We start from the raw sequence: 57,671 nt of genomic DNA, 5'->3' as shown, positions 1-57,671 counted from the left end.
CCCCGACAGGGTCTTGCCGCGCCGGCTGGTGCCCAGCGTGACCAGCGTGGCGCCCACCGATCTTGGACCCCACCCGTACCGGTCGGCGAGTGCCCAACCACCGAACACCACCATCGCCGCATCCGCGCCGCCGCCGTAGCTCGACATGGCCAACAAGGTCACGACGCTCACGATCATGGAGAACCAGGGCAGCCACCGCGCCCGATGTCCGAGGATCTTCCGGATCAGGCGGACCAACGCGGCGTGCAGTCGCTGCAACGCGGTGGGCCGTCCGGCGGACCGGTCGCTTCGGCGGCCGGTGGGGTCGGTGAACCGGGTTCGTTCGGTGCCTGGCTGGTGGTAGGCGACCGTGTCGCGGCCCGACTCCCAGGCCCGTATGTAGAGCGAGCCCGCCTCGAAGATCAGCCCGGCGGTGTCGTCGGCCGGGGCGTTGGTATGCGCGATGCCGGCGGTGGTCGTGAGCACCACACCGGAGATCTGGCCCTTGGACCGCGTGTAGATCTCCTGTGCGCTCTCCTGGCGGATCGTGCGCCGGGCCGTGTCGAGCGCGGCGACCGCGTCGGCGTGGTTGGTGTCGCCCAGCACCACGATGAACTGCTTCCCGCCACCTCGCCCGCCGCGGCGAGCGAGTTCCGAGCCGGGGACCTCCTCGGCCAGCGTCTTGGCCACGTACCGCAGGGCGAGGTCTCCGGCGGGGTGCCCGTGGGCGTTGTTGATCTCGCTGAAGTCGTCAATGGTCACCACCGCCACCGCGACACCCCGACCCGCCGCGACCGGGTCGCCGATGAGCGCGTCCAGGTGGCGGCTCAAGCCCCTGTCGTTGAGGGCGTTGGTGAGATAGTCGCGCTTGGCGGCCGCGCGGTCCCGCTCGGCCTGCTCGTGGTACGCCTCGCAGGCCTCGACGAACCGGGCCACCGCGGCGCGCGCCCGCCGCCACTGCCCCCGGCCGGCCAGCCATTCATGGACCTCGGCCAGCACCCGTTCTGGATCGGGCCGTTCCACCACGGGCCGTCCGGCGACCTCGGACGTCGCGGGGAGCTCGGCCGTTGTCGGGCCGATCGGGGTGGCGTTCGCGGGTTTCCGCGCGTCGCGGATCATGCCGCTTGCCTGGTCGAGGTAGGCGACGCGGTCGCGACCCCAGTCCTTGGCCTGGTACAGCGCCTGGTCGGCCTGTTCGCGCAGTTGCCCGATGGCGAGTGGGAACGACCTGGTGTGGGCCACCCCGACGCTGATCGTCGTGATCGGGGCGACGCTCCCACCGAACCGCTTCTCGGTGTGGGTCCGCTTCCGAACCGCCTCGAACGCCGTGACCGCCCTGTCGAGGTCGGCGTTGAGCAGCATGACGACGACCTCGTCGCCACCCCACAGCACTACCTTCGAGTCGGGCAGCGCCACCTTCAGCATGGCGACGAGCCGCTTGCGCGCCTTTTCCCCGGCCGCTTCGCCGTACCTGGCGTTGAAGTCTTTGAACTTGTCGAAGTCGATCAGTGCGACCACGACCCCACGCCCACCCAGATCAGGGTTGGCGCTGATCCTGGCCAGCTCTTCGTCAAGGCCACGCCGGTTGAGAGCCTCGGTCGACGGGTCCTCGACGGATGCCCGATGCGCGCGAGCCGCGGACTCCCGGTGCGCTTGTAACCGCTCGTCCAGGCGCTGGACGAGGTCGGCCAACAGGCGGTAAGCGCGTTCTCGCGCCCCGTGCCTCGCCAGCCGGAAGGCCTCGTCGAGTATCCGGGAGGCATCCGGTTCCGAGCGCGATTCCATGACCGGTTCGGGTGCACGGTCACCGCCCCGGTCGCCAGCCGTCGCTGCGTCCGCGAGGTCGCTGTCGACGTGATGGGCAAGCAGCAGCCGGTTGAGCGCCAGATGCAATCGGGCGTAGCCGACCGGGTCGTGGATGCTCAGGGTGGCGGAGCGATCGCCGGCGAGCACGGTGACCCCCAAGCCCTCCGTGTCGGGCATCGACGCGTCGGTCAGGGTCAACGAGGTTGCCCCCCACCGCACCCGGAACCGAGGGTCGGCCTCGGCGTGCTCGGCCAACCGGTCCAGGTCGCCGGGTCGTGACGTGGTGTTGCGCCAGTCGTAGGTGCGCGCCAGCCGTTCCTCGCCGCTGGGGCCGAGCTTGTCGATGACCTCAACCCCGGCGGCGGTGAGGGCGTGGCTGAAATGCTTCTCGTTGAACCTGTCCAGCGCCTCGACCCACGCCGGGTCGAACACCGCCAGCACCCGGCCGTCGGACTGGCGGATACCGACCTCGACCGACGCCCCGAGCTCCGCGTTGGCGCGAACCAGGGCGGTGGCCCCGGGCACCAGCGCCGCCGGCCGAGCCGAAGCCGCCGGCACCCCCCGCGCCACGTCGATGCCGGAGACCACCACGATCGGCTCCCCGGTCGCCACCAGGCCCGCGAGCACCTGGCCGAGCTCCTCCGGAGCGGACCGCTCGTTCGGGTGCTCCGCGCGCGCCAGCTCGGTCCACAGCCCCTCCAGCCGGTGTTGCGCCCGCCGCACCTGCCTGGCCGCGCGTCGACGCCCGGACGGGTCCGTCGCGTCGAACCACCGCCGGTAGGCCTTGTCCAGCCGGGCATCCATCCGTGCCAGCTCAACGGCCAGGTCCGGCGGGCCGCGAGCCCAGCGCACCAACCAGCCGTCCTGGCCCGCCGGCCACCATCGCCGCACCAGCGCCCGCACCGGCCGCGCCAGCGTGAACAGCCCCACCACCGACAACGCCGCCGTGTTCCCGGCCGGCGAGGGGGTGCCCCGCACGACACTCGCCGCGTCCGTCACCGCCGGATGGGAGTCGGCGAGGACGCCCAGCACGGCCGCCGACATGACGGCCACCACCGCGATCGCCCAGCCCAGCACGGACCGCAGATGTTCGGCCACCGCCCGCAGCCGGTCCCCGAGCGTCGTGCCCAACGCCCCGTTGGGGCTCCGCGCGTGCGCGTTCGACCACATCTCGTCCGCCGTGGTCGTGGTGTCAGCGCCGCTCAGCTCGTACACGGAGCGGTCGCCGAGCCAGTCCCGGGCAGTGGCCACGGCACGGACGGTTTCCTCGTCGGTGTCCTCCTCGTCGGCACGGTTCAGGAGGTCCTCCGCGCGCGTCAACCAGTCCGCCGCCAAGTCCCTGGCCCCCCAGTCCAGGTAGAGCGCGGCGTTCTCGATCATCAAGATCGCCGAGTACCGACGTTCCGCAGGCCCGTCAGGACCGGCAGGACCGGCGAGGAGCTCATGCACCACGGCGCCCATCGGCTCCTCGGTCATCTTGTTCTCGATCTCGACGGCGATCGTGACTGCCAGGGCGAAGGTGGACCACGTTGCTCGCTCGATCCGTCGCGCCTTGTCCATCACCGACCGGAACTCGTCCAGCGCCTCCCGCGCCGCAATTGACGGGGCCTCGGCGTCCTCGCCATCGATCAGGGCGCGGTCGACGGCGGAGATCGCGTGCGCGGCCCGGTGCAGGTGTCGCCAGGCCTGCTTGATCAGCCCGATCAGCTTGGCCGCCCTGGCCTTTGCCCGCTCCAGCAGGCCGTGGTCGACCGTCGGGGAGTAGGTGAGCACCGGGTTGTCGCGCGACGTGCCGGGATGGTCGTGGTGGAGCTGTCGCAGCCAGCCAGAGAGCGCCGCGGTCAGGTCCGGATCATCGGCCCGCTCGGCCAGCTCGATCAGGTCGAAGATCAGGTCGAACCGGTCGGCGCTGACCGAGACGACCCGGCGTCCACTCGGCCGGTGTACCCAGCCGATCGCCACCGGATCGTCGATGCCTTGCCCGCGAGGCCAGGCGTCCCCCGCGCGGTGCAGGTCCAGGGTCGCTTCTCGTGTGCCGGCCACGGACGCCCGCCACACCGTGCTGGCCTTCAGGTTGTACGACGCCGCCAGCCGCGCGACGATCTCGTCCATAGCCTGCGGCCCGCCCGGCGGGCCATGGCCACCGTGGAGCCGTACGTCCGGGCTGTCCGGTAGCTCGGAGCGGCCCGGCATCGGGTAACCAGCGGGCGGGAGCTCCCCCGGCCGCCATGCGTCCGCCTCGGCGTGGGCCCGCTCGATCCGATGCTGGTCACCGGACAGCCCGGCGTGCCACACCTCGGCGGCCAGGCTCGTTACCCACCGCGCGTGGTGCTCGTCCACCAGCGGGTCGGCTATGGGGGCGGCGAGGTGTACCAGCTCGTGCAGCACCACCTCGGCGGTGTCGAACGCGGCCAGGATGGACGCGGTGGCGCCGGCCGGTGCCGCCGCGAACAGGCTTTCTCGTAGCACCATCTCCCGCCTGCCCGGGCGCGCGAAGGCCACGGCCGGTGCGGGCAGGTTCGAGTGGGTGGCCCAGGCGGCTTCGAACTCGGCGTCGGGCAGGATGCTCACCCATACCGGGCCGGTGCCGGCCAGCCGCAGACCCGGGGCGCTGCCCTGCACCAGCGAGGCCGCCCCCCGGAAACGCTGGCGAACGGCGGGGCTGAGCCAGTCCCAGTTCCGGACACGGAACGGCGCGGGGCCCCCGTGGGCCGGTTCCTTGTCGACGGGCGGTGAGTCTGGCTGGACGTCCAGGGAATCGATACGGGGGCTGCCTACCTCGGTGCGCGTGCGCGCCAGCACTGGGATGACGGCGACGGTGATGTTGTCATCGCCGCCTTTGCGCACGGCGAACGTGGCGAGCCACCGGGCGGCCGCACGCGGGTCGAGCGACGAGATGGCGGTGAGCTCGGTGGCTTCCTCGGACAGGTAGTGGGTCAGGCCGTCGCTGGCCAGGACCAGCATCCCGGCCTCGTCGGGGATGAACTCGCGCACGCCGGCAAGGTGGGGCTGGCCGCCCGCACCGAGCCACTGCTGGAGTACGTGCTTCTTCTTTCGATCGTGGTGTGGTGCGGTCAGCAAGGTCACCGTGGTCCGGGTGACCCAGTAGGCGTCGGTGTCCCCGTTCCACCCCAGGAGGATTTGGGTCCGGTCGTCCGCTCGCTCGGTGAGCAGGGCCGACAGGTAGGTGGTGGCGGGGGCGCCCCGATCGGTGGCCGGCACCTCCAGCACGTCGCGGTGGGCGGCGTCGAGCGCGTAGCGGGTCATGCGCGCGAGGCTGCCGAAGGCACGGACCAGGCCGGCGGCACCGGCCCTGGCGGCCGCCAGGGCGCCTCGGTCGGCGTTGCCCGACGAGCCGACACCGTCGGTGACCACGACGACGAGCCGACCCGAGGCGGCGGCGACGGCGCCGGCGTCCTCGTTGGGCTTGTGCCGGCGGCTTCCCCGGTCGGTGACCAGCGCGCCCGGGCCGACGGTGAGGCCGTCGGGACGGGGGATGACCAGCTCGACCCGGTCCGGGCTCGGCGCGGTCGGGGTGCTGGCGAGGCTGGCGCCGGGCGGGACGGCCGCGGTGTCCGGCCTGGTCAGGATCGTCGGGTCGAGGGGGGTGTTCTCGGTGACCGGGTAGACGCCGACCAGCGACTGCGTATCGGCGTCCGCCCGCCTCGTGGTCAAGGCCACACGGGTGGTCACTCCGCCGCTGGTCGGCGGCCCCAGCGCCACCGGCACACTGAAGTCGAACCGGCGGACGAGCAGGTGGCCGGTGAGTCGGCTCCGCTCGTGGTCCGTGCGCGCGGCACCGGCAACCAGGTCCAGGAGCCAGAGCAGCCGCTCGGTCACGGACAGCACCGTCGGCAGCCAGGCTGCCCGCTCGGCCAGCCGGGTCACCACATTCGGATCGACCACCAGGACACCGTCGGCCGTCGGGATCTTGTACACCGCGATGCCGTTGTGCCAGGCGGACGTGAGCCCGGACCGGCCGTCCACCTCCGCCGCCGTGAGCGCCGGATGGAGGTCACGCAGCCCGCGCAGCGCCCGGTCCGCCGCGTCGAAACGTTCCAGCTCGCTCGGTGACATCCCGGGCAGCGCCAGCTCGGCGTGCGCCAGGGCGGTGGCCGCGTCGACCAACAGCGCGGTGCCCGAATCCTCCGCGCGCAGTCCGTTGAGCTCCCTCAGCAGGCGCTCGGCCTCCGCAAGCGGGTTGCTCCCCCGGGACGAGCCGAACCGGCCGGGGACCATCGCGGCGGCCACGCCGTACCCGGCGGCGGCCGGCCAGATCATGCCGATGACCGCCTCCACGCCGACGGCGAAGCCGACGCGCGACAGGATGTCGAGACCCGCCGGGCTCCGCGCCCAGCGAAGAACCCCTCGCCATGTCAGCGGGTCGGGTCCGCGCTCGGTCTCGGTGCCGACCTCCAGCGCCGCCTCCGACCACCGGACCAGCGATCGACCCCACGCGGCCAGCCGGTCCTTCAGCAAGGCCTGGAGCGCGCGCAGCCACGGTGGTGCCCTTGGCTGGATGACGTATCGCCACGTCACGTAGGCGAGCAGGGCCGCGCCGACGATCCGGCCGATGGTCGTGTCGTCGGACAGCACGCCGAGGAGCGCCGGCACCGCGGCGTCGGGTTCGGTGCCACCGTGCCTGTCCTCCACGGCGCGCGGCCGCTTGGTTCCGTGCTCGGCGATGCTGGCGTTGATCTTGCCCAACTCGGCCGCGTAGCGCTGGCATGCCGGGCAGCCGTCGAGGTGGTTGCTGGTCTTGGCCCGAGCTCGACCGACCAGCGTCCCTCGAACCCAACGGGGCAGGTTCGCCACCGTGTCCCGACAGTGCACGGGCAGGTCCGCCTCGGGAGGAAGGTGTTCGCGCAGGAATTGCTGCAGCAGCCCCTCTCGCGCCCGATAGGCCAGGGCGGACACCGAGTTCGGGGTCATGTCGAACTCGGGGGCGGCCAGCGCCGGGGTCAGGCCATCCACCTCGGTGAGCCGGAGTACCCGCCGCCACCTCTCGGAGAGGCTGGCCAGAGCGCGGTCAATCTTCTCGCGGTCTGGGCCGCGCATCAGTGCATCGTCGACAGGCGGCGAGTCATCGGCGCGGCGATCCTGCCAATCTAGCTCGGCGTCGTCGAAGTAATCGACACGGCGGTCGCGGTCGAACTGGTCGTACCTGATGTGACGCATCGTGGTACGCAGGTAGGCGCGGAAGTGGCGGATGGGCGGCCCGCCACCGCGCATCAGATACTCGAAGACCTTGAGGAACGCCTCCGACACCAGGTCGTCCCACGTGGTTATGTCTGTGGACAGCTGGCGTGCCAACGCGTAGGCGGAGTCCCGGTGACGTTCGTACAGCAGTCCGTAGGCGCGGCGGGCTTCCGGGGATCCCTGGTGCACCTGAGCCACCAGCTCGGCGTCCGGGGGGTCGTCCTCGCCTCGGTGGTCGAGGACGTGATGATCGCCGCCGTCAGCGAGCCGATCGTAACCGGGTGGTAGCTGAACATCCGCTGGCGCCGGCTGCTCCGGGCGCCAGGCCCGTACCAGCGCGTCCCAGAACTCGACCATCACCCACTGCCTGATCAGAGCGTCGTCGTGCTCGCGCGCCGGCAGCGGTTCGGCGAAGTCGAGCCGCTGGGCATGCTCTCGCGCGGCAAGGCGGCCCCGCTCGACCAAGGCCTGCCGCAGGATGCGTTGGATCCAGAAGGCGTTGCGCTCCAGCGGGCGAATGTCGTTGTCTGTGATCGGAGTCCGGTCGGCAAGATGTACCCACTCGTGCAACAGATAGATGATCGCGTCGATCACCTTGGGGACCAGCCCGTCGGCTTCGCGCGGACTGAACAGGAACGCGGACCGCCGGAACACCAACAGCCGCAAGTCGAGGTCCGCGAACGCCAGCGGTGGCGTGGGACCGCGCCCGTGCAGCTCGCGATAGCGGGAGGCGAAGGCGTCGTCGGACAACAGCTCCACCCGAACTCGACCGGCGGCCCGCCGAAGCCACACGCCGGGGCCGCTGTCCATCAGCGTGGCGTAGGCGAAGGTGAACGCGGCCTTGACCCGCTCGTCGAGCCCGTCCCACCCGTCGATGGTGAACGCGTCGAGCGGGTCGGCGTGGGGGGTCGTGGGCGCCGCGTCCGGCCGGGAGCCGGCCAGTTCAAGGGCCAGCTCCCGCAGCAGGTCTCGGGCCATGCGCCAGGTCGCGGACTTGTCGAGATCGCCGGGCTGCTTCAGGGCCTGGCGGGTCCACTCCTCGGCTTGTCGTAGGTCCGGGTGCAGGTGGACGGGGAACCGGTCGAACCGAGCCAAACCGACGCCGAGGTCGCCAACGCTGGCCTCATTCCGGCTCGCGGAGCTCCCTCCCAGCGCCCCGGAGCGCCTCCGTACCGTCGCCGCGTGCACGGCATCACCGGCGACGAGCACCAGGAGCCCGGCCGCCGCGAGCACGGCCGCCACGCCGGGGGCGCCGGCCACGAGCGCGGTCGCGGCGCCGGCGAGAAGCACCACACCCGCCGGCAGGCCGGCCGAGTTGGGCGGTGGCCGGTCCGGCCGTGAACCCTGGCGCAGGTGATGGTGGGCCACCACGAGGGCGGGCACGGTCGACGGAGGCACCTCGCCCTCGTCGGGCAGCTCCAGCCTGAGGAGCCTGGGCAATCCGGCCGGCGGTTCGTCGGGCTCGGTCCAGTACCGCAATGGCTCGATCAGCGGTGCGGACTGCTCGGCCGGGAGCCGCCGGACCAGCTCGGTGATGGCCGTGTGGGCCAGGGCACGCGCGGCGCGGGCCTCTTCCTCGGTGGCCGGTGGCGGGGCCCGCTCGCTGATCGTCCGGTAGTTCGCTAGGAAGCGGGCCGGCTCATACCGGTAGTGCAGGCGCAGCCGCCATTGGTCCGGGCGGTCGAACGCGGCGGCGGCCTCGATGAACAGGTCGGGGTCGGTCGCGGCGCGAAGCGCGTGAGCCAGGTCGGCGGCGCGCCGGTTCGCGGCGGTGTTGGACGGAGGGAGGCCGAACTGGTCGAGCAGCCGCCACCACCGCTCGGCGGAGTCCAGCAGCACCTCGAAGAGCTGGTCGCGGTGCTCGTCAGGGTGGGTGGTGGCCAGCTCGGCGCCGAGCTGGTCCAGGAGCGCCTCGGCGTTGCGCATTGCGTCGCGGGTACGCACGGGCTGGCCGATGGCGGCTCGTTCAACCGCCACGTCGAGCAACAACTTGACGCGGACCAGCATCTGCTTCGGGGTCGGCTCGGCGGCCGGCGCCAGCAGCGGCGCGGGCACTGCGGTGACGAGTCCGGTGTCCGGGTCGACGTGGGTGACCACGCCGAGCACCCGGCCGTCCGGGTCCAGCAGTACGCTGCCCAGCTCGGCCCGGGCGAGCGGCGCGGACAGGGTGATCGAGACCGGCCCGGCGGCGAGCACCGGGGCGAGGCTGGCCACCCGGGCGCCGGCGGGGTCGCGGCCGACCACCAGCACCCGATCCCCGGCGACCGCCTCCGCGGTGGCGGCCGGCAGCGGGGTGGCGTTCTGATCCGGCACGTACAGCATGAACAGGTCGAGATGCTCGGAGAACTCGGCGTGCTGCCGTTGGACGAGCCGCGGCGCACGGGCGAGTGCCACCGGGTCCCCGCCAGGCCGCGACCCGTCGGGTTTGATCATGGTGGCCGCGTGCACGTGGTTGCCGTCCACGCTCAACCTGGACCTGTGCTCGTCGGTGAGGTGACCGGCGCCGTCCGGATGCGGCAGCGGGGTGATGATCAGGTCACCGGCGAAGGCCCAGCCGCCGCCGATCGGCTCGTCGTCCAACTCGACTGTCGGTATCGACTCCGTCGGCGCGTCCGGCGGGGAGGCCATCTCGGCGGCGAGGGCGGGGTAGACGTTCGCCACCCGCCCGGTCCGCCGCCACCTCCGGTTCACCACCAGCTCCAGCCGAGCGGTGGGCCGGCCGTCCTCGTCGAGGATCTGCAGCCCGGCCGGTACCTCGATGTCCACCTGGTAGATGTCGACCTCGTCGTTGGCCGCGACGGGGGCGGTGGCAGCCGTGACACCGTGCGCTACCAGTTCCACCAGCCACCGGGCGCGTTCGTCATCGGTCAGCGCGCGGTACCGGCCGAACAGCCACCGCCCGGCCAGCCGGGTGAGCCGTCCGTCCGTGCCGAACAGCTCGTCCGGCAGCGTCAGCCCGGGGAGGTCGGTGGCGGCCGGCGGCGCCGGCACCGTCGGCGATGTCGACAGCAGGCTGATCGTCACGGTGTCACCATCGGCGTGCGCGACCAGCATGGAGTGGGGCTGCGCCACGGCGGACTCGACCAGCCCGGACGGCGCCCGAACCTCGGCGGCCAGTTCGGTCAGGGGCAGCCGGCCGCCGTGCTCGTCCAGCGCTCGCGCGGCCCGCCTGGCCAGCCGCAGCAGCACCGGTGGGGTGGCCAGCTCGGTGGCCAGCTCGGTCGCATCCCGGTCGGTGATGGTTATCAGGTCGGCCAGCCGGTTATCGCCCGGCTCTGAGATGTGCGACTCGCCGGCCTCGCGCGACGCGTCGCCGAGATCGCGCAGGACCGTGGCGAGCAGGGACAACGCCCGCTCGTCCGCGCCGCGCTCAGACTGGTCGCGGGCCCGGGCCAGCATGGCCGCCGACGCTTCGAGCCGGTGCGCGAGAAGGTCGCCGTGCGTCGGCCCGCTTCGGGGAGCCGGCACGGACAGCTCTGGCTCCGGCGCGATCAGCGCCGTCGGGTCCAGCACGTTCGCCGGCTGCTGGAGGTCGTCTCGACGCGCGCCGCGACGCTGGTCGATGATCTTGCGGGTCAGCCGCCCGACGCCCACCAGGCCCACCGCCACGACCGCCGCTGTGGCCGCGAGCCAGGCCACCACCACGGCGACCCCACCCCAGGAGATCTGGGGGTCGGTGTAGCCCACGTCCCCATACGCAATGGCGGGCCAGAGCACGCCCCACGCCGCCCAGCCGGCGACCGCGACACCCACGACCAGCAGCACACGTCTCACAATCGTCCGGGTACGAAGGCGCTGTTCGGCGCGAACGATCACGGCCGGGTCGGGCTGGCCTTCGGCGTACTCGACCGCCGCGTCGTACGCCTCGGGCGCGGTGATCAGACGGCTCCTGAGCAACACCGCGAGCCGTGCATTGAATGCGGCATTCGCGAGGCGGCCGGGGAACCAGCTGTCGACCCTGTTGTCGAGGTACCGATGGCTTCTGAAGAAGCCTTCTTGGCCTTTCATGTATTTGATGAATGCGGCGCGGAGAGTGGGGATCGTCCAGATGAACTCCAAGATCTCGCGCGCGGTCTTTTCAGTCAGTTCAAAGCCGGCGGCCTCGGCCTCCGCGTGAAGGTCGACGTTGAACCTGTTGTTGGTCTTCAGGAACTCTTCGATGCCCAGCAAGAGGCCTTGCAGCGGACGGTCAAGCGGCCACAGCGCGAGGTCGCCGACGGCGATGGCGACCTCCCCTCGCCGGTCCCGGCGAGCGCCCTGAGATTTGGTTGTCTCGTCGAATCGGGTGGCGTAGATCACCTCGTAGACGAACCGGCGATGCGCGGTGCCCGACAGCTCGGTGAACTGGGACATCAATGTGGAGACCACGGCGGCGGCCAGCCGCTCGTCGGTTCCCCGGCCGTGCAGTTGCACGACATCGTGCCCGGCGGCCGCCACCAGCAACAGCAACAGCTCGTGGTCGGAGTAGATGCCGGGCTCGGCCTTGAGCCGCCGCAGCGCGTATGCGATCGTCAATTCGATCACGTCGCGGGAATGCTGACCGTGATGATAGAAGCTCAGCACGCGATGGATGATTCCGGCGCGCATCTTGGCCGAGGCCATGTCTCGCCCGAACTGTTCGTCGACCATCCACAGGAGCCGCGCAACCAGCTCGATCACCTGGTCGGCGAATGCCCTGTTGTTGGCGAGCACCTCGGAGGGGATCCGCCCGCGCACGTCCGCGACATTCTCCGGGGTGGCTTCCGACCGCGACCACAGGTCCGCGAACGACGGGTCGACGGCACGCAACGCCAGTACGTCCGACTCGGCGGTGTCGAGCGAGGCCGACCCCGCTAGCGCCAGCGGATTCGGTGGGCTCCGTGGCCGGGGAGCCCCGTTCAGCGCTCGACGGGCTAGGCGAACCACCGGACCCATCGCGAGCGCGGCCAGCGTGGCGACACCGGCGAGCAGCACCGCCGGCCCACCGGAGATCCCGCCGCTGGCCAACACGCCGAGCCCGGCGGCCCCCGCCGAAGCACCCGCGAACAGGCCAACCCCGACCTCCCTGACCGCCCCGGACCAGAGTCCGTGCCGGTACCAGGGTTCGCCCGGCTGGGCCGGCAGCCGGCCCCGATCGGCCGCGTTCGCCACCTGGACCGCGACAACCACGGCGAACAGCCCGACAGCCACAGCGGCCGGGGCGAGGCCGATCACCACCGCGCCAACCCCCGCGACCATCCCCGCGCCGGCCACCCGGGTGAACCGCCCGGCCATCGCCTGCCCGTAGACAGCGGCGGCGCCGAGGACGACGAGCGCGCCGAGCGTGGGCACCGAAACGAGATCCGCCAGCCCCCGCGCCACGCCGACCGGGCCATCGGTGCGCGCCAGCTCTCCTGCGGCCCACGCCGCGGCATCACCAGCGACGAGCAACAGGATGACGATCGCGGTCATCACGAGAGCCATCCGCGTCACCCACCGAGGTGTGCGCGGGGCTTGGGTCGTGGTCGTCGGGTCCGCGACCTGAGCGGAGGGCGGCGGAGAACGTTCCCGCTGGTCACCCATGCCGGCTTGGCGCAACAACGACCGCGCCCACCAGGGCGCGGACACCGCGACGACCAGCGCACCGAGTCCCATGGCGAGCAACGCCAACGGCGTGTCGTGGGGCGCCGCGTGTGCCAAAGGACTCCTGACCGCGCCCGTACCGAAAGAGTCGGCCCATACCGGGGCAAGGGCGGCGAACAGCACCAGCCCGACCACCGTGCCGACGGCAATAACGCTGGCGATGCCCAGCGCGTGTCCGGGGAACCGCCACCTCGGCACGGATCGACCGAGCCACAGCAGGTAGCCGCGAAGCCCGGTCGTCACCCGCAGGGTGTATTCGGCACCACCGAGTTTCAGTCGTTGGCCAGGCCGGACCTCTTGACTTCCGGTAACCGTCACGGACGTGCCAGTGCCCCTGATCTTGATCTTGTTCTTTGCGCCCGTGGCGACGACGTACCAGCGCCCGTTGTCGAAGCGCAGTTCCGCGTGTTTGGGTGACAGCCTCCGGTCGGAGATGGCGATGTCCACACTCGGATCACGACCGATCTCGGCGCGGGCGCCCCGGATCGGGAACCGACCCCGATCACCCACCCGGATCAGCGTCGCCGCGGTGCCGAACGGCAGGTGGTTGCGGCCGGGAGCGGTACGCGCGAGAACGGCATTTCTGATCTCTTCCACCAGCGAGTCGACCAGCGCCAGCGTGATCCGTGAGAGCCAGCGCGGCGGGGATGCCAGCGTCCGAACGCCGGCACGGTAGATCCACCAGTTCACGTCCAACCACAGGCCCCGCAACGTCTGGGCGCCGCCGGCCTTGGCCGTGGATGGTCGGTCGTGGCGCAGGATGGCCCAGAAGATGGCGGCGTCGATGAGGGCCAGGACCGTCATGACGATGTAGGCAGCGGTGGAGCTCTGGAGCGCCATGAGCCCGGTGGAGGCGATGAACATGGCGCCGTTGTCGAACCAGCCGTTGCCTCGGGATAGGCGGTCGCGGGAGGACTTATCGCGGGCTTTGTAGCCGGCGTCGCGGGCCTGGAAGAAGATGGCGCCGGCCATCGAGCTGATGGTGACCAGGATCGTGCCCTTCAACCAGTCGCCGTGCAGGGCGGCGGGCAGGAAGCCCTGGTCCAGGGCCAGGCGGGTCAGCCAGGACCAGTGGGCGAGGTCGAACAGGGCCAGGGCGCCGAACCGGGTCCAGCGTCGGTGGGCGCTGTTGACGTGGGGGTCGAGGCTGTCAAGGTCGGCGGCGGCGGTCCGGGGCAGCTTGTCGCCGAAGACGAACCCGACGTGAGACACGGCGAAGCCGAGGGTCTCCCAGTACTCCCAGCCGCCCATGGTGGAGGAGTCGGGGATGTTGGCGTGGATGCTGGTGATCAGAGTCAGGGTGTGCGCGCCGAGCAGCGCGACATGGAGCGATGTCCAGTTCTCGATGCGCCCTGACCAGCCACCGGGCAGTACCCGCAGCATCCCGATGTTGGCCCGGGTGGTCATGGCCATGGTGGAGGCCAACTTCAGCACCATGCCCATGGCCGGGGTGATCGCGGCGAACACCACCAGCGCGGCGCCGGCGGCCAGTCTCACTGCCCGGACCCGGTGGGCGGTCGGGGCGCCAGGGCGCCAGGGCGCGGCCAGCCTCTCCGGAAGGGTCCGGATTAGTGCCCACGCCGGGTGCCGCACGGCCGGGAACGTCCCGGCGATCAGGAGCAGCCCGGCCACGGTGGCCATCGGGCCGTCGCCGACGGCTATCAGCGCAACGGCGGTGAGGCCGGCGCCGAACAGTGCGCCGACCTTCAGGACGGTGCGCGCCCAGGCGGGCAGCCTGGTGAGCGCATCGCGGATGCGGTCGCGGTACAGCCATCCGACTAGCGCGGTGACGATCACGAGCACGGTCACGGCCAGCACCACGGCCGTGACTAGGCCAGCCGACGATGACCCGGGCACCGAGGCGGGCGGTCCGTGCGGGCTGTTGAGCACCGTGATCAGCCAGGAACCGATCGAGTCCGCCGCCTGGGCGGTGTCGTTGCCGGACAGCTGGTGGCCGCCGAGGTCGGCCATCGGCGCGATCGGGATCAAGCCCACCAAGGCCGTCGGCTCGGGACCGGGTTCGACACCGCGGGCCAGCCGCCGCTCGGCGTCCTCGGTGGTGAGCCCGCTGCCTGGGTCGCTGGCCATCGGGTGGTCGGCAGCGGGATTGGCCAGCTCGGCGAGCATGGACGCCAGGTCGGCGGGGGAGATGAGGATCCCGCGTTCGGCCAGCGCCCGCCGCAGGTCAGCCACCGGCAGCTCGGTGCCCCCCCGGGTGCGCAGCCAGCCGACCAGCCAGCGCAGGTCCTCGCGCACCCCGGAGGCATGTCCGACGAACTCAGCCACCCGGTCCGGCCCGGCGAACTGCAGGCCCTCGCCGTCCGGCTCACCCGCCAGAACGTGCAGTCCGCGTAGTCCGCCATCGGGGCTGACCAGGATCGCGAAGACCGGTGGCCCGCGCGCCAGCTGGATGGTGAGGTACCCGTCCCGGGCGGCGGCGACCGAACGGTAGCTGAGGATTCGGTCCATGCCGTGGTCGAGCACCACGACGACCTCGGATCCGGGCTCGATCGCCTCCCGCTCCACCGGCACCGCCGGCCGGGGCAGTCCGGGGACCACCAGTGCCGCCAGCCCATCCCGGATGATTATTGCGGTGACCGGCAGGTCATCCACCGTCACGATCCGTGGGGTCTGGTCGACCAGGTCCCGGTACGAGAGGATCAGTTGGGCGTCTACCAGGACCAGGCCGTCGCCCACGACGACGCCCGTGCCGCGACCGTCTTCGACGGTCACCTTGACCAGCGAGCCGAGGATCGAGCCGGGATTGCCGTCGTGCGGCACCGGGCGCCATCCCGCCGAGGCGGCAGGCGGGATCGCCTCGATCGAAACGCCCTCGACCCTCCAGTCCGGGGCGCCCTCGCGCAGGTGGTGGGGGTGTGCCCGCGCGGCGTCGCGGACGGTGTCCTCGTCAATGCCGAGTCGTAGCGCCAGTTCGGACGCCGGCTGGGGGTCGGTCGCAACGTGCTCGGCGAGCAGCGCGCCGAGCTGGGCGAGGTAGCGCTCCCGAACGTCGATGCGCTGCCGGCGCAGCGCCTCGTACCAGGCCCGCAACACCGCCGGCCACAGGTCGGCCGGAATGTCGGCCGGGTTCAGCCCGGCCAGCGCGGCCGCAGCGGTGTCCAGCTCGGCCAGTGCCTGGGACAGCCGGGCGCGATGTTGGTTTTCCTCGCTGTCGTCCTGGTTGAGCTGCCAGCCCTCCAGCTGCTGCGTGGCCAGCTGCCTCACCGAGTCGGCCGTCCGCCGTGCGTTGTCCACCAGCCGCCGTGCGTCCGCCGCGCTCACCGTGACCGGGGCGGCCTGGGCGTCCTCGGCCAGGGCGGCCAGCTCGGCGCGCACGCCGGGTTCGGATGGCAGGTGCTCCCACACGTCGTGGTCGGCCGCGTCCGGGTTGGCAAAGTGGGCCAGCTCGTGTGCTTCGGCGAAGATCCTGGTCCGAGTGCTGAGGCGGCTGATCCGCTCGACGAACAGCTCCCGGTCGGCCACCACCCGCCTGAGGGTGTGGTCGGCGAAGTACACCACCGTCACCGGCTCCAGCCCCAGCTCCAGCTCGGCCAGTCGACGTGCCACCCGCGCGTTGAGCCCGTTGGCCAGCTCGAATCCCACCCCGGCGTCGCTCCACCGCCACAACGGGCTGGCCGCCGCGAACTCCGCCGCGCTTGCGGTCGCGATTTCGTCCTTGTCCTCGTCTCGCATCTCGGCCACCACGTCGGCCACCACCGACGCATATCGCTCATCGGTCACCGGCTCCCCCCGCCGGTTCACCGCGATCAGGTGCCCACCGCCGGCCTGGGCGCGGCTTCGGGCATGCGCGAGCACGGCGGGCACCCAGCTGGACAGATCTTCGCCGCGGCGGCTCAGTGCGAGCGCCTCACTGAACCACAAGGGTTGCGGCTCGTCGGGTGATTGACCATCGAGGAGCGCTTGCGCCCTTGCCGCGGCCAGCGCGTACACCTGGCGGTAGGCCGCTTGTGGGGTGGGCCGGAGCTTGACCGCGACTATCCGGACCCCGTGCCCTCTCACCCAGTCCACCTCGGAGTCGCCAGCGCCGAGCTGGATCAGCAGCTTGACGATCTCCCGTAGGTGGGGCCCCGCCGGATCGCCGGCGCTGATGAGCAGCGATCCACCGACCCGCAACGACGCCATCATTTCGGCAAGGGCGCCAACCCGGGCTCCGGTGAACGCGTTGTACGGGAGATTCTGGCCGAACACCTCCGGGTAGTGCTCGGTGGGCAACGCGACCGCTGCGATGTCGGCGTGCGTGTCCGGTTCGGCCCCCTCGAAGTTGTTGAGCGCAACATCGAGCTCGCTCACGAATTGGTGGCCGCGCGCCCGCCCACCGCCCACCACCAGCCGTCCGCCGGTCAGGTGGTCACCGCGACCCTCATGCAGCGCCTGCAACCTGGCCAGCAGCAACCCGCCGACTATCCTGCCGGCGTCCTCGTCGAGGTGGACGTCCCGCACGTAGCTGAGCAGCCACACCCACCACTCGTCGAAGTCCGCCCACCCGGTCGCCTGGTACCGGAGCAGCTCCACGAGCATCCCCCGGGTGATCACCGCGACCCCTTCGGCGTGCCGGCCGGACATCACCAGCCGCCGCAGCGCGTCCAATACCTGGGGGATCTCGGCGCCTGCCATCCCGGCCGAGGCCAGCGCCGCGCCGATCTGTTCGAACTCCAGGTCCAACACCAGCACCGCCGTCGCGCCGCGCGGCATCTGATCCGTCATCTCTTCCAGCGGCCGCAGGTAGGACCGAAGCAGCCGCAATGCCCGGTCCACCAGCAACCGTTCCACGTCGGACTGCCTGCCGATGGCGACAGCGCTGCCGTAACCTCCGGTGGGACCGGTCAGCGCCGCGGTCGGGACACCGGTGTGCGGTTCATCCGTCGGTGTACCGGCGTCGGCGTCGACGTGTGTGCGCAGCGTTTCGGTGTTCGGGCCCGGCCCGGCCTCGGTCGTCGCCGGCGAGCGCGGGCGTCGCGTCCGGTGCCAGATCCGAACAGCGATCCAGGTCACGGCGATGACGGCGAGGACCGTGCCGACGATGATCTGGGCCACGTGGCTGGGAGTGTCGGAGAACTCGCCACCGACCAGGGCCAGCGAGCCGCCCCAGCGGTGGGCGTACTTCTTGACCAGGGCCGCCAGCCGGCTCGGCCGGTGCGCCTCGGCGGCCACCTTGAGTAGCGCCGCACGGGACGCGACGACGAGGCCGGTGTCGGCGTCGACGTGCTCGACCATGCCGACCACCCCGCCGATCCCGATCACTGGGGCACCGAGCGCCGGGTAGTCCAGCTCGGCGCGCAGCGTGAGGGTGGCCTTGCCCACCGCGATCACCGGGAGCCCGGCGTGCAGCCGCATGCCGGCGCCGTCATGGCCGACCACGAGCATCCGCTGCCCGGGCTGGACCGGCTCGTCGGACAGGGTGAGGTTCGGGGCCGGCCCGGGGGTGGCGGGCTTCTGGAACAACACGGCGGTCCCACTCGGCCGGCCGTGCAGGGAGCTGAACATCGCGACGGCCCGTTCGGCGAGCTCCGTGTGCTCGCCGTGGTCGGCCGGCTCGGTCGGGAGCACCCGGCCGACCGGGTCGAACCCGAGGGTGGCCGTGCCCATCTCGTCCGGCGAGGCGAACGCGCCCGGCGTACTCACCCACAGCCTCGGGCCGATCGCCCAGGCAACGCCGCGCGAGATGCCGCCGGAGCGGACCGGCAACACCGCGCCGTGGGGTACCGGGGCCGGCGTCCGCTCGCCCGGTCGCCGCGTGCGGGCCGTGGCGTCGCCGGCCGGGATCGTCGCGGCCACCGAGATGGCCAGCCGGAGGGCGTGGTCGCGGCGGGCACCGAGCATCCGGCCGGCGTGCCGTGCGCCGATCGGGTTGGCGCGCAACCAGACGTCCAGCTGTGTGAGCAGCTCGAATGCCCGATCCAGCGCGGTATGAGCCAGGGTGGAGTGGTTCTCGGCGACCCACCCGGCGGCCACGTCCAGCTCGAGGTAAGCCCTGTCCAGCGTGGCCCGCCACAGCGCTCGGTCCAGCGTGCGCGAAGTCCACTCCAGCGGGCCCGCCAGCTCGTCGAGCGGGTCGAATCGCGTCGGCCCGCCGGTCGGGCCGGTGCGTCCGATCCCGACCGGCCGGCCTGTCTTATCGAGGGCGAGCGTGGCGAGCACCTTGTCGACCGGCATGGCGTCGACGTCGAACCCGTCGGAGTCGGCGTGCCGTGCCACGCCCTGGTCGAGCGCCAGGCCGCCGGCGTGCCCGGTGACCAGCCAGAGCGGCTCGCCGGGGCGGACGGTGGCGGCGGGCGCCGCGGCGGGGTTCGGCAGGTTCGAGACGGCGAGCAGCGCGTAGTCGCCCCCGACCGGGGAGTGCACCGGCTCCCAGGCCAGTACGGGGCGGCCCCTGACGAGCGGTTCGCCGGGCACCGTGTCGTCGACCAGGTCCCTCGGCGCCAGCACCTGGGCGGTGTGACCGGCCGTCGCCGCCCGGATCACCAGGCCGTAGCCGGCCGGCCGGCCGGCGCGCGTGAGCCGCACCCACGGAGCCGCCGTGGCGGCGAACGGAGGCAGCCAGCCCGGCTGGTCCGCCGGGTGCACGCTCACCAGTCGGTGGACCCCGTCGCCCTGATCCTCGATGATCAGTCGCAGCCCGCTCCCCGACTCGGCGCTCCGTACCCAGAACACCTTCCTCGAACCGAACTGACCGATCGGTTCGCCGGCCTCCGACCACGCGCTGGCCAGCAGGGCATAGAACCGGTCGAGATCGCCGGTCCAGCCGTTGGTGCCCTCTATCACCAGCGAGCCGCTGTCGGGCGAGAAGAACGCCACGACGGGCGCGCCCTGGGAGTTCAGCAGCGGCCTCGCGCCGGCGCGGAGGGCCGAGGGGGGCGCGACAACCACCGTCATCGTCTCCGCCGCGACCCAGATCATGTCCGGCGACGACGCGACCGCCTCGACGACCATCTCCGGCGACTCGGCCAGCTCGGTGGCCAGCTCGGTGAGCTCGAGCCGATCGGTGCGCCGCCGGGCGAGCAGCGCCCGAACCCGGTCGGTGACCGCGCGATGCGCGGAGCTCGCGGCGGAGACGTCCGACACCACCACCATCGGCGGCCCGTCCGGTCCGTAGGCCAGCGCCAGCAGCGCGGAGCCCCGGACCGCCGCCCTGAGTGTGGGTTCGTCGAGGCCGAGCAGGATCATCACCACCGGTAGCGGCGCCCGCTGCCCCTGCATCTGGGCGAGAAGCCACAGGAGCCGAACCGCCGGTGACTCCGACGCCGCCGGATCCGCGATCCAGTAGGTATGGCTGACCTTCGCCGCTGTCGCGTTGATCGCCAGATCTCGCGCCGCTCGCTCCGGACCCGGGGGTGACCGGTGCCAGGCGCGCCGCGCATCCAGCACCCGTTGGGCGGCGGCGTTCAGGTGTTCGATGCGTGACAGGTGCCGTCGATCCGTCTCGCCCGCGAAATCGAGCGCGCCGCGGGCGGCGTCCAGGGCGCGCCCTATCGACTGGGCAGCGAACTTCTCACGCGTGCTCGGGTCATCGAGCAACGCGGTGGTCAGCAGCTCCAGCCGGCGGATGCGCTGCCGCACCTCGGTCGAGGTCCGATCGGTCCTCGCCTTCCACCGGGGCAGGTTCGCCCCGGTGCGGAGCTGGTAGTCCAGTAGCGCCTCGGCGAGCTGGTTGATCCGGGCGAGCAGCCGCCGGGCATGCTCGTGCTCGGAGCGCAATGCCGCGAGCCGGTGCGCCGGGTCCTCCGACTCGGTGAGGATTCGCAGCCAGGCGTCGACGTCGCGGCCGGCCGCGTGGTCGCGCCAGTCATCTAGCAGCGGCAGCAGCGTGGGATCGGTCTGGGCCAGCCGCTCGCGGCGCCGCTCGCGGTCGAGCCGATCCAACCGGTGCTCGTCGGCGCCGGTCTCGATCATCTGGAAGTCCAGCCACAGCTGATCAACCTCGCGAACGGCGGCCGCTTCGACGGCGTCGCGGACGTCGGCGAGGAAAGTGGTCTGGGCGCCGTGCTGTTCGGGCTTGCCCAACCGGTGGAGCGCGGCGGGCACCTCCGCGCCGACCAAGGAAGCTAACCGGCCGAATATCTTGAGCCGCAAGGGTTGGGCCTGCTGCTCGTGCCACTCCGGGTCCAGGTGCTCGTGCCCGGGATGGGCGTGGACTTCATGGAGGACGAGCTCGTGCTGAAGATCAGTCGTAAGGATTTCCCACCAGTCAATGGATAGGAATTTCGTGGGGTTGATCGAATAGCCGAGCGTGATGCTGGCCAGCTCATCGGGATCGATGTCGCTGTCGGGGTGGTTGCTGACGTACTCGGCGAGATCGCGCCGCAGTCGCGCGGTGGAGAACCACACAAACTCCCCGGGCACTCCGGCGGCCTGTGAAGAGCGTCGCGCCGCGGTCAGTCCAGAGAACACGGTTCGCAGGGCGCGTCGTTCGGGCTTAGTGAGCTCACGCAGCGCGAACTCGCCATCATCGCCGGCGGACGACTTGGCCTCCAGGCCACCCCGCATCACCTCGATCACCGTCGAGACAGAAGCCAGGATCGTTTCCACCGAGATATCGGCGCGCCAGGCCTGGAATTCCAGATCCGCACCGATCGCGGTGAGGGTGCGCAGCGCGGTGTTCGCCAGCCCCGCCGCCGTGCTGCCCTCGGCCGCTTCGTCCCGGATTCGCTGTACCAGGGTGACCGCGGCCGCGACGGAGGCGCCGGCACCGGCGAGCACCCCGCGAAGCTCACTGCGGCGCTCCGGGCGCGCGGCCAGGAACTCAAGATCCTCCTTCACCTCCGCCAGACGCTCCGTCACCTTGAGGCGGTCGAGCGCCTTGGCGAGCAGCGGCCGATGCGCGGCATAGAGCTCCTCGCCGGCGGCGGCCACCGCGGCGGCGAGCTGGTCCACGTCGGTGAAGGGGAACCACTTGGCGTCCTGGGCGTCATCCTCGCCGGTCACGTCCACCGGTGCGGACAGCACGAAAAGGCCCGCGAAAGTGACAACCCAGGCGAGGTCGGTGGCCCGCCAGTCATCGACATAGGTGCTGCCGAGGGTGGTCGGGTCGATGTTGGAGACGTCGACGCCGGTTTCCTCGCGTAGCTCCCGGACGAGGGCAGCCATTGCGGTCTCGCCGGGATCGATCATCCCGCCGGGGATCGCCCACACACCGTTGTCGCTGCGCTGGATGAGCGCCACCTGCCGTTGCCGGCCGACGCCGGCGACCACGATCGCGTCGACGGCGGCGTTCTCGCCCCATTTGCCGAGGTTGCGGCCGGTCCGGCCGGTGCGGCCGGTCGGGTTGAGTGCCAACCCTCGCCAGGTCAGCTTGAAGGGGATCAGCGCGGCGGCCAGTCGTTTCCGCCATTCGGCGGGCGATAGGTCGGAGGGGCGGCTGCGCAGCTCCGCCCATGCGGCCGCGACCTTGGTGGCCAGCCCGGCCGGACGCAGCTCCTCGGGGGTGATGTCTACCGGTCGATAGCCCCGCCAGCGCACCGACCACGGGCGTCGGGCCTCCGGAACCTCGGTCCCGGGGTGGTCGACCGGAGCGTAGTCGCCGGACTCCCGGCCCTGGGTGATCGCGCGCAGCCCGACCAGCACGGCGACCGTGGCGGCCAGCCCGGCCACGGTAACCGCGAGGGGCACGACCCCGCCGGCCAGCATGGTGACCCCGACGACCAGCGCCGTTCCGCCGGCCAGGAGCAGCCAACGGGGCGGGCCACGCGCCTGCCGGACGAAGCGCAGCGTGTGCAGGGCACCCCAGCCGACCGCGGCCACCACGGCTCCGAGCAGCAGCGGCATCGGTGCGTCATTGCCGAGGACGGCGAACCCGACAATCGCCAGCAGCATCCCACCGAACACGCCCACCAGCGCCCGGACGCCGCCAGCCCGGTAGAGCTTCCAGGAGCCGATCAGCACGGCCCCGAACAAGACCGCCGCTCCCAGCAGCGGCGTCCCTGTCACCGCCAGGCTCAAGGCCGGGCCGACCGCGATGGCCGGCGACGCGGTCAGCAGCAACAGCGCCATCACCGGGCCCAGCAGCAGGCCAACCCGGATGGCCGACCGCGCCAGCAAGGTCCTCGGCATCCGCAGACCACGGATCGACCCGCCGAGCGCCGACACCAGCTCCGACAGTCCACCGCGCTGCTCGTCCGTGCGCCAGCCGGCCAGCAACGCGCCGGCGGTCGGAGCCGAACCTGTGGCCTGTGGTAGTGCGTGGGCTTGGATGAGGTAGCGCAGGATCAGATAGCCCAGGCTGATCGCGAGCACGGCGGCTAGCGCGTGGGTGAGCGTCAGGTGGGCCAGCCATTCCGGCAGCAAGCCCCTATGGTTGCCGTCAAACCCGGCCACTCCGTTGTTGCCGAGGAAAAGGCCGCCCAGTTGCAGTGTCGGGCCGGTTCCAGTGCCCCGGTCTTTGGGGTGCTCTTCGCCGTTGCTGTCGGTGGTGTTGTTGGGCGCGGTGAGGCGGCGGGCGGCTGTGTGTTGTTTGGCGCGTTCGGAGAGCTCCTTGGTGGATGGTATTTCCCTTTTCGGGCGTTTCGGAAGGCCGTAGTTCCGAAAACCTTGACTTAACGTGTTGGGCTTGGTTCCGGTTTTCCTGGCGATAGCGGGGAAGGAGAGGCCGCTGCCCCAGTGCAGGGCGAAGGCCTCCACGTACTTCGCGCGTTTGCGTCCTAGTTGTCTTCGCAGTTGGGTGAGGACGGTGGCCATCAGCTCTTGGTCGGTCGCCAACCGCTGGGCCAGCTCACTAGTCAACTCGACCCGTTGTGGTTCGTCCGGCCTGGCCTGGATCCGGATGTTGACGAACAACGCCACCGCCATCAGGGACGCCGAATGCTGCGGTGACAGCAGCAGCAGTGGCAGGGCGCCGCGCGCGATACCCAGGCCGAGCATCTGGGGCGGGCCGCGTTCGGACCAGGCCCGCGCCGCCTTGCCGGCCAGCAGCATGGAGCCGACAGCGAGCAGCAGCCCCACGGCCAGTACCACGGCCGGGTGACCAGCCACGGCCGAGGCGACGAGCCCGATGACCGCCCCGACCAGCGCCCAGCGCAGCTGGATCAGATGCCGGGTTCCCCACGGCCGTATCGGGCTGAGTCCGAGCGCGAGCCAGCGCCGGCCCGTCGTGCCAAGCGCGCGGATGCCCGGCCAGGCGGCGTGCACCGCGCCGACCAGCGCACCGACCGCGGTCGCCACCGATGCCGGCCAGCCCAGTGCCGCCAGCCCGCCGGCCATGCCGCCCGCGGCCAGGAACACCCCGGCTATTTCTAGGGTGGTGGGTGAGCTTTCCCGCGTGCGGTTGGCGAAGTGGTTCAGGATGGCCCGGATCACTCCGAATGCCAGCACCGCGAGGATGCCGGCGGCCGCCGCGACCATCACGGCGTGGGCCGCCCCGAAGCCCAGGTGCGGGCCCAGCACGGCGACCACGGCGATCAGCACACCGAGACCGACCGCGAACGGTGCCGCCTGGGCGGTCGTGCCACCGGACCCGGACCCCGACGTGCCGTCTGAGGCGTCACCGTCATGCGCCGACGCCTCGTGGCTCTCCGCGCCGTGATCCTGGCCGGTGTGGTGCTTGGTCGAGGGCTGACGGGTCCGGACGACGTAGCCCCGGTCGTCGGCGTCGGCCAGGCTCCGAGCCAGCTCGTCACCGGTGTCGTTCGGGCCGGCGTCGAGCAGGCGCCGCCAGTCCGTCCAGCCGTGTGGCAGCGCGGCCGCGAACATCTCGCGAGCCAGCGCCATACCCGAGGGCCTGCCCACGCCGCGCGATCCGCTCAGCACCCGAGACAAGGCACCGCGCGCGCCTGGCGCCCGCGCGGTGAGGCCCTCGAGCACCTCACGCATCGCCTCCGGCACGCTGACGATATGAGTGGTGCGATTTCCTGCGGACTTCGTGGTCACATCGAGGAGGCCCAGTTCGGAGAGGAGCGCCAACCAGTGATAGACCGCCGGCATCCCCGGTAGTGCTTGCACCACTTGCTTTCCCGTTACCGGCGTCCCGATCTTCAGAAGTTCGTCGAACAGTCGTCGCGGCGCGTGGGGGTGAACGATTAGCCGGTGGTCGGCGCTCGGTGATCGGCGCAGCAGGGCCTTGAACACGTCGAGCTCGAAGCGGTCTTTCCTCGCGTGGGATATCCGCACGTCCCTCAGAGCCGCGCGTCCCGGCTCGGTCAGTCGGTACACCCCGTTGACGACCATCAGGAAAGAGGCGTCCGTCAGGGCCTCTGCTCCGAGGGCCGCCAACCCTTCGCCGAGTTCCTCGACCGGGATGCCGTCCGGTTCGGCGGCGACCGCCTGCAGGATGTCCAGGTAGCTGACCCGCATCTCGGGCAGGAAAGCGTAGGGCAGGGCGGCGGCCAAGCGCGCCAGCGCTTGCCAGGTCGGCTCGTTCCACAACGCGGGTTGTGCGTCCAGCAGCATTCTCAGTGCGCCCCGACGAGGCCCGTCCGTAGCCGCCCACTCCATCAGATCCACGGTCCACTCATAGGTGCTGTACACGTCGCCACCGCGGCCGGTGCGCAGCATGCCGACCCGCGCGAGATCAGCCAGGATCCGTGCCCCCGTCGGCCCCAGCCTGGGCAGTTGGTTCGGTGCCACCCCGGGCCGCTGCGCCACCGCGCGCAGAATCATCTCGAGGCTGGCGATCCCGGGCCGCGCCCCCCTGGGCAGCGCCTGGATCATCTCCTGTACGAGATCTTCGACGTGCTCCTTGTACGGCCGGCGATCTCTTGTGATGAACGCCGGGTCGACTGGTCCTGGCCAAGCAGGGAGCACCGTCAGGCCGGCCGCACCGGAGGTACGCGACGAGTTCGCGGCATGATCCGTCGATTCGAAGGCAGCTAGCCTGCGCCACGCCTCGTCCAGCCACCGGGCCAGCCGGACGTCCGGCTTCCCGACCGGCAGCTCCGCGACGGCCCGCGCGGCGTCGGACAGCAGGCCGGAGATCAGTTCGAGCTCACCCGGTGGCAGCTCGCCGTTGCCCCAGCGGCGCTCTGCCTCGGCCAGCTGCTCGAGGGCGTTCAGCAGCGCGAGGGTCGCCCGGGCGTGCGCATCGTGGCCGGTGGCGGGCGCGTTCCGCTCATGGTTGATCACCAGCGCCCGCTGTGCCTTGTTGTACCGGTTCCACCTGTGCCCAACCACGTAAATGGTGTCGCCCACCCGGAAGGCGATCACCTTGCTGGCCACCTCAGCGCCGACCCGCTCCGCCAGGCGGGACTCGGAGACCATCCGCACGTTCGGCGGCGGCCCGCGTTCGGTCGACCAGCCGTACGCATCCGACCGCACCCGCCGCGACGGCAGGCTGGGCAACGCGTCCTTGACGTCGGCTCGCTGGTCGGGCGTCAAGCCCTCGTCCAGCGCATGATCATGCCAACCGAGGTGTTGGAGTTCCGGGTGCAGGTAGCCCACCGAGGCGACCAGGTCGGCCCGGGCGAACAGCTCCGCGGCCTGCTCCAAGTCCGACCGTCCGTGCGGCCCGCCGAGCTGGGGTGCCAACACGATCATCATCGCCAGGTCGCCGATCGGGGACAGCCAGCCGGCATAGGCCGCGAGCACCGACAGCGCCGCTCCCGTTGCGGCCCCGCCGAGCGCGGCGACCACGGCCGTCACTGACCGGCGAGGGGCACCGGAACGCAGCACGATCCCCGCCAGGACGGTGACCGCGGCGAGGGTCGTCGCGGTGGCCGCGACCAGGAAGCCCTGCCCGGTCGTCACCGCCGTCAGGACGCCGAACAGCGCCCCACGGATGGCGTCCCCGAGCGGCATGCCCATGGGGCTCGTCCGCACGGGCCGGAGGTGCTTCGGCGGCGACCGCCCCGGGTGCAGCTGGTCGTAGAGCCGGACGAGAGCCCACAGGACGGCGACCCCGAGCAGGCCGAGGACCGTACCGGGCAGGGTGAACCAGCCCAGCACCGCGGCACCGAGCCCGCCAGCCAGCCAGGCCGCCCGGCGCGAGGCGGCCGTCTCGACGTCGGCCCGCAGCCGTCCCAGCCAGGCACGGATTACCGTGCTCGGGTGCACCGGCCGGGGCCGGGGCGCGATCACCAGCCGCAGCCACGGTTGCTGGGTCTTCTGCTGGATGTGCCTGAGTTGGGCGCGCAGTCGTTGGACCCGCGACTCGGCGTCGGGGCTGTGTTCGGAGACGTTCAACGGCGGCCCCCCGATCTCATCCCACTCCGTCGCCCAGAACCTGACTCCCCAGGCGTACTTCCGCAACGCCACCTTGGCCTCGTTCACCTTGGCGGCCAGCCGCTGGGTCGCCAGCAGGTAGAACTGGGCCAACACCCTCGGCGTCACCTCGCGGACCCGCTGGGCCACGATCACACCGGTGTCCGCGCCGCCGACCGCCCGGAAGTGGATGTCCAGCGGTGTCGCGCCCAGCTCCCGCAGTAGGCGTGACAGCTCGGTGACCACCCGTCGGTCCTCGCCGGTCTCGATGATCAGCTGGCCGCCCACCAGCAGCGCCGCGACCATCTCGGTGAGCGTGCCGATCCGGTGGCCCACCAGCTCGGCGTCCCCCAGAGGTGCCGCGACGTAGATCAGCCTGAAGCGCTTCGTGGGCAGGCCCTCGACCGCGACGCTGTCCAACTCGACAAGGCGGACCGTCTCGCCCTCGACCCGCCCACCGCTCCGGTGGCGCGGCGCCACCCGTGACTTCGGCAGATGGCGCAGCGCCAGCCGGGTCACCGCCACCGCGACAATGACCACCACCAACGGGTTGGTCAGCACGGCCATGACACCGTCGAGCCAGGAGTCGGACAGGTCGACCGTTCCTTCACCGCCCGACTGGGCCTCGGCCACGCCTTCGCCGCGGACCGCGCCGTAGATCCACAGACCCAACCCCGCCAGCGCGGCCAGGCCATTCCCGCCGATCGTTGCGGCGGACGCCCGGTTGAGCGGCCTGGAGATCCAGGAACCCGGGCTTGGTGGGTCGCGTCCGGTGATCACCCAGGTCAGTACCGCCAGTGCGGTCGTCGCGGCTAGCTGGACCGGCGGTGCCAGCCCAGCGGTCAGCTGCCAGCCGCCCCAGCCGGCCAGCCCGGCCAGGCCGCCCCGTGCGGTCGGCGAGCCGCCCAACACCAGCAGTACTCGCGCGGCCAGGCCACGCAGCCAGGTCCAGAATCGTTGCCACCGCCCGGCTCGGGCCGCCGATGACCCGGGCATCGAGGCGTGATCGATGCTGACGATCAGCTCGGCCGTCCGCTGGGTGAGCTTGTTCAGCGTGGCGCGGTCGATGTCCCGCTTGTCCAGGTCGGCGAGCAGTTCGCGCAGCGCGTCGGCTTCGGGGCCGTCGTCGGTTCCGGGGGCGCCGGCCAGCCGGCCGGCCACGCCGACGTGGCGGTCGGTGAGCAGTGCGACGAGGTCGGCGCGCCGCTGCGCGTCCGACCGCTCCCGCCAGGCCCGCCGGTCGGCCCGGTCGGCGTTGACCAGCCGGGCGGCCTGCCACCACCGCGCGCCCTCGGCGCGGGCCAGGTAGAAGGCGAACCGGTGCAGCAGCTTACGGCCGTCCTCCCCCGCGGCGTCCAGGTCGAGGGTGTTGCTCTTCAGCGCCTGGGCGAACGTGGGCAGTGCCTCGGTGTCCACGACGTAGTCGCCCACGACCGTGTAGCGGTCCGACGAGAGGGCCAGGTCACGGATCCGGGTCCGGTCGCGGTCGCCGTCGCGCACCCGCAGCATGGCCGCGTGCTCCGGGGCGAGCGCGCGGCCGATCCGGTAGTCGCCGACCAGCCGTCGGACGTCGCGGCCGCGCAGCAGCACCGCCGCCCCGATCACCACGGTGAGCGCGGTGATGGCACCGGCCACCTGCATCAGCGCCACCCCGCCGACCTGCTCGCCGAGCGGCCCCAACAACATTGCACCGATCGCGTCGCCGCCGGACGCCGCCGCCGCGTAGAGCCCGGAGACCGTGCCGAACACCTCTTTGCCGACCGACTGCCGCACGTAGTTGTCGATCCCGAGGCTGTAGACGCTGGATGCGACGCCGGCCGCGACGAGCGCCACGGCGGCGGCCGGGATGCTGGGCATCAGGCCGGCGGCGACGGAGAACAGGCCGAAGAGCACCCCACCGACGAACACCACCCGCAGGTGGAACCGGCCGTGCTGCAACCTGCTCACGACCGTGCCGATGAACGCCCCCACCCCCACGCCCGCGAACAGCAGGCCGTGGCTGCCGGGCCCACCGCCGAGGCCGTTCATCGCCAACAGCGGCAGGGTCACCTTGAAGCCGAACCCGGTGCCGGACACGACCGCGGCCATCACGAACAGGATGGGAAGCGCCCTGATCCCGGCCACCTGGCGCGCCGCGACGACCACGCCGCCGGGCTTCTGCTTCGCCGCGACCTCGTGCAGATCCTCCCGGTTGATCAGCTTCAGCGCGACCAACACGGCGGCGAAGCTGGCCGCGTTGAGCAGGAACGCCGGCCCGTTGCCCACCCAGCCGACCAGCGCCCCGGCGATCATGGGACCGATCATCATCCCGACGTGGTTCGCGGCCGAGAGCGTTGCATTTGCCTTGCCTTGCAAGGTCTTCGGTACCAGCGAGTTGACCAGCACCTTCTGGACCGGCCGGTTGATCGCGGCCCCCGCGCTGCCGAGGAGCGCCGCGCCGTACACCAGCCCGTACATCAGCGAGGTGGGGAACAACCCGTTCACCGCCACCGCCCCGGCCAGCACCAGCGCGGCAACCACCTGCACGGCGTTGGCACGCGACGCCAGCCGGATCGGGTCGAACCGGTCGGCGAGCACCCCGCCCAACAGCGACAGCGCGATCCACGGAACGGCCTGCACGGCGACCATGACGCCCAGCGCGGTCCCGTTGTTGTTGGTCACGTCGAGGACCAGCACCCCCTGGGCGATGCGCGCCGCCCAGCTGCCGGTCACCGAGATCGCCTGCCCGGTGAAGAACAGCCGGAAGTTCCGGTGGCGCCCCGGTGCGTCCGCCTTGTCCTTGCCGGTCCGCGCCGCGCCTGCCCTGCTCGGCGCGGTGCCTGACCACGGCCGTCGCGCCAGCGAGGTCACGGCGACAACACCCGCCGCCGCGCCCGCGAGCCCCGGGAGCGCCTGCGCCGGTGGGGCGCCTACCACGCCGGTCCAGCCGGCGGTCAGCAACCCGGCGGTGAGCATGGTGAGCAGCACCGGTGGCCCACGGGCCGTGATCGACCACCAGAACAGTCCGAGCACGCCGGTCACCACCGCGCTCACCAGCGCCCCCGCCGTGGCGCTCAGCGGAGCCGGCCAGCCGAGCACGACGAGCCCGGCCAGCCCGCCGAGGGCAACCAACGCGAGCCCGAACCCATGAGCCAAGGACATCGGCGCCCGCCGGCCGGCACCGACCTCGGCGAAAAGCCCCCGCTCCGCTGTCCCGGCCAGCCCCGCAAGCACGCCGGCCGACCACCGCGCCACGACCCCGGCCAGGCGCACGCCCAGCACCCCGATCTCGGCCAGGCCGGCCCGGTAGGTGGCCCCCAACCTGCCCCGCGACAACAGAACCACGACGAGGGCACCCGCCACCGCCACCCACACCGTGCTCGCCCCGGCCGGCGCCGACGCGGTGACCTGACCGGCCACCGCCGGCATGGTCAGCACGAACAGCATCACGACGACGACCAGCCCGACCACCGCCACCCGGCCCACCACACGCAGGACCGACCTCAACCACGAGCCCAGGACGCGCCACACCTGCCACCCCGGCGACGCACGCGACCGATGAGGTCCGGCGTGGTCGGCCGACCCGGCATCGAAGCCGGCGGCGTCCGCGCGTGAGTCTCGCGACTCAGCCTCATCCGCCGTGCGTTGCCGGAGCTTGCCGGTCACCCAGTGGATGACGAGGCCGACGGCGCCCGCCAGGGCGATGCCGAGCACCGCTTCGGCCATACCGGCGGGCAGCTGCCCGGCCAGCTGGATCACCAGCGGCAGCGCCATCAGGGTCGTCAGCGGGGAGAGTCGGGCGACGTCCCCCGGTCCAGGCCCCTGGTCTTTGCGGTGCTCGTCGCCGTTGATGTCGGTGGTCTTGGCGGTGTTGTCGGGTGGGGTGCGGTGGTGGGCGGCCGCTTGTTGGGTGGCGCGTTCGGACAGCTCCTTGCCGCTTAGGCCGGAGACGAGGGCGGCGGCCACCAGGCCTGGGTCGAGGTCGAGTGTGGTAGCGATCTGTTCGCCGTCGAGCCCCTCGCGCCAATGGGCGACCACCCTCGGTTTGACCTCGTCGAAGTAGGCCCGATCCTGGACATCGAACCGGACGCCTTGCGGGCGGGTGCGGACGTTGTAGCCGGACCGGCGCAGCACGTTCTCGACGGTGGTGTGGTGTTGGCCGATGTAGGCCGCGATCATTCGGAGGCCCCAGCCCTCCTCGTTGTAAAGGCGTGACCACTCAGCGGCCTGTGGGTGTTGGCGTGTGCTGGTGGATCGGTCTGTCTGCCGGGTGGGGTCGGCCCGGAGGGCCGCCTTCTTGAGCACGGTGTAATGCCACTCCCGCGCGGCGGTGACCGGATAGGCCAACAGGGACTCGGAGCGGTTCAACAGCTCGGCCAGGGCGAGGTCCCCGACCGTGTTCCTTGGCCTCGCGAGTGCCTCCAGCAGCCCACGCCCCAGCTCGGTCAGCCGGTAGGGGCCATCTCGAACGACGATTTGTGCTTCGGACAATGAGCCGAGCCTCCACTGCAACTCCGTCGCCGTCATGCCGAGCTTCGCGGCGACCTCGGGTACGGACGGGGGTTCGTCAGCACTCCAATACAGGAGCCGCAGCAGCCACCCCCAGTCGTACCGCTGCACGTGGTCGTCCAGGCTCGCGCGCGGGACCGTCGCGTCCGGAGCCTTCTCGACCGCGTCGCTCTCGACGACGGGCGTGCGCGACGGTCGGCCATGCTCGTCGAGTAACCGGATGATGTCCGCGGCGTCGTCGGGGTGGCTGAGTCCAAGGGCCTCATAGAGCAGGCGGGACCGGTGGAAGTCGATCACCGGAGCTATCAGCCGATCGAGGAGGCCGGCCTCACGCAGCGCATCCAGCTTGGGTTTGAAGATCATCACGGCGTTCGGCTTGCCCTGGCCGCGGTCTTCCCAGTAGTACCCGTCCACTCGGGCCAGGAGGTCGACGATCCCGGCGGCCACGAACTCGGTGACGATGATCGGCTCGTCTATCGGCAGCTCGAAGATCAGCACTTTCCCGTGCCGCCGCCATGTGCCCAGGCCGAGCTCGTCGACCCGCGCCAGCACCGCTGGCAGTTGTTCCGCCTCGTGGTCGGTGAGGTCATGGGTATCGCCCCGGACCACCGCCGCTGCACCACGCACGCCCGAGAGGGCAGGGCCACTTCTCGAGCGCGGTTGTTTGCTGAACCAGTCCGGCCAGGCCCGTAGTTGTTGGTGCAGCCGCTCGACGAGGGTGTCGTTGTCGTGGTCATGCTTGCTGGTGGTGTGCTCGTCGCGGGCCAGGTGGAAGTTCCACTCGTGCCGCAGGAAGTCCACCCACCAGGCCCGGAACTCCGGGTCCAGCTCGATCAACAGGTTGATGAGGGCGGCGACGCGCGCCGGCACGAGGATCTTGCCCTCGGCTGGGTCCGCGCCGGCCGGCCGGCGCGCGTGGCCGAGCAGCAGACCGCCCAGCGGTGCCTCGTCGATGATGTGTACGAGGCCGGTCAGATCGAGCTCGGGCCGGCCGGGGGCCGGTACCGGCTCGGCGGTCAGCTGCCGGTAGGTGTTGCCCATCGGCCGGGCCTGGCCCTCTAGCCGATCAACCTCGGCCTCGGGCAGTTTGTCCTGGACCTGCGCGCCGGTGAGGCCGACGACCAAGCCGCCACCGCCGGCCGAGCCGCCATTGGTCAGCGAATTCAGGCCAAGTTTGCCCAGGCTAAACGGCACCAATATGGTGGCCGCCGCGAGAATGCCACCGCGAATCAGTAGGACCACGACGACTAAGGTGATGGCTAGCCCCAGCGCTCCGTATGCGACAGCTCTGCGTCGCGAAGTGCCAAAGAGCGTGGATCTAAGCTTTTCACCGATGGTGTATGAGTACACCGTCGGGATCGGGAAGTTGCTCGGTGCCTGCTCGACCGGGCGCCAGTCGCGCATGACGTCAAGCTCGAATTGGGCGAACAGCCGCTCCCGTTCATCAGCGGCCGGATCGCGGAGTACCTCGGTGGCCCGCTGTGCCTCCGCAAAGTAGGCTTCAGCCAGGTAAGCGTTGCGCTCGGTCTGCGCCGGGTCGGATCCAGGGGACCGATCCGCTACGTGGACACGTTCATGGAAGAGTTCCTGGGCGAATTTCCGCAGCGCTTCGTCAGACTCGCCTGCCCTCACAATTGTGCTCCACGGAATCTGAATGCCGTGATCATGTGAGAATGCCGCCGCCCACGCTAGACCACGCCGCCGGTAAAAGGTGCGGTCGGACAATACGTTGATCACGATGGTGCCCGTCGCTGCCTGCAGCCACCGTTCGGGGCCGAGTTCGACGCTCCACGAGTGTGCCTCGCGGAATACTCGGTGCATCAGAGCCTCGGATTCCTCATCCAGACTGCCGTGGACGATCACCACGAACGACAGCTGCGGGTCAGACCGCAGCGACTCGCCTGCGCGCAGCCGCCTCACCGCGCCCAACGTTGGCCCAGGAAGCGGACTGTTCGGGAGCCGTCCCCCGATGAGGGGTGCGTTATCGACGAACTTGAGCAGCGCTGTTAGCGGGAGCCACGTGTACTGAATCCGGGCGATGCGCTCGGCGCGGGCCAACGCCGCCGCATACTCCTCCGCGAGGTCGTCCTCCGTGCGCGAGACCCGCGCATCCGCTCCAGCCGTTGCCAAGAGCGCTGAGATCTGATCCGTTAGCTGATCGATCTGGTCATAACGTCGCCCGGCCGAGGCGCGATGTTTGGCGGCCAGTGTGTCGTCGCCATCCTGGGCGGCCAGGTCCGCGGCGGACTCGTCGTTCCGCGCTCGCATGCTGGCCGCTAGCGCCTGCCGGTACAGGTCGAGCGCCCGGTCCCACGCACTTGCGGCGGACTCTTGGACCTCGGTGATGGGTTTGCGCGACGCCCTTGCGTGGCGCGGCAGCGACGGTGGCCGGTTCTTGAACGTCGTGAAGGCGCGGTAGGCCAGCCAGATGCCGCTGGCGGTCACCGCCAGGCCCATGGTGCTCAGCCCGCTCACCAGCACCACCAAGCCCGCGCCGGCGGCGATTGCCGGCGTCGCGGTCAGCAGCAAGAGCACCACCGACGCGCCGAGCAGCAGGACAACCCGGACAATCGACCGTGCCGTGCGGGTCCTCGGCATCTGGAGGTCACGGATCGACTGGCCGAGAGCCGACAAACCACTGCGCGGCTCGTCCTTGCGCCAGCCGGCCAGGAACGCGCCGGCGGGGTCGGCGCCGTGCGGGGTGTGCCCGGCAACCTCGGAACCGTCGCTCGGTGGGGCGCGCCCGGCGATCGCCCAGACCAGCGCCGTCAGTACGGTCGCCACCGCCAGCCGTATCGGTGTTGGCAGCCCGGAGGTGCTCGCCCAGCCGGCCCAGCCGGCTAGCACGGCCACGGCGCCCCGGGCGGTCCGCGAGCCGGCCAGCGCGATCAGACCAGGCCGCACGGCCCGTGCACCGGCCCGCGCCGCCGCGCGCAGGTTGTCCCGGGTGGCGACCAACGTGATAGCCATCGTGAAGGCGGCGACCGAGGTCAACGCGATCTGTGGCGCCAACGCCGCCCAGTGGGCGATTCCCCAGGTGAGCGCGCCGATGAACGGTGCGGCGAACTTGCCGAGCGCCCCGGCAAAGCTGATCGCCGTTTCCGCCGGCTCGTAGTTATTGCCCTCCTTCCGCGCGAAATGGGCCTCCGCCAGGGCGGAGGCGCCGAGGGCGATCCCGGTCGACGAGGCCTCGGCCCAGATGCCCTGCACCGGAATCCCGATCACCGGGATGCCCAGTAGTTGGGTCACCAAGGTGATCACCCCACTGACGGCCATCAGCGCCGCCATGGCCACCACGAACGGCCGAGGCGAGGTCTTCAGGATGTCGCCGCCGCCATCTTGGCGGGCAGCCAGCTTGCGCGCCAGCCATTGGAATGCCCGCGACCGCTTCTCGAAGTCTTTGTCTAGGGTCACTTCTCTCAAGTAGCTGCGCACGTCGGCCACGATGAAGATCAGGGTGACCACGATCCCGCCGGCGACCAGGCCGAAGCTGGTGAAGAAGTGCGCCACCGGCGACGCGCCATGGCCCAGCACGAGCTCCCAGAACGCGTCGAACACCGAGATCGTCGCCTGACTGAACAGCGCGACCCCGCCCACCTTCCAGACGAACCGGCGGTCCTGCTCGTCCATGTGCTCCTGCTTGCCGCTCAGCACCTTGAACGGGCCGGTGACCGGGTTGCCCGGCGGCGTCTCCCGGTTGCGCTCCGGCGGCGTGGTCAACCACATGCCCAGCGCCGCCACCAGGCCCAGCCCGAGCGACGGCGCGACGGCGGCCGCCATACCGCCGGTGGCCAGCAACGACGCCTGCAGGTTCACCAGCGCCGGCACCATGATCGTGACGCCGAGGATCACGAACCCGACCAGAGAGGAGGTGAAGATCACCTTCTCCTTAGCATTCTTGCGCCGCTGACTGGTGTCCTTCACCCAGGGGATCAGCAGGGCCGTCACCTTGGTGAACGCGGCCGCCGCCATGCCGACCACCAGCGCGCCGCTCACCGCCCCGAACACACCCAACGGCGCCGCGAACAACCCGTAACCGGCCATCCCAACCAGCAACGTGGCCACGAACAACCCGCGCCGCGAATGCACGGCGAACCAGGTCGCCACCGTGAAGAAGCCAGCCAGATAGCCAGCGAACGCCAGGTTGAACAACCACCCATCGCCGAGCGCCGGCACGCCCGCCGCCAGCGCCCTCGGCGTGTACAGGCCGCTGAGCAGGCTGGTCGCCGCCAACGTCGCGCTGATCAGGAACGCCACTCGGTGCGACAGTGCGGTGCTCCCCGCCCACTCCCGCATCCGTTGCGACGGCTGCCGTTCTGCCCAGGCCCGGACCTGTGCCCACCGGGAGGTCGGCGCCCGGGGCTGGATGGGCGACCACGGTGGGCGAGTCGCGGCCAGCACCGCCACGGCCGCCAGGGCCAGCCCGGTCACGGTGGCCACCGGCCCGCCGCCGGCCACCAGAACACCCGCGTAGAGACCGGCCCCGAGCGGGCCTGCCCGCAGGCCGGTGCGCGCCCACCTCGGCAACCCGGACACCCAGCCCGCGGACACGCCGCTTACCCCCACGAGCCTGGTGGGGGTCCGCCGCCCCCGGATCGGCCCGATCCGGTCCCGCACGCCCCGCACCAGCCAGGCGCCGGACAGTGCCGCGACCACCCAACGGAACCAGCCGGGCACCGCCGCCACCGCCCGCCGCAGCCAGGACGGGTCCTTCGCCGCCGGCTGGCTGTCGTTCTGTGGCGGCGCGGGCTGGGTGTGGCCGGGGTTCGGCGCCGGCTCGTGGACGACCGTCTCGAGGGAGATCGTCGTGTTGCCGTAGCCGCCGGCCGGAACATTGAGTTGTTGGCCGGGGCGGACCAGGTCCACCGGCTGATGGGCGAACAGCTGCCCGTTCCCGGCCACCACCGCCGGCCAGTCCTGGTGGCCGTGCGGGGTGCGCAGCCCGAACAGGTCGCTTACCGCGGATGCCGACTGCGCCCGGCCGCCGGTGCGCTCGGGCGGCTGAACCCGCCATCCGGTCCCGGCGGGCAGGTGGATCTTGGTGCCGGCGAGCAGCGGCGCCGCCCCGTCCGCCGGCCAGGCGACGTGCGGGTTCAGCCGCCGGAGCTCCGAGTAGGTGATGCCGGCGCCATCGACGTACGTCAGTGCGGACTCACCCGGCAGGGTGTACACCACCCGCACCTCAACCCGCTCGACGATTACTCGATCGGTTGCCTGCCGCTCGACGGCCGGCCGATCGGTGGCAACGTGTCCGTCCGAGTCACCCGCGCTGACCAGGATTGGCAGCGCCGCGGCAACGCCGGCGAGCAGCACCGCTACCGCTCCGGCCACTCTGGTGAACGCGGTGAGGTGCCTGTTGCTCGTCCTGTGTCCGGTGGCGTGCGCGCTTGGTGGGGCGCGCCCGGTGATCGCCCAGGTCAGCACCGCCAGCGCGGTCGTCGCGGCCAGCTGGGCTGGTAGTGCCAGTCCGGCGGTCAGCTGCCAGCCGCCCCAGCCGGCCAGCCCGGCCAGGCCGCCCCGTGCGGTCGGTGAGCCACCCAGCACCAGCAGTACTCGGGCGGCCAGGCCACGCAGCCAGGTCCAGAACCGTTGCCACCGCCCGGCCCGGGTCACCCACACCACCGCAGTGACCGTCACGATCGTCACCAGGGCGAGGCCGACCCAGCCCGCCGGGCCCAGTCCGGCCGCGAGCAGCGGTGCCCCGATCCACATCGCGGCCGTGGTGATCCCGGTGGCGGCGATCGCCGGCGTGGCGGTCAGCAGCAACAGCCCGGCCGTCATGCCGATGGTGATCGTTACCGCGGCGGCCAGCCGCCCGAGCGTGGTCCAGGACGCCTCTCGTGGGGCGGTGCTCCGCTCACGAGCTCGGTGGTGTTTGGCGATCCCGAGTGCCGCGAGCGCTGTCGCGGCCGCTGCCTGCCAGGAGCCGATGGTGGGCTGCCCTGACGGGTCGGCGTGGGTGGTCGAGATCTCGGCGGCGTGCCCGATGTCGCCGGTCAGGATGAAGATGATCAGGGTGATGCCCAGTACAACAGCGATCGGTGTGATGAGCCGTGGCAGCCCGGTCCGTAGTTCCTTGGCCCAGTACCGGATCGGTGTGAGTTCGCCGGTCGGGGTGTGGGTATGGACCGACCTGATCACCGCGGCGGCGATCACGGCGGCCACGCCGGTCGAGACGTAGACGACCCACGGGTCGAGCGAGTCGGACAGCCGATGGTTGGGCAGCAGGTAGACGATGGGGTAGGCGACCAGGGCAGTCCCGGAGGCTCGATCCCAGAACTTGGTTCGTTTCCAGAGCTGTTTTGGTTGTTGTTTGAGCTTTACCACTGGTTTGTGTACTTGCCACCACCGGCGGTCGGTGCCGGGCCGGGTGGGCTCGACGAGGTAGACGATCGACAGGCCGGCCCAGGCGAGGTTGGCGGCTATGACGATCAGCGCTGGGACGGGGTCGAGCTGGTACGCCGGTTTGGTGAGCTGGATGAGGATCAGCGGTACCGAGATCAGCAGACCGACATAGGAGACGAAGTCGAAGCCGCGGACGAAGTTGCCCCAGAGCTTCGCCCATTTCGCCGTGTGGTGTGGCCGGCCGGTGGGGTCGACCGGGTCTTGTCGGTGCAGCCAGACGGCGATGACCTTCGGGACGTCCGCGATGATCCACCTGACGTGCCAGACGATGTAGGTGAAGTCGACCCACCAGTCCAGGCCGTAGTGGTTGGCGGTCAGCAGCAGGTAGAGGTTGACCCCTTGGGTGATGGGCAGCTGGGCCAGTAGCAACCACATCCAGCGCCCGTAGCGCTCGCCGGCGTTGGGTTTGAACAGGTGGCTTCCCATGATCACTGTGCTGGCCAGCGAGAGGATGACGAGGCCTCGGAGCAGGGTGAACTCGTTGCCGATCCAGGTGGGTACCTGCCACCGAGACAAGACCAGCACTGTCACGGTGAGCAGGCCCGCGACGAGCACGCCGATGTGTGTGGCCTGGTCGCGCAGGATGAGCGTGAGGGCGCCCTCGCGCCGGAGGGTCTGGCGGCCCGACCACAACCGCTGCGCGAGCCTGATCGCGCCGGCACTGGCCACCGCCGCGGCGGCCACCACGACCGCGTGCGCCGGCGAGGCTCCGTGCGCGCCCATCCACCAGGTGGTCCACATTCCGGCGGCGGTGGCGGTGAGCAGCGCCGGTGGTGGCCCGCGTGCCCTGCCCGCCCACCAGAACAACCCGGCCAGGCTGGCCACGATCGCCCCCGTCAGCGCGCCGGCGGCCACGTCCAGCGGCACCGGCCAGCCCAGCACCGCGAACCCGCCCACCAGCCAGCCGGCGACGGCCGCGGCCGCCAGCGCGATGCCTACCCCACGACCCGGCCATGCCGGTACCCGCTTGGTATCAATCGCCCAATACAGCGCCACCTGCCGTTGCCTGGCCGCGGTGACCGCCGCGTGGTGTGCGTCCGTCCGGTTGTCTCGGATCGCCTTGTCGAGCATCTCGACCTGTTCGCGGGCCCGCCCGGCCCCGCGCTGTAGCCGTTCGACGGCCTTGTTGATCGCGTCGGGATCGCCACGCTGGAGCCGCTGCGCCCGTTCGGCCAGGTGCTCCCATCGCTCGGCCTTGTGCTCCAGCCGCTCGGCCCGCGCCCGCGCCTCCCGCCACCGTGACTGGAGAAGCTCATGCTCCCGATCGAGACGGTCCCGCTCGGCCTCCCATCGCCGGCCCGCCTCCACGGATTGCCGTGCTGGAGACAGCACCCACGGGCCAATGCGCGTGGTGGCCAACCACCGCACCACCCGCCGCTGAGCGCCGACGATCGCCGGCAGCACCCGCGACGCCACCGCATGACCGGCCACCACCAGCACCAACCCGCCGAACACCAGCCCCGCCACCGATCCGGCGGCAACCCCCCATCCAGCCGCTGCAGAGGCCGGGGTCGCGATCAGCAACAAGGTGAGCACGGCCGCGCCCACCACCACCGCGACCCGGGCAACCCATCGGCCCGGAGTACTCGACCAGGGCCGCCGCGCCGGCCAGGTAGCGGCCCGGACGAACATCGCGTTGGTCAGCAGCGTGGTGAGTCCGATTCCGGCGGTGGTGATCAGTGCCCAGGTGGGGACGCTGGGCTGGGTGTGGGTTCCGGTGGCGGGTGTGGCGGCCCAGGTGGTGGCGTTGTCGGTGAGCGCGGGCGCGATCCACATCGCGGCGGCCATGGTGAGGACGGCCAGTGCCCCGGCGAGTGTCGTGGTGAGGGTGGTGGGTCTCCCCCGCCCACGTGTGGTGGTGTGGGCGGGGGAGGTGTGGGGTTTAGCGGGTGGTGTAGCGGTGTCGGCGTCGGTGTGTGTGTGCTGCGTTTCGGTGTTTGGGTCCGCAGTAGCGGGCCACCCGGCCGGGGATCTCTGGGACTGGCCGTCCGCATCCTGGGTATTCGCAGAGAGTTGGTGGTTCGGGTGCGGTCTGTCCGGGCTCTCGGAAGAGCGGCGCGGGTCCGAATTGCGATTCCATTCCTTTTCTCCTCTTCTTGTGAACAAATACTTCGTAAGCGGGCGCGTGAATGCGGCCGTTCGGGAAGCGGGAGAAGAAGCGCGGTGCTCAACGGGTCGAGGCCGGAGCGTCTTGCGCGGGGAAGAACGCGGAGCTGAACCGTCGGATGACGACGGGGAAGGTGAGCCGATACGAAGACCGAGATGCCGGGCCAGGCCGAACACGAACCGGGCCACCGCCGGTGGGCCGCGCGCGCTGATGAGTGAGGCGAGCCGCCGCAGCATCATGAACCCGGCCGCCGCCCTCGCCATCACAGATGCGAGCGTCGCCGAGCCACCCGACGGGTGGAGCGCCCCAGGGGCCGACGCTCCCGATCCGGGCGGTGTTCTGTCCAGGCCCGATTCGGCGACGTCCTGACCTGTGGTTCGGCCGGTCGCCGAGCCCGCGAGTAGGCCGCCGCGACGCAGCAGCGACTGGGCGATTACCCGAATCTCGGGATGCTCCCCATCGAAGGCACGCACGACGTCCTCATCGCCAGGGTTCGTCACCCGAAGCAACTCGCGACGGACCACCAGGTCCTGCTGCCCGCGCGGCAACCTCACAAACGCCGCCATGATCCGCGGGTCGACAAATATCACCGGCTGACCAGCGTGAACCCCCACCCAGAAGAGGATCTTGATCCCCCCTGCCGCGCCGAGCAGCCCAGGCAAGATCATCACGCCGATGCCACCGACCCTGCCGGACCAGGTAGCCCACCCTTCGGCCACGCGAGCGCCAACCCAGCCGGCCACCCCGCCCAGCCGTTGGTCATCCCCGTAGACGACAGAGCCGAAGGCGCCACCGGCCGTGCTCGCCGCGAGCGGACCGCCACGCTGGGATTCCCGGATCTTCTTGAGAATGCCCGGCAGTTGGGGGTCCAGCGGTTTCAGCGCGTTCGCTACGGCCGTCCGGTCATTGAGAGACAGCTCCTTGAGCGTCTTGGTGAGGTCAGTCACGAAGCTCTTCTTCAGCCGGGTGCGGTATGCATCCCATGCGGCGCGTTCCTCCGGGCTCATCAGCTGAGTCGGCGGCGCCAGCAGTTCTGTGAGGGCACTCCAGGCGGTGACGACCTCGGTGAACTTGATCCGAGCTTCGTCGCTGGCGAACACGGAGATGCTGGTGTTTTCCGGCAGCTGGGGCCTCGGCAGGGCCGGGCCGGGCGTCAGTCGCGCATCCCGTAGGGCATCGATGTCGACTCCGAAGGACACGTGGAACAGCGAGTCGAGCGAGCCCACCGCGCGTTCGTCTACCAGCGTCCGCAGTTTCCGCCAGAGCCGCGTTGCCTGTGCCGTGGACGGCTGTCGCGACCCGAAGGGCCTGCGGACCAGCGACTCGCCCTCGGCCCAGGCTCGCCTCCAGGCATCCAGGTCGTCGACGACGGTTTCCAGCATGTGCACGCCGACCTTGCTCAACGCGTCGGCCAGCTGGGAGTGGCTCCTGACGTTCGCCGAGGGCGGCGGCCCGCCCTGACCCCGGTGCGACGAGGCGGTGATCACGGTGCGCAGGGAACGCAGGAGCCGTGGCATTACCCGCCGCCAGAGCAGGTCGAGCAGTGCCATCACCGCAGTGCCGAGCGCGCGCCCAGCGCTGGCCAGCCAGCCGGTCAGCCGGTGCCACATCGAGGCGTGGCTGGACGCCTGGTGCCCCGCTGTAGCCGGGCCGGGGTCCGTCGGCCTCGGGTCGCGCGGACCGGGCGAGGTGTTGTCGCCGGGGTCCCGCCCGGCGTGGAAGGTGAAGTGGTGCGCGGCCGGATCACCGAAGCCGATTCTGTCTCCGTCCGCGAGGATCCGCTCCACGATGCGCTGGCCGTTGACGTAGGTGCCGTGCTCGGAGCCCAGGTCGCGGAGCAGCCGGGTGTTCGGGTCGGCGACCCGGCTGAGCTCCGCGTGCCTGCGGGACACTCGGTCGCCGGTCACCAGGATCTCGTTGCCGTTGGTCTCCCAGCGATCACCGAGCCCGATGCGCTGTGGCCAGTCCGGGGTGAGCACGATCAGATGCTTGCCGTCGGGTGAGCTGAGGGTGGCTTCGGTGGTTCGCCAGCCGAGCTCCGCCATGGTGGGTAGCAGGTTGTCGAACACCCCTCGGAAGGACTCGTGAACCAGATCCCGGCCGCCGAGCAACGATCCGGACAGTTCCCGCCCGGGCTCGATCGAGGCCAGCGCGTCCGCGATCGCGATCAAGTCCTGGGGGAGTTCGCGCCGCGTGGCGGAGTTCTGTAGGTACCACCGGTAAGCCGAGACGAGCGCCGGAGAGAGCGCCGCGAGCGCGTCCCAGAACGCCAGAGTGTTGCCGGCCGCGCGGTGGCTGGCGGCTTCCTCGGCCCGCGCGCGCAGCGCCGCCCAGTCGGGCTCATTGGCCGGCTTGTCCAGGTTGACCGACTCGTCGGGTCGCAGCGCCTTCTTGGGGTCCTTACCGGCGATCAACGCCTGGTAGACCCGCAGGTCCATGTACTTCCAGCGATCCGAAGAAGACGGGTAGTAGTACATGTCGTCCGCCGCGCCCTTGTACTTCCAGCGCATCCGCTCGGTGAGGTTTGCCATCACAACGACCCCGTGCCAGCGGCCGTGCGGCGCGAAGATCCGCTTCACGGGCACCGAACGGAGGATGGCCCGCTCAGCGGCGGACCGTTGTACCTCGCTGAAGGGTTTGCGCGACGCCCTCGCGTGCCGGGGCAGCCACTTTGGCCTGTTCTTGAACGTCCTGATGGCGCGGTAGGCCAGCCAGCCGCCGGCCGTGGTCACCGCCAGGCCCATGGTGCTCAGCCCGCTCACCAGCACCACCAGGCCCGGGCCGGCGGCGATCGCCGGTGTCGCGGTCAGCAGCAACAACACCACCGGCGGGCCGAGCAGCAGGACGACCCGCACGATCGACCGCGCCAGCAAGGTTCTCGGCATCTGGAGGTCACGGATCGACTGGGTAAGCGCCCAAACGAGCATGGACAACCCACCGCGTGGCTCGTCGTTCCGCCAGCCAGCCGCAGTCGCCCGGGGCGGTTGGTTGTGCAGGATGTCGCGCAGCCAACGCCACAGCCGTGTACCCGGCCCGAGTGGGTGGTCGACCGCCGGAGCGTCCTGGCCGGCATCCGGCGCACTCACCGAACCGGCGCCCGGGTGGGGAGTGGCCGGACCGCCGATCGGGCCGGTGTCGGAAACGTCGACGCGCAAGCCCGCCTCGAACTCGTCGAGGCGGGCCAGCCGGTCCTCTGCTTCCCGATGCAGGGCGGTCAGCTCGCGGAGAACCGGCAGCCACAGCAGCGGATCGGCGCCTGGAACGCGGCTCAGTTCGCCGACCTCCTTAGCCGTGTTTCCCAGGTGCTCGGCGAGGATTTGGGCGGCGAGCCGCTCCAAGGTCAGCAGCTCAGTCGGTTCCCACGAGGACTCGTCCGGCGGCGACGGCGGCCGTTCTCCGCCGGCGAGCTGCTGCCGTCGGGTCCGCACCAGCTCGTCCAACCGTTCCCGGTGGTCCGCGCGCATCTTCTCCAGCAGGTCGATGAGTTTCTGCTCTGTCTCGGTGTCTTCGGCCCCGGGCTCGTCGTACCCGTTTTGGTACTCATCCAGGAGGTTCCAGTACTCGGCGAACTCGGCCTCGACCTGCTTGCCCATTTCAGGGGAGAGCAGCTCCGCGATCGTGATCATGGCGATGGTTTCCCGCGCCGTCTCGATCGGTGTCGGCTCGGACTCGGTCACGTGGTCGATGAGCTGGTTGAGCGCCCCGAGGACCAATTGGAATCGCGCTTGCATCGAGCTCAGCCACTGGTTGCGGACTGATGGGAGGCCGTCGGGCGGGTTGACCAGCGTGTCTTGCAGCTCCTTGAGATCGCGCAAGTAGACGATGATGAGCTCGTATTCCTGGAGGCTCAGACGGTCTAGGGGGATCCCGTTTAGCCGGGTACGGGTCTCGTTTGCTTCCTCGGTGAGCGCGGCGACGGCGCGGGCCTGGTCGCGCTCACTCAACAACGCGTCGGCCGTGGCGCGGTGGTCACGCCCTACGTCGGCGGGGTGGTCGTCGATGTGGGCGGCCTCGTGATCGGAGGCCCGATCGGTCGGACCACGCGGGAACCTGCGCAGCCAGGTCCACAACCATTGCCACAGCCCGGCCTGGGCCGCCCACACCACCAGGGCGACCACCACGGACGCCACCAGGGCAAGGCCCGCCCAGCCCGCCGTGCCCAGTCCCGCCTCCTGCATCGACCTGAGGCCGTCGGTCCCCTTCTCGGCGGCCTCGGCATTGCCGGAGCCCAGCGTCGAGACCCCCACACCCAGCCCGAGCACCGCCGCACCGATCACCGCAAACGCCCCACCGGTCTGCGGTGCGGGTTGGTTTCCGGCCGTGAGGCGGAACTCGATCACGACGCGGGTGGTCCGCTCTTCGTTGCGGATGTGGATGACGATCCGCTGTCCGTCGCTGATGCGGACGACGCCACCTACGGGAACCCGAGCGCCGTTGACCAGCAGCAGGTTCCGGTTGTCGGGGTCGCGGTTTACCACCCAGAACCCGTCGTTCCGCCTGACGATCACTGCCTGCACGGCGGCCACTCCGGCCTGGTCCACGGTGACGTCGGCCTCCGGATCCCCTCCAATGATCAAGTAGCCGCGGCGGAACGGGAACACCGTCGGGTTGGGCAGCACCCGGACCAGGACCTCCGCCTGGGCGGCTTGCGTCTCGGCGTCCTTCCGCTCCCGCGGGTTGGTGAACGTGCGTTCCGGCAGCAGCACGACCAACCGCTTGCCCTCATCCGGCTTGTGACCACGCGGCATGCGCCGTGCCCGACTGGTCACCAGCGTCGGGGCGGACTCCGCGGCGCCGAGCACCTCGCGTGGGATGAGCCGGCCAAGCCATTCGGTCAGCTCGCTCGCCCGCGCCCAACCTCGCCCCGCCCGCAGCGCCTCGGTGGTCCTCCGGGCAATCTCCGGCTGCTGCTCCCGCTGGCTCCTGCCGGCGGCCCGTGCCCTTTCGAGCGCGCTGATGTTCGCCGCGATTTCCTGGAGCAGCCCGAACACGGCAGCTTCTTCGTGTTCTTCGGGCCGCGACCGAATATTCAGGCCGACGATCTGATTGCGGACCGGGATCATCTGGTCCAGCACGTTCGAGCCCGCGAGCTCGGTGACGTTCAGCCTCCCTGTAGCCCTGGTGTGCTCGGCCTGCAGTGCCTCCACGAGTCGGCTCAGCACCTTGAGCCGCCCGTCGAACTCGCCTACCGAACCCAACCAAGCGACCTGTGCCGCCAGCGCCCTCCATATGCCGCCTACCGCCCCAGCAAGCCCCGCCTCAAGCTCCTCGAACGCCCTCCGCTGTTCGGCATCGGCCATCGCGAGGTTGTCGCGCACATACGCCAGCGCACGCCGCGCGACGTCGAGCTGCCTCGAGCGGGCCAGCGGGTCCGCGCCGTGCCGCCGCTCGGCGGCTAGTGCTTGCCGCGCCGCGTCCAGTGCCTGCGCGATCCCGGGATCCGGCAGCATCCCGCGCCGACCGCCAGGCCCCATCACGGCGCCCGCCATCATGCCGCCGCCGACCGGGGCCAGGCCGTACCGCGCCGACAGCAGCCCGCCCACCAGGGTGGCGAGCCCGAGCCAGCCGACGGCCTGCGCGCCCGGTGTGGAGGGCCGGACGTTCAACCAGCCGGCGCGCAGCAGCGCCGCGATCAGCACGCCGATGGCGGCGGCGGCCAGCGTGGTGAGGTCGCCGCTGAACGGCAGCACCAGCAGGGCGCCCGAGTGCACGGTGTGCAGGAATGTGCGCGGCGCCGACGGTTCCCGGACGTCGCCTGGCTCGGCAAACCGGTGCAGCAAGGCACCGGCGACCCAGTAGGTGATTGCGCCGAGCGGCGCGGCGATCAGCGCACCGAGCACGCCGAACACGGCCAACCCGATGACACCGGCGAGCGCCCCAGCGCCAACCCACCGCCACGCCCCGGTACCGACTCCGAGTAGCGACTTCAGCCAGCCGCCCGTGCGCCGGTTGGCGGTGTCAGAGTGTGAGTCGTCACGAGCCGGGGGACTCCTTGGCTCGGACGGGGACCGCTGCTTCTTGGCCGAGGAGCTGGTGTCCGCCGGGCGGAAGTGTGTGCCGCCGGGCTCATCGTCGTGCGAGCCGGTGGTGTCACCGCCGGACGGGCCGCCGGTGCGGCCGCCGGTTCCGCCCGCGCCGGCCACTGCCGGAGCCGGGGTCTCGTCGGTGCCGGGCGGGGAAGGGAGGTGCTCGTGCGGCGTGTTGGCGGGGCCTCCGGTGTTGTCGGTGTCCTCCGTGTCCTCGGGGGTCTCGGGGCCGGGCCGGTTGTTCAGCACGGCTAGCGCAACGAGTTGTGTCGTCGGGCCGCCGTTGGCATCCGGCTGGCCGTGACGCGGCGCGCCGGAGGCGTACTTGGTCAGCATGTCCAGCTCGGCGTGGGTGAGTCCGTCCTCGGCGGCGGCGCGGTCGAACAGGTCGGTGAGCTCCGCTGGCATGCTGGGCATCATCGCCGCGGTTGCGGTCACGAAGGCGCTCAGCAGATGCGCGGGGTTGTAGGTCAGCCGGTCGAGAGTCTCGGTGGCCAGCGTGCCGGCCTTCGCTCGGGCGGCAGCCAGGTCGATGAGCAGCGGCCTGAGGGTTTGCCGGATCTGATCGCTGGTGTGCCCGGCGGAGCCGGCGCGCATGGCTTCGACGAGCTTGTCCGCCTGGCGGTGGGGGTCGTTGCGGTCGTCGCGCGCGCTCTCGGCGGGCTTGTTGTGGCTGGCGTAGTCGGCCAGCCAGTCGACCGCCAGGTTGAGCGACGGCGGCTCGATCTCGGTGGTTGCTCCGTCCGCCCAGGCGAGGAGCTCGGCCAGCATCAGCTCCAGTGCCAAGGGGTCGGTCTCCCGCCCGAGCTGGACCGGGTTGCCGGCTTGCAGTTCGTCGAGCTGCTTGCGTGCGACAGCCAGGACGGCGACCAGCTCGTCCGCGGTCATGTCCAGCCGGTCGGCAAGCTCGATCGCCCTGCTGAGCTGGCGTAGCGGTCGAGCGATGTCGGCGGCGTACCGGCTGGCCGTCGTGTTTGCCGGCAGGGTGATGGCCAGGTACTCCAACCGGTCCAGGTGGTGGGCGAGGTGGTCCAGTTCGTGGCGGCTCGCCGAGTGGCGCTCGTCGAGGTCCAGCCGCTGCGAGGCGGCGATCGCTCCCTGAGCGGAGAGCTCGGCCCAGCGGGCGACGGCCCAATCGTCCTGGCTGCCCTCGGAGAGGTCGACAACCAGCGTGACGGCGGTGGCGATCCGGCGCAGGGTGCCGATCGCTCCCGCGTAGTTCCCGGAGGCGGCCTGCTTGCGTGCCTTGCGCACCTGGTCGGGTGAAACCGCGAGCTCCGTCTCGCCGGGTGCAGCGGCGTCGGTAGCCGGTGTGGTGTCCGTTGCCGCGTCGACGGGGTCGGTCGCCGAGTTCTGGGCCGCGGCGGAGCGAACGAGCGACTGGTATTCGGCCAGCGTCGCATTCAGCTCGGTTTCAACCCGGTTCAGCTCGGCGACGTTGGATCGGCTGGGAGCGCCGAATACTTCCTCACGCAGCTCGGCGTATTGCCCGCCGAGATCCTTGGTGCGGGTGGCGAGGTAGTCGAGCTGTTCGTGCCGCGCGGACCGACGGAAGCCCCCACCCGAGGTGGGCGCCTCGACAACGAACTCCTTGGTGGGCGTCTCGTCGCCCAGGATCATCCGGCGGGCCTGCTTGACGTCGGCCTTGTCTGCTTCGTTGATCTTTCGGGTGATCAGCCGGTTGGCGAGCCGTAGCTTCACCTTGTTGGTGATCTCTCCGTCGCCCCATTCCTGGCGCGACCCCAGCATCTCGCTTTCCATATCCATAAAGTCGCCGACTCGCCCGGGGGCGCCGTTCCGACCCGGACGGCCTTCTATTTGTTTATGGGCGCGGGCGTTGGGAAATATGCTGGCCACGATGGCCCGCAGGCCGCCAGCCTCCAGCGCCTTCTGGGCCAGCTCGATGTCGGTGCCCCGAGAGATGATGGCGGTGGCGACTCCCACGGCTTTCTCCTCGCCGGCGATCTTGGTCTTGACTTTCAGGCCGGTGAGGTCTTTGTCGAGTGCGGTGAATCTCTCGGGAACGATGCCCGCCGCGCGCATCGCGCTTTCGAGCTTCTCCGCGTCGGGGATCGTGTAGACGAACACCACCACGGGCTGGGTTTCTCCCTTGGCGCGGGCCTGAGCGAGCTCCTTGGCAATGGCGGCGAACTTCGCCTCCTGGGTGCCGAAGATCCGGCGGTTGTCGAAGATGCGCCGGTCGGGCAGGTGACGCGGGATGTGCACGGTGTCCAGGCCGTAGAGCTCGCGCACCAGCCTCTCGACGCCCTTGACCGTGCCGGTGGACCCGGACACGTGGTCGTATCCGCGCAGGTATCGGTGGATGTTGGTCTGGGCGATCGTGGTCTGCTCGCCGCGGACCGGGAGGTCGAACCCGGCCTCCAGCGCGCTGTGCTTACCGCCGTGGTGGCGCATGCCGGGCTCGGACCAGCCGGAGGCGTTGTTCAGGATCTCGGCGTAGCGCTTGTCACGAACCACGGCGTCGACGTCGCGGACCTGGCGCATTTCCCACACCGCGTCGGGCAACACCTCGCCGAGCCGGCCGGTGACTACCGTGCCGGTGTCCTCGCCGATGAGGCGAGCTTGGCGGTAGCTGATGGTGATCTCGCCGGACCGGTCGATGCTGTAGTGCTTGTCCTTGACCAACTGGTGGGCCAGGTCACGAGCGTTGTTCCGGAGCGGGCCATCGTCGAACCCGGTCGACTCGGCTAGCCGCAGCGGATGCCGCGCCTTATCGACAAGGGTCTGGTCGATCTCGTCGACCACCGCGTGGGCGTGACCGCGCTGCACCCGCTCCTCAACCGGCCGGCGCTCATCGCGCAGTGAGTCCTCCATGAACGAGCGCGGGGTGCCGTAGACGATGTCGGCGTCGTAGTCGCCCTTGCCGCGGTGCTGGCTCTCGTCAAGCACCTTGCCGGTCTGGCCAAACCATTCACGCAGCGCTCTGTCCTGCTTGAACGCTTTGTTGGCCTGCTCCTGGTCGATCTTGAGGTAGTGCACGCCCCGGGGGCCGCCCGTTGCCCGGATCTTGTGCGCTTCGTACCCGGCGACCATCGAGTCGACCCAGCTCTTGCCCTCGCCGGTGGCTTGCTCGACCATGACGCCGCGTCGGTTGTTGGGCACCCGCACCCGCACCAGGAACGCGGCGATCTGCACCTCGTACAGCGCCACGTGCTCACCCGGCTTGCGCCGCGTGGTCCGCAAGATGACTTCCGCGGACAACGCGGCGAACTCGACGTCCGTCAGCTCCGGCTTCGTGCGCAGCTCGTGCAGCTTACGGTCATCGCCCAGCTCCGCCCACAGCTTGCGGGCTTCGTCGCTCGATTCCTTAACCCCCAGCTCTTCCAGTTTCTTCCGCTTTTCCGGTTCGTACTCGGCGTCCTCCGTTTTCTCCTTCGCTTTCTGGGACTTCGCCTCGGCTTTCCGGAACTCCGCCTTGGCTTCCTCAGCGGCCTGGTACTTGGCGGTTACCTCGTCCGCCAACTTCTTCGTCGACTCGGCCGGGTGGGCCGGATCATCGGAGACCCTTCTCTTTGCGTACTCGGCGGCGGCGTGCTCTGCGTCCGCTCTGCGTTTCTTCTTCTTCGCGTCTTTCTCCGCCTTCTTCGCGTCTTTCTCCTCCTGCTTTGCCTTCTTCAGGTCGCTCTTGAGATCGGCGGGTTCCTTGATTTTCGTCGCCTCGGCCCGTTTCGTCTTGGCTTCCTCGGGCGTGAGTCGCCGCGCGACGTTGGCCAGGGCCTTGTCGAGCGCCTTGTCGGCTTCGGCGTGGGATTGCGCGGCGTCGGCTCGGGCGCGGGCACGCTCGGCCTCTTCACGGTGGTGACTCGCTTCCCGGGGAACGGCTGCATGGCGAGCCAGCTCTTCGCGGAGCTCGGCGTGCTCCAGGTGTGCTTGCGCCGCCCTCTCTCGGAGCTCGGCGGCCTTATCGAAGGCACCGCTGTTGGTGTGGAAGCCAGCCTGGTACTCCAGGTCCCGCGGCGCCTGTTGTGCCCGGTAAAGGTCCTCGCCGGTGGGCTGGGGCGTGGCCGCGGTGGGTTCTCCCCCGGCGCGGTGGCCCGTACCCGGGTGACCCGCCGTGGCGTCCGCGAGGCGCTTGGCCAGGGCGGCGTCGGCCGCGGCGCGGGCCGTCGCGTAGTTCTCCCAGGCCTTGGCTACGTCGGCCTCGTAGCTGAGCTTGTCGGCCTGCTCGGCATCGTTGGCCTGCTCGGCAAGCTGTGACAGCGTCTCAGCGCGCTTGCGGTGGGCCTCGGCGGCCTGTGCGCGGAATTCGGCCGCCTTGGCGGCGCTGCTGCTGCTTTCCCCCTGTGCGTAGTCATCGGCCTTGGACCAGAGATCGTTCGCGACCCGTTCATGGTGCCTGGCGACCCGTTCAAGCTCTTTGGCGCCGCCGGTGGGCTCATGGTCGCCGCGCGGCGGTACTGGCCGGTCGCCCGAACGGGGCGGGCCGGGCTGATCGAGCCGGTCAGACAGCGGGACCGCCTCGTGGCCAGGCCCGGAAGCGGTCTCCGGTACCTGGTCGCCGGTGGGCTGGTGGCCCGCTGGTGTCGTCGCGTCCCGCTCGGTTCCAGTGCTCTGGCCCGAGGGGGCGTGATCAGAGGAGTCTGTGTCGTCGTGGGTGGTTCCTGGTCGCGGCTCCTTCGCATCGTCGTGGCCGGTCGGCCGGTCAGGGGTCGTAGTCTTCGAACCCGGAGGACCGTTGATCCCTCCGCCACCGGACATGGGCTTCGACGACGGACCGTCGAGGTGCGGGTTGGCGCCGTGCTCGGGCCTGTTCGGGTCGTGTGACCCGCCGCCGGCACCCAGACCGGTGGCGCCGCCCGACACTCCGCCGGTCCGGCCGCCGCTGCCGCCGCTGCCGGTGTGACCGGAGGTAGGACTTGTCGGTGGCGTCGCGGGGGTGTCCGGGCCCGGGTAGGGGGTCCGTTGCCTCGGTATGCTCCCCGACACGTCGAAGAAGTCCGCGCCGTCGTGCCGGGACCCGAACCCGTTCTGGGGCGGCTCCAGGGGGCCGCCGCCGAAGTCGATGGGTCGGCCTCGGTCGACCTGCACAACGCCCACGATGTTCTGGACGACCGGATTGTCCGGGTCCAGTCGCTCTCCGTTGGCGTTGTAGACGACGTTGCCTCTCGCGACGAAGACGTTGACCAGGCCGTCAGGCTCCCCGGATTCGCCTCGGGACAAGGCGAGGTATCCGCCGTCGTCAACATCGCGCACCGCCTGGGGGATGTGGTCGGCGTCGGTCGCTTGGAAGCTCCGCTTGTACCTCGACTCCAACGCCTTGACCTGGTCGGCCTCGCTCGCGGTCATGGACGTCAGGGCGTCGGGCAGCGTGTCCCCCCACGGCCCGTCGGCCCCGCGCCGGAACCGATCGGCTTCCCGGACCGCGCGTCGAACGTCCTCGCTGGGTCGGATGGTCGCCGATGACAGCCCCACGGGTGAGGGCTCATGAGCGCCGTTCAAGGCCGCTTCACCCGCCGACACCCGCGCCACCACGGCGTCGCCGGACTCGTTGTGAGCTTGCAGGTAGTGCTTCCCGCCGCGCGCCGGAGACGACTTCAGCGCGGCGGCCACCTCGGCTTCGGTCACGGCAGGATGCGAGCGGGATGTGTTCAGGTGCTCGGTCAGCTCGGACAGGCGGTAGGTCCCGCCGTCGCGGGTGACGCGATCGACGCGCGCGGCCAGGTCACTCCTCGCCTTGCTGCCGGGCAGCCGCTCCAGCAGCCCGCTCTTCTCCGGCGACAAGGCCTGGGGGCGGGACTCTTGCTTCGTCAGGCGTCGCAGGTACCCGACGCCGTGCGCATCACGCTCGTATCGATAGCTGGGTTTGCGGCCACCGGCCGTTCCTTCCAGAGCGCCGGCCAATCCGTCGATGACCTTCTCTTCGCTCACGCCCAAGTGTTTGGCGATGTCGCTGACCTTGTAAGTGGTGCCCTTGCGGGTGACGTTGTCAATTCGTGTGCCCAACATGTCGCTGGCCGCCGAACGAGGCTTCTCAGGACGCAGGGTTTGGCCACGAATCTGACGTTTGGTCAGACGTTGTACATTCCCGTGATCACCGACCCGGTACCCCTCCTGGCCCTGCACCGCGTCATGAACCTCGGCCTCTTTGACGAGCTTGGGGGATACGTTCTTTTTGGGCGCGTTCAAATGGTCTGTTATCTCTTTGATCGAGTATTCATAAACCTTAGGCAGGATGCTGTTGATGCGTTCAGGTATTGACTTTTCGGCGACACTAGGTTTCTGTGGCAGCAATTTTGGACGGGTCCGGGCTGGGATGCGGGAGTGTCCGATGATAGAAAGCACCGCCATCGCGGCGTTCTTGCCCATCTCTATGTCGACTTTGCCTTTCTGGTCAGATGTCAGATTTCCCCAGTTCTTCGCGCTGTGCGCGATTGTCTCGACGATGGGAGCGATGAATCCGCCTGCGGCCGTGAGGTTCATCGCCTTCGCGGTGCGGGCCAGCCACGGGTGCCTATATGTGAGGGCACTCGACATGATCTGCTTCACGGTGATACCGCGTGGCACCGCGCCCGCGGCAGCGGCAGCGGGCTTGGCCAGTGACCGCAGCCCCGGTCCCGCAGTCCCCAACAGGGATGACCCCAGTCCGAGCCACAAGGCTCGGGCGTCTGGATCGGAGAAGCTGAGGCTGCGGTTGTGTGCGGCATGCTGGTAGAGGTCGAGGACTCCGGTGACGACGCTGCCGGCCATCGAACCGGCCACCATTGCCCCGCCGACCGCGGCGCCGGCACCGCCGGTAGCGACGGTCAGCACGGCGCCGCCGGCGGCACCGACGAGGAACAGCCCCGTATCGACCACCCTCCGCCAGATCGGAGTGCGATGCGCAGCCACGCTCGTCAGCTTTACGCCCTCTCCCGGTATCGAGGACTCGCCCGGTTTCGGGGACAGCGCCGCTTTCGTGCCCCAGTCATCCGGCATGAGCAGCGTGGCGTCCTCGGGGAGATGGTTATGCTCGAGGAAATTATCCTTGCTGGTGTACACGGCTCCATCGGCGTCGACATACCGGTAGCCGGTGATGATCTCTATGCCATCTATTTTTATTGTTTCGGTGCGCCGGAGCAGCTTCATTTCCCTGGCGCCCACAACGGAGTCGTGGTACAGCATCGGCAGCTCGTCGACATGGTCTTCGCCGCCGAGAGCCTTGAGGATCTTGTCAACCCGCGCGGCGCCTTCCGGGCCTTCCCCGAAGTCATTGACAATACTGTCGCGCGTCGCCTTTTTTATAGCGTATAGCTTTTCTGGAGGTCCCACGGCCGCCAGGTTTGTGATCTGGTCCACGGTAAGTCCGCTGATGAGCTGCCGTATCGCCGGGTTCGGGTTGTTTACCCAGTTGTTCCAGTGAGCCGCCACGTGCAGCGCATTAGTGAAGTCGGGGGCGAGAGTAGAAGGCATTCGAGCGTCGCCGTAGCGGCTGGGCGCCTTCGGAGAGTCCACGGCGGCGAAGTAGCCGAGCTGGGAGGCCTGAATGACCGGTTCCAGCCGCTGGCGCAGCTCGACGTCGGCCTTCGTCTGAGGCGGTGGAAGCGCCTTGGCCATGCCTTTGATGGCGTCGAGATTGCTCTTCGCTAGCTTCAGCGCGTTGGCGTAGACGTAGTCGCCGGCCAACCCAGCGGCGGTGAGGTCCCACCCGCGCAAGGTGTCGTCGATCTTTTCCATCTCGTCCCGCAGGCCCGCTGTCTGGGTGTCAATCCTGGCGGCTTCCTGGTAGATCGCGACTTGCTCTTTCTCGATCGCACCTCTGTCGCAGGTGTGCCCAGTATTGCAACTGGTGATCGCCTCGGTGAGTTTTGCCCTCCGATCGTTCAGGGCGTCTTGCCCCATCGCCTTCCGTGCTTCCACCAGCTGTTCGCGGAGACTCTTATCAATTAGCTGCGTATCGGACATGACTCGGGCGGCGAACGCGCGCGGATCCTCGCCGGGATTTCGCTGGGTACTGGCGTTTCTGGTGACGGCTTCGATCATCTCGGGGTGGTCGACCAACAGTCGCTCGGCGGTGTCGACTTTTCGGCGTTGCTCGCCGTACACCGTGGAGAGCACATTGCCGGCCTCCTCGGTGCGCGCCATCCGCTGCAGCGTCTTCGGATCGATCTGCCCGGCCAGCGCGGCCATGTTCCGCATTTCGGCCGCGGTGGGGGGGCCACCGTGCCGAGCGGCCTGGGCCGCTGCGTCGGCAAAAGCAGCGAGCTGGGGTGCGCCGACCTCGGCGCTCCACCGGAACTGGCTGTGCGCCTCCAGCACCGCCAGCTGGGCACGCTTGTTGTCCGCGTTGGAATGCGCTGCGTCCACCCAGTCCTTCGGGGTCGCGCTGCCGTCGTCGCCGGTCACCATCTCGCGTACGCCCTTTGACGCCTCCTCGGCGAACGGCAACTGCCGATCAATCAGCTTCGGACGATTACCGGCACACTGGCCACCGACACCGGTGCATTGCGAGGTGCTGTCGGCGCTGGCGCCGAAGGTGTTGACGGCGCTGGCGTCGAAGTCCGAGCCGAGGCAGGTCCCACCCGGTTTGCACGCCTGGCCGGCGTGGTAGCCGGTCGCGTCCTCGGCGAAGAGCAGCTGAGTGGCGGTGTCGTTCTTGTCGTGGACGGATTCGATCCAATGTCCGAAGGAGTCCTCGGAGTGGACGAATCCGGCACCCTGTTTCGAGGCGGTCACGCCACCGCCGGTGCCGTCCGCGTTGCGATGAGTCTCGTCGAACGTCGCACTGCCCACTTGGCCAGAGGAGGGGTCTGGCCACTCGGCGCGCTGAGTGTCAACCCGGCCGTTCGGCCCCGGCGCGGTCGCGGTGCAGAACCCTCCGCCGCCCCCGGTCGAGCCGGCACACGTCGTCGAGCCGCCTTGGCCCGGTTTGGTCGGCATCGTGTGAATGGCATGGCAGTTGACGCAGTCCACCTTGACGCCCTCGGCCGTGCGGAACGTGCCGGTGCCAACGCCACCGGACTGACCGAGAGCGATGATGCCGCCAAGTCCCTTGGCGTCGCGGCCAACAACGGCGCCCGTGCCGGTCGCCATGGTGCCGGGCTTCCCGGGCGCGGCGCCCAGCACGTCGCGTCCGTCGGCCGAGATGTAGGAGGCGGAGCCGACGAACGTGAACCCACCCCGGTTGGCGCCACCGTTGCCGGCGGTGAGCTGGCCGGAACCACTAATGGTGAACTTGTCGACCCCCGTGGTGCCGTTCTTCAGCCGGATCTTGGGGCCGGTGTAGGTGACGGTGCTCCCGTCCTCGATCGGACCGTTGAACGCGAAGCGCTTGTCGGCCATGCGCAGGGCGTGGATCGTCTGCGGTGTCGGCGTGGCCTTGATCTCGATGCGGGCTCCGGTCTTCGCGTTGACCGCGGAGCCGAGGTGGCCGACCTTGATCGCGCGGTTCCCCGCCGCGTCCACGCTGACCTGGGCCTTGGTCGCGCTATTCACCCTGGCGCCACCGGCGGACACGACGAGTCGCTCCTGTGGGTTCGCGGCGGCCGGGTTGTACTCCGCCCGCACCCGGCCCTTGTCGCGCTCCACCGAGCACTGTGAGTAGCACGTCTTGGTGGTCGACTCGCCGCGGACGGTCACCGTCTTGGGGCTGGCGCCGACTCGGAGATCGCCGTGCCCGGTGGCGTCGACCGGTGCCTGCGCCTGGCGGGACTCGGTCCCCCGTACCTCGGCATGCTCTGGGTTCACTGCGCCGACCCGGAGATCGCCCTTCCCGGTGGCGTCGACCGGACCCGCCGGAACCAGCGTGGCGTCCGCGCCGCTCACCTCGTTGCCTTGCGTTGTCAGGTCGCCCTCGCCGTCGGGCGCGGTGCCCTCGCCGTTTGCCGCGTCGCCCCCCTGTCCGCCATCGCCGGGTTGCGGGATGGGGGTTTGGATGAGGTTGTCGTAGTCCTCGCTGGCGCCTTCGCAGGAGCTGTAGTTGCCGTAGCAGGTGCCGCCGACCGCGCCGGGGCCGTCGGCCTGCACCTGCACGCCACAGCCTCCGGGGGCGGACAGGGTGCACTTGCGGCGGGCGCCGCCGTCCCAGGTCCAGCTTCCGTCCGGTGCGTCGGCGTGGCTGCGCAGTTGCGCCTCGGCGTAGCCGCTCACCGCGCAGTTGCTGGCGGTGCCGGAGCAGCCCCCGCCGATCTCCGCCTGGCCGGGGCCGGCGGTGGCCGTCGCGGTGACCGCGACCCAGCCGCCGCCCATGCCGCCACCACCCGAGCCGGTCACCGTGATGTCGGCGACGCTGTGGTTGTCCTTGTTGCTCGGGTCCTGCCACTCGTCGTGCGCGGAAATGGTCGCGGTGTACGAGTGGCTGCAGTTGGTGCCCGGGGTGCCCATGCAGGACGCCCCGGCTTGCGAGGGCTGGGCGAAGGCGGTGGTGAGCACCTGGCCTTCGCCGACGGTGCCGGAGCCGGAGCCGACCGCGTCGCCCTTCGCGCCGGGTGCGTTCGCGTGGCTTTCTGTCCGGTACTCGTAGTGGCAGCCCGATCCCTCGCTGCCCTGGCATGCGGCGGCGGCCATCGCGTGCTCATCGCTGGTCTGGATGTCCGCGCCGGTGCCGCACCAGCCACCACCCGCGCCGCCCGAGGCGCCGCAGTCCGCCTTGGCCGACGCGCTGTTGCCGGCGGTCTTGCTCTGCCCGGAGCTGTGGGCCTCGAAGTGGTGGGCGCACGTGGAGCCCTCGGTGCCGGCGCACTGGGCGGCCACCTGGGCGCTGCCCGGCCGGGCGCCGACCTGGATGGAGCTGGCGCACTGGCCGGTTGCGCCGGCGGTGCAGCTAGCGTTGGCCAGTGCGGCCTGGGTCGTGCCGTTGGCCTCATCCCGGGCGTTGCCCTCGGTGTGGGTGCGGCAGCCGGCGCCGGCGCAGCCGGCAGCGAGCTGGGCGGTGCGGTCGACCACGTTCGCGCTGTTGGCGTCCGTTCGGCCGGCGTCGGCGGGAACCACGGTGACCGAGGTGCCGGCGGTGATTTCGGCCTGGCAGACGCCGGTGCCGGTGCAGGTGCTCTCGCCGCGCGCGGTGGATACGTTGCTCGGGTTGGTCGCAGTGCCGTTGCCGGCCGGGCCAGCGGTGGCGGCGGAGTTGCCGGTGAGCTTGGCGGTGCAGCCGGCGCTGGGACAGGTGGCGCGGGAGCTGGTTTGGGCGTTGCCGGTCAGGCCCGGGATGGGCTTGCCGTCCTGGCCCTGGCCGGCGTTGCGGCTGGTGGTGGCGGTGGCCTCGCTGGTGACGGCGCAGCCGTTCTGGCTGGGGGTGCAAGTGGCGTCGGTGTGGGAGGCGCCGACGAAGCCGTCGGTGTTGCCGGTGGTAGCGGCGGTGCAACCGGGGCCTGCGCAGGTAGCGGCGGCGTTGGATTGGGCCAGGGTGGCCGGGATCGCGTCGGCGGGGAGCGGCTTGTTCGCTGCGTCGGTAGCGGCCTTGGCGACCTTGGTGGCCTCGTCGGCCTGCTTCGCCGTATCGGCGGCGGTCTTGCGTTGTGCGTCGGTGGCGCCGGGGGCTTCGGCGGCCTGTTTGGCCTGGTCGGCGGCTTGGCGGGCGTTGTCGGCCTGCTGGGTGGCCTGTTGTGCGGCGGTCTTGTTTTGTTCGGTGATGATGTCGGCGACGACCTGCCCGGAGCCGGCGGTGGCGCTGGTGGTGGCGTCACAGGCGGTGGCGGTGGTGTCGCAGGTTGCGGTGGTGGTTCCGGTGGCTTCTGGTGGGCCTTTGTTGCCGGTGCCGCTGGTGTTGTGGCCGTCGGGGGCTAGGCCGGTGGCGGAGCTGTGGGGGGTGCCTTTGCAGGTGCTGGTGGTGGTGTCGCAGGTGAGGTTGGCCCAGGCGGTGGACCAGGAGGAGGCGCCGGGGATGGTGGGGCCGCCGGAGCTGGCCGAGGAGCCGGGGGCGGTGGCGGGCTGGTTGGGGTTCTTACCGCCTTGGGCGGGCTGGTCGGGGGTCTGGGGGG

The 57,671-nt window shown here is 70.6% G+C and carries 1 pseudogene; it reads right to left on the bottom strand.

The window, feature by feature from the left end:
• Positions 1 to 399: 399 nt before the first annotated feature.
• A pseudogene (locus N912_RS58855) lies at positions 400 to 52,842 on the bottom strand (MFS transporter); the annotation flags it as partial.
• Positions 52,843 to 57,671 lie beyond the last annotated feature (4,829 nt).

The organism is Actinospineispora acaciae DSM 45401 (genome assembly GCF_000620785.1).
Taxonomy (GTDB): Bacteria; Actinomycetota; Actinomycetes; order Mycobacteriales; family Pseudonocardiaceae; genus Pseudonocardia; species Pseudonocardia acaciae.
This window is presented reverse-complemented; position numbering and strand designations above follow the sequence as displayed.